Genomic DNA, 57,671 nt, shown 5'->3' on the forward strand with positions numbered 1-57,671 from the left:
ATCCGTCAGATTATACCCTTGCGGGCTTTTGACAAACAGGCCGGCGTTCATGTTCTCTTCTAAGCGCGCGATGCGCCGCGACAGGGTGGCAGGATCCATGCGCATGGTTTTGGCAGCGGCGGTCAGGCTCGCCCCTTGCGCCACATAGAAAAACACGCGCAAATCATCCCAGCGTAATCTCTCGTTCATCTGCCTGCGCCTTGCTCTACATATCTGCAAAAATGCAAAATGGATTTGGTTTATTGTGCCTTTTAGATGGAAAAACGCAAGGCTATAACAGGCCAAATTCCTTTGGAGGACCATATCATGGAAAATATCGGACACTATATTGGTGGCGAACACGTGGCAGGCACCAGCGGGCGCACCGCTGATGTGTACAACCCTGCAACGGGTGAAGTTCAGGCAAAAGTCGCTTTGGCCAATGAAGCTGAAATGGCCAAAGCGGTTGAAATCGCGGCAGCAGCACAGCCTGAGTGGGCAGCGAAAAACCCGCAGGTTCGCGCCCGTGTCATGATGAAAATGGTCTCATTGTTGCACCGCGACATGGACAAACTGGCCGAGGCCCTGTCCCGCGAGCACGGCAAAACCCTGCCCGATGCCAAAGGCGATGTGATCCGTGGGCTGGAGGTTGTAGAATATTGCGTTGGCGCGCCCCAACTGCTGAAAGGTGAATTCACCGATGGCGCGGGCCCTGGCATCGACATGTATTCCATGAAACAGGCACTCGGTGTGACGGCTGGCATCACGCCGTTCAACTTCCCCGCCATGATCCCTATGTGGATGTTCGCGCCCGCCATCGTTTGTGGCAACGCCTTTATCCTGAAACCATCCGAGCGCGATCCATCTGTTCCCATGATGTTGGCTGCCCTGATGGAAGAAGCTGGCCTGCCCAAAGGGATCATGCAGGTTGTAAACGGCGATAAAGAAGCTGTTGATGCGATCCTCGACAATGACATCATCCAGTCTGTGGGCTTTGTCGGGTCCACCCCGATTGCACAATATATCTATGGTCGTGGCTGTTCCAACGGCAAACGGGTGCAGTGTTTTGGTGGTGCCAAAAACCACATGATCATCATGCCCGACGCGGATATGGACAAAGCCGTTGATGCGCTGATCGGTGCCGGTTACGGCGCGGCTGGCGAACGCTGCATGGCGATTTCGGTTGCGGTTCCTGTGGGCGAAGACACAGCAGATCGCCTAATCGCGAAACTAGCCCCACGGGTCGAAAGCCTGAAAGTTGGTCCTTATACAGCGGGCGATGACGTGGATTACGGTCCGGTTGTGACCGCCCAAGCCAAGCAAAACATCCTTGGTCTGGTGGAAACCGGCATCAAAGACGGCGCAAAGCTGGTGGTCGATGGCCGCGATTTTGCCCTGCAAGGGTACGAAGACGGGTTCTTTGTTGGCGCATGTCTGTTTGACAATGTGACCCGCGATATGGACATCTACCAGAAAGAGATCTTCGGTCCGGTTCTGTCCACTGTACGGGCGCAAACCTACGAAGAGGCTTTGGGCCTTGCGATGGATCACGAATACGGCAACGGCACTGCGATCTTTACCCGTGACGGCGACACCGCCCGTGATTTCGCCAACCGCGTAAACGTGGGCATGATCGGCATCAACGTGCCAATCCCCGTGCCATTGGCCTATCACACCTTTGGCGGCTGGAAAAAATCTGCCTTTGGCGACCTGAATCAACACGGCCCTGATGCGTTTAAATTCTATACACGCACCAAAACAGTGACGTCGCGCTGGCCATCAGGCACCAAAGAAGGTGCAGAATTCTCTATTCCGACAATGGAATAAGGTACAGCTTTTAGGGCGGGGAATTCCCCGCCCTTTTCGTATGTGACGTCAGGAAAATTCAATTTTTCCAGACTCTTTCCACTTGCAAAACTAATGTAACAGTTGGAAGTTAACGTACGTTCAATTCCCCAAAAACCGGAGCCCTTTCATGGATTTTGCCCTGAGCGAAGAACAAACTGCAATTTTTGACATGGCCTATGCCTTTGGGCAGGAAAAAATCGCCCCTTTTGCCCAGCAATGGGAAAAAGACGGCACCATCCCCAAAACGCTCTGGCGTGAAATCGGAGAGTTGGGGTTCGGCGGTCTTTATGTCTCCGAAGACTTTGGCGGCGCGGGGCTGACGCGCCTTGATGCAACCCTTGTATTCGAAGCCCTGGCCATGGCCTGCCCGTCTGTCGGGTCATTCCTGTCGATCCACAATATGGTCGGCGGCATGATTGATAAATTCGGCACGCCAGAGCAAAAAACCAAATGGTTGCCGGGCCTTACCTCGCTTGAAAAAATATTCTCTTACTGTCTGACCGAACCCGGATCAGGCTCTGACGCCAGCGCATTGCGCACACGGGCGGAACGCACCAACGAAGGTTATACCCTGAACGGAACCAAAGCGTTTATTTCGGGTGGCGGTTATTCTGACGCCTATATCGTCATGTGCCGCACCGGCGAAGACGGCCCCAAAGGCATATCGGCGGTGGTTGTCGAAAACGGTGCCGACGGTCTGTCTTTTGGCGCGCTAGAGGATAAAATGGGTTGGCGGTCACAACCCACCAGCCAAGTGCAGTTCGACGATTGCAAGATAGAAACCGGCAACCTGATCGGCGAAGAAGGCCGTGGGTTTGCTTATGCAATGGCGGGGCTTGACGGGGGACGTTTGAACATTTCCGCAGGCGCCCTTGGCGGGGCACAAGCTGCCCTGACCGCCGCATTAACCTATGTGGGCGAACGCAAGGCCTTTGGCAAAACCATCGACCAATTCCAAGCCCTGCAATTCAAACTGGCCGATATGGAAACCGAACTGCAAGCCGCCCGTGTATTCTTGCGCCAAGCCGCTTGGAAACTGGACACAGGCGCGCCGGATGCGTCAAAGTTCTGCGCCATGGCCAAACGGTTTGTCACCGACACCGCTTTCAAAGTGGCCAATGACGCGTTGCAACTGCATGGCGGCTATGGCTATCTTGCGGATTACGGCATGGAAAAAATCGTGCGGGATCTTAGGGTTCATCAAATATTGGAAGGCACCAACGAGATTATGCGGCTGATTACTGCCCGTCATCTCTTGGCGGAGCGTGGTTAATGGAACTTCACATTCGCAAAGAAGGTCATGCAGGACGCATCACTTTACACCGTCCCAAGGCTTTAAATGCGCTCAGCTACCAGATGTGCCTAGATATAGAGGCCGCTTTGGATGATTGGCGCGACGATGCGGATGTAGCGCTGGTGATCATTGATGCAGAAGGCGACAAAGCCTTTTGCGCCGGCGGTGACATTCAAAAACTTTATGACACAGCCAGTGCTGGCGATTACGAATACGGGCGGAAATTCTGGCGTGACGAATACCGCCTGAACGCCAAAATTGCCAATTTCCCCAAACCCTATGTAGCCTTGATGCAAGGGTTCACTATGGGCGGCGGCGTTGGTGTTGCGTGCCACGGCAGCCACCGCATCGTCTGCGAAAACAGCCAGATTGCCATGCCGGAGTGCGGCATCGGACTGGTTCCGGATGTGGGGGGATCACTGCTTTTGGCCCGCGCCCCCGGCCGGATCGGCGAATATCTGGGCACTACAGGCACCCGTATGGATGCAGGCAACGCAATTTATTCAGGCTTTGCTGATTACTTTATCCCCCGCAAAAACTGGGAGAGCCTGATCGCCAAACTGGTTAAAACAGGCGATGTCAGCGCAGTTGAACGGGCTGCAACCCCTGCCCCGACAGCATCGTTTCAAGGCCAGCAATCCGACATTGATTGCCATTTCGCATGGGAAACCATCGCAGATGTGCTCGATTCCCTATCCCAAGCCGGAACCGAGTTTTCCCTGAAAGCCTTGTCCGACTTGCGCAAAAAAAGCCCGATATCCGTCAGTTGCACCCCTATCGTGATCCAGCGCGTGCGTACCCGCAACACGATTGAGCAGGCTTTGGCCGAAGAATATCAATTCACCTATCGCGCGGCGGAATTTGGTGATTTTGTAGAAGGCATCAAAGGCGCGATCATCGACCGCACCCATACCCCTGTCTGGAAGATTCCCGATCTGGACTCGGTGACAGATTCAGACGTTGAGAAAATGTTAAAACCCCTCGGGAAAAATGCGCTGTAGGAGAAAACCATGAAAATCGGATTTATCGGACTAGGAAATATGGGCGGCCCTATGGCGGCCAATCTGGCGGCAGCGGGTCATCAGGTCAGCGGCTTTGATCTGACAGCCGACATGCCCGAAGGCGTGACCAAGGTGGACTCTGCATCGGATGCAGCGCAAAACAAGGACGCTGTCATCACCATGCTGCCCAATGGCAAGATCCTCAGCTCGGTTGCGGGCGAAATCATCGAGGTCATGGGCAAAGGCACCGCCTTTATTGATTGTTCCACCGTAGATGTGGAATCCGCACGCACAGTGGCCGAAGCCGCCACTGCATTCGGACTTCTGGCCGTAGACGCACCTGTTTCGGGCGGCGTTGGCGGGGCTGCGGCTGGTACGCTGACCTTTATGGCAGGCGGGTCCGAAGCCGCTTTCGCTGTGGCTGAACCCCTGTTTGAAATCATGGGCCAAAAAGCCGTGCATTGCGGCGAAAGCGGCGCCGGACAAGCGGCCAAAATCTGTAACAACATGATCCTTGGCATCACCATGATCGGCACCTGCGAGGCTTTTGCGCTGGCGGATAAACTGGGACTGGACCGGCAGAAAATGTTTGACGTTGTGTCCACCTCATCCGGTTACAGCTGGAGCATGAACGCCTATTGTCCTGCCCCCGGCGTTGGGCCGGATTCCCCGTCAGACCACGGCTATCGCCCCGGTTTTGCAGCGGAACTGATGCTGAAAGACCTGCGCCTGTCCCAACAAGCCGCCGAAGCATCAAATGCGGATACGCCACTGGGCCAGCACGCAACTGAGTTGTACACACAATTCGTAGAAAACGAAGACGGCAACGGTATGGATTTTTCTGCCATGTTACCAAGGTTTGAAAAACGAGGCCGCTCGTAACCGGCGAAAACCGGCGTGAAAATGCCCATGCACGGGGCCGTCCCTTGGCGGCCCTAACAATGCCGCTAAGTATTCAAGTGAACGGAGCTTCACATGATACGCACAGCAACAATCCTAACCACCCTTGCCCTTGCCGTTGCAACACCTGCTTTGGCAAAAAATGACAAAGGTCATAAAAACGGCCATTCGTCGGTTCAGTACAGCCATTGCCCTCCGGGACTCGCTAAGAAGAATCCGCCTTGTGTCCCACCCGGCCAAGCGAAAAAACAATACCGCAATGATCATGATGATCGGGATCATTCCCACAGTTGGTACCATCGTGGTGATCGCATCACCCGCGATTACGTGGTGATCCGCAATCCACACCGCTATGGCTTGGACCCGAATTACATCTATTACAGCGTGGCCGATCGCATCTATCAAATGGACAGCAAAACCCGCGAGGTTTTAAATTTCATTGGCGCAACGGCTGACCTTTTGGACTGACCCATTGATCCTTGGGGTTTTCGCGACGGGATTTCTTTCATGACACGTATCATAGGTACAAACGTCTTAAGAAAGATAAAACAATGCGTAAACTTTCAATGATTACAATGCTCGCCGCTAGCCTGTGTTTGCCGCTGACTGCAACTGCGCAATCCCGCTATACACAGCAAAACCACTATACACAGAACCAACAGTCTGGTGGGTATGACGGGAATTATGACAAACGCAGCCAGAATTATTCCAGCCAGCACAACGCGCGTAGTAGCAAACAAACCGTTTCGAAAAATCATGTCTATCGCGGAAACATGCGCCCGGCAGAGCATAATAACAACGCAGCCGGAGCTGTTGCGCTTTCTGCAATTGCAATTCTGGCGGCCATTGGTCTTAGCAAACGCTGATTTGAACAGACATATGCAGGGCAAGCCAGACTTGCCCTGCCGCGACTACTCGGCAGCAACTTGCTTGGGCTCTAACATCTCTTTCAGATAGCGTCCCGTGTGGCTGGATTCGATCTGCGCAACCTGCTCGGGCGTGCCAGTCGCCACAATCTCACCGCCGCCATCGCCGCCTTCAGGACCGATATCAATGATATGGTCAGCGGTTTTGATCACGTCCAGATTATGTTCGATCACCAGCACCGAATTGCCCTGTTCGACCAGTTCATGCAGCACTTCCAACAGCTTACGCACATCTTCGAAGTGCAGCCCCGTGGTCGGTTCATCCAGAATATAAAGTGTCCGACCCGTAGACCGTTTCGACAGCTCTTTGGAAAGTTTCACCCGCTGGGCTTCCCCGCCAGACAGGGTTGTGGCCTGCTGACCGACCTTGATATAACCCAGCCCGACCCGCAACAGCGCTGTCATTTTATCCCGAATGGACGGGACCGCCTGAAAAAACGTCTCCGCGTCCTCAACCGTCATGTCCAGAACATCGGCTATGCTTTTGCCTTTAAACAAAACTTCCAGCGTTTCGCGGTTATAACGTTTGCCCGCGCAGCTTTCACAGGTCACATACACATCGGGCAAAAAGTGCATTTCGATCTTGATCAGACCGTCACCCTGACAGGCCTCGCAACGTCCGCCTTTGACGTTAAACGAAAAGCGGCCGGGTTTATAACCACGGGCTTTCGCCTCGGGCAGGCCCGCAAACCAGTCGCGGATCGGGGTAAATGCGCCCGTATAGGTGGCTGGATTGGATCGCGGCGTGCGCCCAATCGCGCGCTGGTCAATGTCGATAACCTTGTCCAGATATTGCAGCCCTTTGATCGCCTCACAAGGTGCTGGTGTCTGCTTCGCACCGTTCAGACGCATAGAGGCCGTTTTGAACAGCGTTTCAATGGTCAACGTTGATTTTCCGCCGCCAGATACACCCGTCACACAGCAAAACGTACCCAAAGGATATGTGGCCGTCACGTTTTTCAGGTTGTTGCCCGTGGCCCCTTCGACAACCAGCGCTTTGCCGTTGCCTTTGCGCCGCTCGGTCGGGATAGGAATGCTTCGTTTTCCAGTAAGATACTGACCCGTAATAGATTTCTTATTCTTGGCAATCTGCGCAGGCGTGCCTTTGGCGATGATTTCACCGCCATGCACCCCAGCCCCCGGACCAATATCCAACACAAAATCGGCCTCACGGATGGCTTCTTCGTCGTGTTCGACCACGATCACCGTATTGCCCTGATCCCGCAGGTTTTTCAGCGTAATCAACAGGCGGTCATTGTCCCGTTGGTGCAGACCGATAGAAGGTTCGTCCAACACATACAGCACCCCTGTCAGGCCAGACCCGATCTGGCTGGCAAGCCGGATACGCTGGCTTTCGCCCCCCGACAAAGTGCCTGAATTGCGCGAAAGTGTCAGATAATTCAGGCCGACATTCACCAAAAAGCCCAACCGTTCGCGGATTTCCTTCAGGATGGCACGGGCGATTTCGTTTTTCTGGTTCGACAGTTCGCTCGGGATATTTTCCACCCAGTCCCGTGCCTCGGAAATAGACATCTGGACCACCTGCCCCACATGCAACCCGCCGATTTTCACGGCAAGTGCTTCGGGGCGCAGGCGATAGCCGTCACATGTGCCGCAATGGCGGTTGTTTTGATAGCGTTCGAATTCTTCGCGGATCCAGTTGCTATCCGTTTCACGGTAGCGTCGTTCCATATTCGGGATCACCCCTTCAAAGGCGCGGGACACTTCGTAAACGCGACCGCCTTCATCGTAGCGGAATTTGATTTCCTCATCACCGGAACCGTGCAGCATCAATTGTTGCACATGGGCTGGCAGGTCTTTCCACGCCAAATCCTTATCGAATTCATAATGGCGGGCGATGGCCTCAATGGTTTGGCGGAAATAGGGGGATTTCCCTTTGGCCCAAGGCGCCAATGCACCTTTGTACAAGGACAGTGACGGATCTGGCACCACAAGACGTTCGTCAAAGAACAACTCTACCCCCAGACCATCACATTCAGGACAGGCCCCGAATGGCGCGTTAAACGAAAACAGTCGCGGTTCGATTTCGGAAATGGTGAAGCCACTGACTGGACAGGCAAATTTTTCTGAAAAGGTGAACCGCTCTGGATCGCCTTCTTTCGGGGCGGTTTCCAGAATCGCAATACCATCCGCCAGATCAAGGGCAGTGCGCAGGCTGTCGGCCAGCCGTGTTTCCAGCCCCTCTTTCACCACCAGACGGTCTACGACCACATCAATGTTGTGGCGGAATTTCTTATCCAGTTTGGGCGGTTCATCCAGATCATGGAAATCACCATTCACCTTAACCCGCTGAAAGCCCGATTTTTTCAATTCAGCGAATTCCTTGCGATATTCGCCTTTGCGATCCCGCACGATGGGGGCCAGCAGATAGGCACGTGTGCCCTCTTCCATCTGCATGATGCGATCCACCATTTCAGACACTTGCTGGGCTTCAATCGGTAACCCTGTCGCGGGGGAATACGGCGTACCAACACGGGCGAACAACAGCCGCATATAGTCGTAAATCTCGGTTACCGTGCCTACGGTAGAGCGGGGATTTTTCGATGTGGTTTTTTGCTCGATCGAAATCGCAGGCGAGAGACCGGAAATGTGATCTACATCCGGTTTTTGCATCATATCCAGGAACTGACGTGCATAGGCCGACAGTGATTCCACATAACGGCGCTGGCCCTCGGCATAGATGGTATCAAACGCCAGTGATGATTTCCCAGAGCCGGAAAGCCCCGTGATTACAACCAGTTGGTCCCGCGGAATATCCACGTCAATGTTCTTAAGATTGTGTTCCCGCGCGCCGCGGATTTCGATGTTTTTCAGTTCAGCCATTGCTCTGCCCCCAAGACCCGACAATACCTAGGCCATCAGGGCCGGAATGCCAATAAAAAAGCGGGAACATTGCGCGAACATGACAGGAACAAAGCAGCCTGCTGCCAGAAGTTGTCAGCATACGCGGGATTTCAGGTGCTACTTGCCCAAAATCACTTTCACATAGTTGGTGGTTTCTTTGTAGGGCGGCACGCCGTTGTATTTTTCCACAGCCGCCGGGCCCGCGTTATAAGCGGCCAGCGCCAGACGCCAGCTGCGGAATTTGGCGTATTGCTGCTTTAGATAGCGCGCACCACCTTCCAGGTTTTCGCGCGGATCATGGGGGTTAACCCCAAGTTTGCGGGCGGTAAACGGCATCAACTGCGCCAGCCCGATCGCCCCTGCGTGGCTTTTGGCCTTGGGGTTCCAGTTGCTTTCCTGCTGCACCAGCCGATTAAACAAATCCACCGGCACACCATGTTTGCGCGCGGCAGCCTCGGCCATGGGTTTATAGACACCTTTATAGGCGCCCGTGTAGCGCGGAACCAAATCAAGGCGATCATGATTGGGCAGCAATCGCGACGAACTGGAGTATTGCTTTGACAGCCGTTTATCAATCAGATTGGAATGACTTGAAGAAATCCGAGAGCGGTTTTTGGACGATTTCGTTACATCGGCATAGCCCGCCACCGGACCAAGCCCAACAGCCAGCACAATAATACTTGCAATCGTCTTATGCATTTAGGACGCCCCTGCCCAACCAATTCTTGCTGCTCTATGTATCGCCTTTTACAGGGTTTGGCCAGATAAGACCTGTCTGCCCCGATTTGTTAGCGGTTTCTTCATTGGTTGCAGGGCACAGAGAACATGGTTAACTACCACTGACGCAAGAAAGCACCAAAGATTCGAGTTAAGGGAGACACGCCAATGGCTGGCAGTTTGAACAAGGTTATGTTGATCGGAAATCTGGGCCGCGACCCCGAAGTGCGGTCGTTCCCGAACGGTGGCAAAGTGTGCAATCTGCGCATCGCAACATCCGAACGCTGGCGCGACAAAAGCACGGGCGAAAACCGTGAAAAAACCGAATGGCATCAGGTCTCGGTCTTTAGCGAAGGTTTGGTGCGCGTCTGCGAGCAATACCTGCGCAAAGGTTCCAAGGTGTTTGTTGAGGGCCAGTTGCAAACCCGCAAATGGCAAGACCAAAGCGGCGCAGACCGGTATTCCACCGAGGTCGTGCTGCAAGGGTTTAACGGCACATTAACCATGCTGGACGGTCGCGGTGAAGGCGGCGGTGGCGGTAACAGCGGCGGCGGTTACGACCAAGGTGGCGGCGGCGGTGGCTATGACCAAGGTGGCGGTGGCTACGGTGGTGGCAGCGGCGGCGGTGGCGGCAACTACGGCGGCGGATCACAGGGCGGCGGTGGCAGCTCTGATCTGGATGACGAAATCCCGTTCTAAATACCAAAAAGATTTACGATTTGTGGCCCCTTCTTTCGGGGCCACTTTTGTATCAGACAGTCTATTTCCACCCCTCTCTTTTGCCCCGTATCCGGCCTTACAAACCATCCACTGCGCGATGACGCCTACCAGCCCCCTGAACCATCCGAAAATCGCAGGATTTTTTGCAAATTCCTGCCGAAAACACGGCTCAAAGATTGCCCTTATCCTGAGGCTGGTTTATAGATGTTCCACTAGATATTGTGCATAACAGCAAGGCGGCCAGACTTGACCGACGAGACAGAAGATCAGCCGATAACTCCCCCCGAACGCGCCGTACATCACGGCCCGACAATCTCTATCGAGGAGGAGATGAAAACCTCCTATCTCGATTACGCCATGAGCGTGATTGTCAGCCGCGCGATCCCCGATCTGCGCGACGGGTTGAAACCCGTGCACCGTCGGATTCTGTATGCCATGCATGAAACCGGCAACACCCACGATAAATCCTACCGTAAATCTGCACGGCCTGTGGGCGATGTTATGGGGAAATACCACCCCCACGGTGACGCGGCGATTTATGACGCGCTGGTGCGGATGGCGCAGGACTTTTCCATGTCGCTGCCCCTGCTGGATGGTCAGGGTAACTTTGGGTCGATGGACGGCGACAGTGCTGCGGCCATGCGGTATACCGAAGTGCGCATGGACAAGCCTGCGGCCAGTTTGCTGGCGGATATCGACAAAGATACCGTCGATTTTCAAGACAACTACGATGGCAAAGACCGTGAACCAACGGTTCTACCTGCCCGTTATCCAAACATGTTGGTAAACGGCGCGGGCGGTATTGCGGTTGGTATGGCCACAAATATCCCGCCGCACAATCTGGGTGAAGTGATCGACGCGACCCTTGCGCTGATGGATAATCCGGATTTGGACAGCCTGCAATTGATGGAATATGTCCCCGCCCCGGATTTCCCCACCGGCGGGATTATTCTGGGCCGTTCGGGCGCACGCAAAGCCTATGCCGAAGGGCGCGGTTCTGTCATCATCCGCGCAAAAACCCGTATCGAGGAAATCCGCAAGGACCGCTATGCCATTATCGTGGATGAAATTCCCTATCAGGTGAATAAATCCACCATGATTGAAAAAATCGCAGAACTGGCACGGGACAAAAAGATCGAAGGCATTGCCCACGTCCAAGACGAATCCGACCGGATCGGCGTGCGCGTGGTTGTAGAACTGAAACGGGATGCCACCCCCGAAGTGGTTCTGAACCAATTGTTCCGCTTCACCTCGCTGCAAACGTCCTTTGGCTGTAACATGCTGGCGCTGAATGGTGGTCGTCCTGAACAGTTGACCCTGCACGGTTTCCTGTCCAGCTTCATCAAATTCCGCGAAGAAGTTGTTGCACGGCGCACCGCATTCGAATTGCGCAAGGCTCGTGAACGCAGTCACATCCTGTGTGGCTTGGCGGTTGCCGTATCAAACGTAGACGAAATCGTCGCCACAATCCGCAGTTCCGCCGATCCGGCAGAAGCCCGCGAGCGGTTGATGACCCGCGCTTGGCCAGCCCATGATATCGTTCAATATATCAAGCTGATCGACGATCCGAGCCATACCGTGAACGAGGATGGAACCTACAATCTGTCCGAAGTCCAAGCCCGCGCAATTCTGGAACTGCGTCTGCAACGTCTGACCGCCCTAGGCGTAAAAGAAGTTACGGACGAGTTGGAAGAACTGGCCGCCAAAATCAGCGACTATCTGGAAATCCTGCGCTCGCGCGAGCGGATCATGGCGATCATCTCAACCGAACTGGCTGAAGTGCGTGAAATGTTTGCTGTGCCGCGGCGGTCTGAAATCGTGGAACATGTTGATAACATGGACGACGAAGACCTGATCGAACGGGAAGACATGGTGGTCACGATCACCAACTCTGGCTATATCAAACGCACCATTCTGGCGGATTACCGCGCGCAGAAACGGGGTGGTAAAGGCCTGCAAGGCATGAACACCAAGGACGAGGATTTCGTCACCAACCTGTTCGTCGCCAACACCCATACTCCGCTGCTGTTTTTCACCACAGACGGGATGGTTTACAAGTTAAAGACCTGGCGTCTGCCCCCTGGTGGCCGTAACTCACGGGGCAAGGCCATCGTGAATATCCTGCCAATTCCAGCGGGCGTTTCTATCGCGGCAATCATGCCCGTGGACGTGCCAGAGGATGAATGGGACAATCTGCACATCGTCTTTGCCACAACCGCAGGCGACGTACGCCGCAACGCGCTCAGCGATTTCACCAATGTGAAATCCAACGGCAAGATTGCGATGAAACTGCCCGAAGATTCTGCAATCGTGAACGTGAATATCGCCACGGAATCCGATGACTTCCTGTTGACAACCGAACTTGGCAAGGCAATCCGCTTCCCTGTCACCGATGTGCGCGTCTTTAAAGGCCGTGACAGTACGGGTGTGCGCGGGATTCGATTGGCAGAAGGGGATTCAGTTGTCTCTATGGCTGTTATTCGTCACGTGGATGCCAGCCCAGATGAACGGGCCGCCTATTTCAAAATGCGCCGCGCTGTTACAGGCGAAGAGTCGGGCGACGTCGAAGAAGCTGGCAGCACCACGATCTCGTCTGAACGCTATGCGGAACTTGGCGCTTTGGAACAATGGATCCTGACGGTCACATCCGGTGGCTATGGCAAACGGTCTTCGGCCCATGAATACCGCGTTGCGGGCCGTGGCGGACAAGGCATTGCCGCCGCTAATCTGGGCCGACGCAACGACCGTATCATCGCCAGCTTTACGGTGGATGAGGACGACCAGATCATGTTGGCCACCTCGACCGGCCAATCCATCCGCTGCCCCGTGTCCGGAATTTCCAGACAAGGACGCACATCTTCGGGTGTGACGGTCTTTAACACTGCAAAAGGCGAAAAAGTTGTTTCTGTCGCCTATATTGCCGAACAGGGCGATGAAGAAGTGACTGAGGTTGACGACGGGACCCCTTCAGAGGAATAACCTTAGGTAAATCCGAATAAATCCCAAGAAGAGGCGTAAGAAATTGCGCCTCTTCTTGACCATCCGCCAAACCGCGCCTAGCGTATTATTTGTAGGCAGGTAGGTGGGTTAGCATGGAAAACTGGGACGATCTGCGATTTGCCGTGGCTTTGGCGCGCTATGGCTCTATGTCCAAGGCCGCACGGCACCTGCGTACCAACACCGCCACGGTTTCCCGCCGCATCAGACGGCTGAACGAGGCCGCAAATGCGGTTCTGTTCCGAAAAAGCGCCTCTGAATGGGAACTGACCTCTGAAGGGCGGCGCTTATTCGAAATGGCCGCCAGTTTCAGTGACGAATTGCAAACCTTTAACGCCGCAACCGCAAATGCGCAGCAATCCCATCAGATTATCCGCGTCTCGGGGCTTGAATTTCTGATCAACGAGGTTCTTAGCAAAACACTGCCGGACTTCTGTGAACAGCATCCCAATGTGACGCTGGAACTCTCAGCCAATAACAAGAAAGTCAGTCTGGCCTATGGCGAAGCGGATATCGCCCTGCGCCTGACCCGCCCGACCGAGGGCCGACTGGTGGCACGGCGCATTGCGAACATCAGGATGGGCGTATTTGCCACCTCTGACACCAAAAGTCAGGACTGGATCGGTTTGCCCTTTGATCTGGACTGGACTCCTGAAATGAAAAACGGGCTTTCCTATTTCAACTGCGAACCCACGCTGCGGCTGGCATCTTTCCGGTCAATCTATTGCGCCATGCGCGAAACCGGTCGGCCAGGTATCCTGCCTGAAATCATGATGCAAACCACAAATGACCTGATGCCTTTGCAGCCCCAACGGGAAATGCGGCTGCGTGAGTTATGGCTGTTGTTTCACGAATCCCGAAAAGAAGACGCGGTTTTACGCAGCACAACCAAGTGGCTGGAGGAGTCTTTTGCAACCATTGGCTGTTAAAACGACCACGTTTTTATTGATTTTGTTGCCAAAACTACCCTAGGTAATCCTTATGCAACCACAGAGATGAGTGATCATTTTTGCAAAGGCGCCTTTGCGTATTTTTACCTTTACCGCCACGTCACTTTGACGTTCAGTGAACGCGGTAAAGGGGTCTGCTACCCATCTACTAGGCCCCCTGCTGCCTTTTAAGGCGCGTTACCTGTCCCCACTGCGAACCCCTACCGCAGTGGGGACATTGCTTTTTACATTGCCGCTTTTCTTTCACAGCGCTCTGCCCTAAATGCCACTACATGAACAAACCTATTCACATCATCGGCGGCGGCATGGCCGGCAGCGAAGCAGCATGGCAAGCCGTTCAAGCAGGACAGCCCGTGGTCATCCACGAGATGCGTCCAGACGTGGGCACTTTCGCCCATCAAACCAGTGATCTGGCAGAACTTGTCTGCTCGAACTCTTTCCGCTCGGACGACCATGAGTCCAACGCTGTTGGCTTGTTGCATTGGGAAATGCGCGAAGCCGGCAGCCTGATCATGGAAATGGCCGAAAAACACAAATTACCCGCTGGCGGCGCGCTGGCCGTAGACCGCGAACCCTTTGCCGCGGCTGTGACCGAACGGCTGTTAAACCATCCGCTGGTGACGTTAGAACGGGGTGAAGTCACTGAAATTCCCCCTGCCGAATGGGGCCAGACCATCATTGCGACAGGGCCATTGACCTCCTCTGCTTTGGCGCAGTCGATTTTGGCGGTAACGGATGAAACCTCGCTGGCGTTTTTTGATGCAATCGCACCAATTGTTTATGCCGACAGCATTGATATGTCCAAAGCCTGGTTCCAATCCCGCTATGACAAGGGAGAAACCGAGGAAGAGCGCACGGCCTATCTGAATTGCCCGATGGACAAAGAAACCTACGAGGCTTTCATCGACGCGCTGTTGAATTCTGGCAAAACAGAATTCAAGGATTGGGAAAAAGACACCCCATATTTCGACGGTTGCCTGCCGATCGAAGTGATGGCGGAACGGGGCCGTGAAACCCTGCGCTTTGGCCCGATGAAACCTGTTGGCCTGACCAATCCGCACCAACCCGATGTGAAAGCCTATGCGGTCGTGCAATTGCGCCGTGACAATGCGCTGGGGACTTTGTTCAACATCGTCGGCTTTCAAACCAAGATGAAATACGGCGAACAGGCTGCGGCCCTTGCCCTGATTCCCGGGCTGGAAAACGCAAAATTTGCACGGCTTGGTGGCATTCATCGCAACACGTTTATCAACTCTCCTCGTTTGCTAGACCACCAGATGCGCCTGAAAAACCGCCCCGACATTCGCTTTGCAGGCCAGATTTCCGGGGTTGAAGGCTATGTGGAAAGCGCTGCCATGGGTCTTTTGGCTGGACGTCTTGCCGTGGCCGAGTCCAATGGCATTTCCCTGCCAAACGTGCCCCAAACCACCGCTATGGGCGCGCTTGTCACCCATATTACCGGCGGTGCGGATGCTAAAACCTTTCAGCCGATGAACGTGAATTTCGGCCTGTTCCCCTTAGTCGAGAACGTCAAAGGCGGGCGGCGCAACCGCAAGGATCGCTACAAAGCCTATACGGATCGGGCCAAGGTTGATTGGCAGGATTGGTTGCACAGCGCCTAAGCGGGCGCTAGACTTCCCTCAAGAGGGAACCGCCATGAGCGAACACAAGAACCATTTGGATCGGGCTTACGGGCTCGATTCTGTTGCTGCGACCCGCGATTTTTATGCGGATTGGGCCGAAACTTACGACGATGAAATCGCGCAAAACGGCTATGCAACCCCTGCCCGCTGCGCCGCAGCCATTGCCAAGCTGGCATCACTGGACAGCGCGGTTTTGGATGTGGGTTGTGGCACCGGATTATCAGGCCAAGCCCTTAAATCCGTTGGGTTTTCCACGCTTGATGGGTGTGATATGACGGCTGAAATGCTGGACCGTGCCAGCGCGCGTGATATTTACCGCAATCTATGGGTGTCTGACCCGCAACATCCGCTTGATTTCACCCATGGGCCTTATGATGTGGTCGCCGCAATCGGGGTGATCGGCATCGGGGCCGCGCCGATTGATCTGTTTTATGACATCCTGAAACAAATGCACAGCGGCGCCTATTTTGTGTTTTCTTTCAACGATCAAACCTTGGAGCGCCGCGAATTTGAAGGGGCTGTGATGAACGCTATTGACGGGTGCCGGTTCGACTTGTTGTTTAAGGACTACGGCCCCCATTTCCCGGAACGGAACATCAATTCCAAAGTCTATGTGTTGCGCAAACGGTGAACATCGAACGTTTTGCCCCCTCACCCACAGGTTTTTTGCATCTGGGTCATGCATTTTCTGCGCTTACAGCCTTTGATGCGGCAACCTCGCGCGGCGGGCAGTTTTTGTTGCGGATCGAAGACATTGACACCGCCCGATGCAAACCCGCTTTTGAACAGGCGATTTTTGATGACCTGCACTGGTTAGGCCTGAATTGGCCCACGCCAGTGATGCGCCAATCGACACGAATGCAATCCTATGATGCCGCATTAGCCCGCCTGACCGATATGGGCCTGACCGATATGGGCCTGTGCTATCCCTGCGCCTGTACCCGCCGCGACATAACCGAGGCCCTATCCGCCCCCCAAGAAGGTGCCGCCCAGCAGTTTGGGCCAGACGGTGTAATCTATCCACGTACCTGTTGCACCCGCTCTATGGCTGATCGCACAACAGCGGACGCGGTGCGGTTGGATATGCGCAAGGCGGTTGCTCTGTGTGGTGATCTGTCGAAACGGGGCTATCGTGAGATCGGCGAGGCCCCCAGGTGGACGCCGCTAGAGGCCGCCTATTTGATAGAACGCTGCGGTGATATCGTTCTGGCGCGGCGCGATATTGGAACGTCGTATCATCTGGCGGTGGTGGTGGATGACGCCGCCCAGCAGATCACCCATGTGACGCGCGGGGCAGATATGGCCCCCGCTACGCCGATCCATGTGCTGTTGCAAACCCTGCTGGATCTGCCCACGCCCACCTATCGACATCACCGATTGATCCGTGATGACACAGGCAAACGTCTGGCCAAACGCCATGACGCTTTGGCGCTGCAAACCCTGCGCGAACAGGGTTGGACCCCAACAGACGTGCGTGCGGCGCTTATTCCATAGGTTTGGACAGTTCGACCTCGCCGTCCAACACACTGGTGTAAAAACAACTGCGCCGGTTGGTGTGACAGGCAGGCCCAACCTGATCCACCAACACCAAAATACAATCGCGGTCGCAATCTATCCGCATATCAATCAGTTTTTGCGTATGGCCCGAAGTTTCCCCCTTAACCCAAAATGCACTGCGCGAACGCGACCAATAGGTCACTTTCCCCGTTTCCAACGTCTGCGCCACCGCATCCGCATTCATCCAGGCCAGCATCAAAACCTCGCCCGTGTCATGTTGTTGGGCAATGGCGGGTAGCAAACCACGGTCATCAAATTTCAGCGAAGATGGATCAAATTTTGTCATGTCAGACGGGTTCCTCTTTCCAACGGGGGGCTTGAGCCCTAATTATAGAGGTAACTTGAAAAATAGAAGGGCTGCGCGATGACAGACGCATCCGAAATGGTAAAACTCTATTCGAACCGGATTCTCGCGCTGGCCGCTGACATCCCCCATGCCGAACGACTTGATGCACCACAAGCCAGCCAGATGAAACGCTCGCCGCTGTGTGGCTCTACTGTGACGGTGGATGTTAGCCTGGAAAACGGGGTGATTTCCGCGTTTGGTCAGGACGTCAAAGCCTGCGCATTGGGACAAGCATCAGCCAGTGTTCTGGGGGGTGCGGTGATCGGGCAATCCCTTGAAACCGTGCGCAAAGGCCGCGATCAATTGGCGGCAATGTTGAAATCTGACGGCCCCGTACCCGATGCTCCCTTTGACGGGCTAGAGGTTTTAGACCCCGCCAAAGCCTATAAAAATCGCCACGCATCAATCTTGTTGGCCTTTGATGCCACAGTAACCGCGCTGGAATCCCTATCGCAGGCAGCGTAAAAAAAGCGCCGCAAGCTGTGAAGCTGCGGCGCTAAAGTAATGCGGCCAGGACAATCGGGCACATAGAAACGAGGCAACGTTTCCAACCGTTAAGGGAACGGCGGGTGTCAAACGGACGAGACATCCTGACATCCAGCGTGCGGCCGACAAACCGCGGACAGAAAACTCAGAGAGTGTAACCAGGCAGATGCAGGACAACGACCAGCATCACAAAGATAGCGGAAACACCGGCGATATCTTCGATGACGGATGTTGTGTTGTAGCTTAGAATTCGGATCATTTCGCGGATCATTGTCAAACCTCGGTGGTTATGTTCTAGTCTGTTCCCACAATGTTCCGTAAATGTTCCACCAAAGCAAGAACTAAATGAGAACATTTAACAAAATATTAACCAGAACCAGTTAACCCACTGAAATATAACGAATAGATTTATCCTGTTCCATTAGGTACAGAAGAACACGCGCGGCCTCGCCCCGTTTGGACGTCAGATCCGGGTCCTGACTCAGCAACAACCGCGCATCATCCTGCGCGATTTTCATCAGGTCGGACTGGTTTTCCAGATCGGCAATCCGAAAGCGCGGCAGCCCGGATTGGGCCACCCCCAACACATCGCCCGCCCCCCGAATGCGAAGATCTTCGTCAGCGATCCGAAATCCGTCGTTGGTATCCCGCATAGTTTTCAAACGCCGTTCAGCCGTTTTGCCAAGGGTACCGTACATCAGCAAACAGGTCGATGCCTCGGACCCGCGCCCCACACGGCCGCGCAACTGGTGCAGCTGGGCCAAACCGAAACTTTCGGCCTGTTCAATCACCATAATGCTGGCCGTGGGCACATTCACCCCGACCTCAATCACCGTGGTCGCCACCAGCACCTTACTGCGCCCCGCCACAAAATCCGCCATGGCCGCGTCTTTTTCCGCAGGGGGCATCTGACCGTGCACCATCCCGACATTTTCTTCCCCCAAGGCCAGCCGCAACAGACGATAGCGTTCTTCGGTTGCCGCCCAGTCTTTTGTTTCACTTTCGCCCACCAGCGGACAAACCCAATAGGCCTGTCGCCCGTCAGCGATGGCTTTGCGCAGGTGGGAAATCACCTCCTCCAACCGCTTGTTGGAGACCAGAACCGTTTCAATCGGTTTGCGGCCTGCGGGCTTTTCATCCAGTACGGAAACATCCATATCGCCGTAATTCGCCAGCTCTAACGAACGGGGAATCGGCGTGGCGGTCATCACCAACACATCGACAGCCGCGCCTTTGGCCCCCAGATCAAGCCGTTGACGCACCCCGAAGCGATGCTGTTCGTCAATCACAGCAAGGCGTAAATCGGCGAATTCCACATCCTTTTGGAACACCGCATGGGTGCCCACAAGGATCTGAATGTTACCCTTGGCCAAAGCCGCCAGTTTTTTGCGCCGCTCTGCCCCGGAATCCCGTCCTGTCAGAATTTCGAGCACCACGCCAGCCTCTGCCGCCAGCGGTTGCAATCCTTCGAGATGTTGCCGTGCAAGGATTTCAGTTGGCGCCATCAAAACACCCTGCCCGCCGGATTCCACCGCAGCCAACAATGCAATCAACGCAACCAACGTCTTGCCAGAACCCACATCCCCCTGCAAAAGCCGGTTCATCCGGCGCGGAGTTGCCATGTCTTCGGTGATTTCCGAGAACGCCCGCAACTGTGCATTTGTCGGGGAATATGGCAGGGATTTCAGCACCTTATTGCGCAACGCCCCCGTGCCTTTGGTAACGATCCCTTTGGCGCGCCGAATAGAATTGCGTGCCAAAGCAAGTGTCAGTTGATGGGCCAGCATCTCATCATAAGCCAAGCGCGCGCGGGGTTTGGCGCTGGCATGCACATCCGCCCCTGAAGCGGGCGCATGGGCCGCTTCTATGGCTGCTTTCCAATCAGACCACTGGAATTTCTCCATAACCGAGGGATCAATCCACTCCTCCAATACAGGAACCAAGCGCAGAGCGCTTTGCGCAGCGCGAAACATCTGCTTTTGGGTAATTCCAGCGGTCAGTGAATATAGCGGCTCGTTCTTAGGAATTGCGTCAGCGGCATCGGGGTGCAGAATGTAATCTGGGTGCACCATCTGGGCGATACTGTCGAAAATTTCCACTTTACCCGAAACCACCCGCTTTTGTCCGATCGGCAGTTGTTCGTTCAGCCAATCCGCGCGAGCGTGGAAGAAAACCAGTTGAAAACTGGTCTGTGCATCCCGAACCGTCACACGGTACGGACGGCCCTTAACCGCGTTGGGCGTATGATTTCCGACCACGACCTCTACCGTGGCGACGGCGGGCGGGGTGATGTCCTGTATGCTTGGGGTAATTTGGCGGTTGATCAAGCTGTGGGGTAGCAAAAACAACAGGTCACGCGGGCGTTTTACGTCCATTTTTTCGAAATTCAGCGCAGTTTTCGGCCCGACCCCGTCTAGAACAGGCAGATCCGCAAACAACGGGAACAGGATTTCGGGGCGGCGGCTCATCTTCGGACCCTAGCTGCTTGTTGCGATCAGTTCGAGCCAATCATCCTCTGAAATCAGTTCAACCCCCAAATCTTGCGCTTTCTTGGCTTTACTGCCTGCCCCCGGTCCTGCGATCACCAGATCGGTCTTGGCCGAAACCGACCCAGAAACCTTAGCGCCTAAAGCTTCGGCGCGGGCTTTTGCCTCGGCGCGGGTCATTTTTTCGAGCGTTCCGGTAAACACAACGATTTTTCCCGCAACCGGACTGCCTGTCGTGTCTGGCGCGGCCACATCCTGCACATCAAGTTCTTGGACCAACCGCGCAATCGCATCCCGCGTGGTTTCCGTGTGAAACGCATCCACCAAAGCCGTGGCCATCACCGCCCCGAGCCCGTCAATATTCAACAATTCTTCCCAAGCCGAACCAGATTTTTCCCGCGCATCTTTCATCGCCGCAAAGAAATTTTCCCAACTGGTGTAGTGCCGCGCCAACATGGCCGCGCTGGTTTCCCCAACATGGCGGATTCCAAGCGCAAAAATCAGGCGATTCAGCGGGATTTTACGTTTTTCATCAATCGCCGCAAACAGATTGGTTACAGATTTATCGCCAAATCCATCACGATTTTTCAACTTGGTAAACTGGGCTTCATCACGCTGTTGCAGGGTAAAAATATCCGCGGGTTCTTTAATCGGCAGGCTGTCATCGCGGAAGAACATTTCAACCTGTTTTGCACCAAGACCATCTATGTCAAAGGCCGATCGTGAAACAAAATGCTTCAATTTTTCAACAGCTTGTGCCGGGCAAATCAGCCCACCCGAGCAATAGGCAGCGCTGTCGCCGTCTTCGCGCACCACATCAGATCCACATTCTGGGCAATGGGTCGGGAACACATAGGGTACTGAATCTGCGGGGCGTTTGCTAAGGTCAACATCGCGAATTTTGGGAATGACATCACCTGCGCGGTAAACCTCTACCCAATCGCCAACCCGCAGATCACGGCCTTCACGGATCGGATCCCCTTTGCTGTCACGCCCCGCGATGTAATCCGCATTATGCAGGGTCGCGTTCGATACGACCACGCCGCCAACAGTGACCGGATGCAGGCGCGCAACCGGGGATAACGCACCGGTACGCCCGACCTGAATTTCGATGGCTTCAAGAAAAGTATGGGCGATTTCGGCGGGGAATTTATGGGCAATGGCCCACCGAGGCGTGGTCGAACGAAAGCCCAACCGCGATTGCAGGGTCAAATCGTCGACTTTATAAACCACCCCGTCGATATCATATCCAAGGGTCGCGCGCTGCTCTTCGATGGATTTATAGTGAATCAGCATGTCCTGTGTGTTTGTCAGGCGGCGAGTGAGTGGGTTTGTTGAAAACCCCAAAGCCTCCAACCGCTTGATCGAATCGAACTGCGTTTCGGCCAAAGGTTCAGACACCTCCCCCCAAGCATAGGCAAAAAACATCAACGGGCGTTGGCGGGTGATTTCGGAATCCAACTGTCGCAAGGAGCCCGCCGCCGCATTCCGCGGATTGGCAAAGACTTTCCCCCCTTTTGCCGTCTGATTGGCGTTCAGAGCTTCAAAATCAGCATGGCTCATATAAACTTCGCCGCGCACTTCCAAAACTGCAGGCGCGCCCGTTAATCTTTGCGGGATGTTGGCGATTGTGCGGGCGTTTCTGGTGACATTTTCACCGGTTTCCCCATCGCCCCGTGTCGCAGCCTGAACCAAAACGCCTCTTTCATAGCGTAGCGAAAGCGAGAGTCCGTCAATTTTGGGTTCCGCCGTAAAGGCAATCTGATCGGTCTCGCGCAGGCCAAGATATTTACGCACCCGATTGGTGAAATCCTCCACATCTTCATCGTTAAAAGCATTACCAAGCGATAACATGCGTTGACTGTGTTTCACCTTGGCAAAGGCTTCAGACACGGGCCCGCCCACTTGATCTGACGGGCTGTCTGCGCGTTTCAGGGTTGGAAACAGCGATTCTATTTCGGCGTTGCGCAGTTTTAAGCGATCATATTCAGCGTCAGATATTTTTGGGGCATCTTCTGTATGATACGCAGCATTCGCCTGTTCCAGCACTTTGGCCAGTCGGGCAAGTTCGCTCACTGCTTCTGATTCTGTTAATTCTGATGCGTTGCGATCCGCTGGCATAGCTGATCTCCCCCAAAGTCTGATGGTCCGAATTCGTTTTATGGGCGGCTGTAAGGCGGGTCTAGTCCACAATTAGATTGCCAGATCATTTTCACAACAGAGACATTTTCATTCGGTAGATTGTTAAAAAACAAAGGCCCCCGAAGAACGGAGACCTTTGCTCGGAGCTATGGAGGATAGCATAAAGTAGAAACGGGCCGTTGGGCGTTACAATCGTCTTATGCAGATGCGACCAATTTTGGTACATCTTCGTCCGCAATAGGGTCACGCAAAACATAACCACGGCCCCAAACGGTTTCGATATAGTTTTCGCCGCCCGTCGCCTCTGCCAGTTTTTTGCGGAGTTTGCAGATGAACACGTCGATAATTTTCAATTCTGGTTCATCCATGCCGCCATACAGATGGTTCAAGAACATCTCTTTGGTCAGCGTCGTGCCTTTGCGCAGGGACAAAAGTTCCAGCATTTGGTATTCTTTCCCCGTCAAATGCACCGTTTCCGGACCAACGGAAACTGTCTTGGCGTCAAGGTTCACCAAGATCCGACCTGTTTCAATCACCGATTGTGCATGTCCTTTGGAACGCCGGACAATCGCGTGAATTCTGGCAACCAATTCTTCGCGGTGAAACGGTTTTGTCAGGTAGTCATCTGCCCCGAAACCCAGGCCTTTTACCTTTTCCGAAGCATCATCATTGCCCGATAAAATTAAGATCGGCGTCTGAATTTTTGCCACCCGTAATTGGCGCAACACTTCATGGCCGTTAATGTCCGGCAAGTTCAGATCAAGAAGGATAAGGTCATAATCATATAGCTTTGCGAGATCTATACCCTCTTCCCCGAGGTCCGTCGCATAGACATTAAGGTTGGCATTGGCCAACATGAATTCGATACTACGAGAGGTCGTCGGGTCATCTTCGACAAGTAGAACGCGCATAATAAACTCCAAGTAAATTCGTTTCTGTCAAACCAGTGTCCCACCAGATGGTTAACTATACGTTACGCTCTTAACCTTTTTTAACAATACACGTTAAGGTTGTCTATTTATTTTATTAAATACTTCCCCCTACCTGTATTTCTGAATTGCGGTTACCCTAAGCGCGGCTGGCCCATGGCTTTTGACGGCTGAGATCCAGCCGCTCAGTTCATCCTGAGTTAAATCATAGGTGTCGCAGGCCTCACGGTCGGTGATCAGCCCACCGACAACAGCTGCCACAACCTTGGCCTTACGACGCGCCACCCAGCGAGAGGTGTTTTTAGGCGGCAAATCAGACCGACTGAGGGTACTGCCATCCGGCAGGGTAACAAAAACGGGTCCGGTTTCTTTTCGTATATACATACGGCACCTTTTTGGGTTGTTTTGGTGTGGTCAAATTCTGTCCAAACTCCTAAGAACTCGTGAACCCGGCTCTTGAGAAAACATAGGGTTTTACTATATTCCATGATAAACCCGATATATCGGCCCTCCTCTAATGATTGGCGATGCAATGGCACTCGACACTCCTAAAATTGCTTTAAATTCTATGGGTTTTGCCAAAGCCCCGAAAGACACACGCGTATTGGTGGCCATGTCTGGCGGCGTGGACAGCTCGGTTGTAGCGGCCCAACTGGCGTCCGAAGGCTATGATGTGGTTGGCATTACACTGCAATTATATGACCACGGCGCGGCTTTGGCCAAAAAGGGCGCCTGTTGTGCAGGGCGTGACATTCACGATGCCCGCCGCGTGGCCGAAGAAATGGGCTTTCCCCATTATGTGCTGGATTATGAAAACAAATTCCGTGAAAGCGTGATCGACGAATTCGCTGACAGTTATCTGGCGGGGGCAACCCCTGTGCCTTGCATCCGCTGCAACGAGCGGGTCAAATTCCGCGATCTGCTGGAAACCGCCAAGGATCTGGATGCGGATTGTATGGCAACGGGCCATTACATCCAACGCTTTATGGGGCCCGAAAAAGCGGAATTGCACAAGGCGGCGGATGGGGATCGGGATCAAAGTTATTTCCTGTTTTCCACCAAGCAGGAACAACTCGATTATCTTCGTTTTCCGCTGGGCCACTTAAGCAGCAAGGCAGAAACCCGTGCGCTGGCCAAGAAATTTGGCCTGCCCGTGGCGGATAAACCGGACAGTCAGGACATTTGTTTTGTTCCAAACGGGTCTTATGCCGCTGTGATCGAAAAGCTGCGCCCGGGTGCGGCCGATCCGGGGCAAATCGTGCATCTTGATGGTGAAGTTCTGGGCGAACATAAAGGTGTGATCCATTATACGGTCGGCCAACGGCGCGGTCTTGGGATCGGCGGTCGGGAACCCTTGTATGTGGTCAAGCTGGACGTGGACAAGAAACACGTCATCGTCGGACCGAAAGAGGCACTTGCCACCCGCACCGTCCCGATCCGCGAGATCAACTGGCTGGGTGAGGAACCCTTTGAAAGCCGCGAGGAATGGCATCTTTCCGTACGTGTGCGATCCACACGCGCGCCAAAAGAGGCAATCATCCGCCCGATTTCCGCGACCGAGGCCGAAGTAGACCTGCTATCCCCCGAAGAAGGCGTCGCGCCGGGTCAGGCCTGCGTGTTCTACGAACCCGAGGGCACACGCATCTGGGGCGGTGGCTGGATCTGGCGGGGGTATTAATCCCATTTTGCATTAGGCACATTTTAACATCCTTCCCCTAGCCTGTGGTCAACACAGCTATGGAGGGCCTTATGAAAGGTGTCGTTTTTGTTGAATTGCTGGCCATGGCCGAATCCCTGATTGGTGAAGAGGCGGTTGACGACATTCTGGATTCGGTCGAACTCGCCTCTGGCGGGGCCTATTCCAGCGTCGGGAATTATCCTTGTAGTGAATTGATGACGCTGGTTGATGCGTTTTCACGCCACACAGGCCATTCCCCGACCTTTTTGCAGATTGCCTTTGGAAAGTGGATTTTTGGCACATTTGCCAAAGGATACACTGAATTTTTCGAAGGCAAAGCCGATGCCTTTTCCATGCTCGATTCAATTGAGGGTGAAGTTCATGTGGAAGTGCGCAAACTTTATCCAGAAGTAGAACTCCCAACCTTTACGACGCGCCGCATTGATAGGCAAACCTTTGAAATGGTGTATATTTCAGAACGTCCCTTGGTGGACTTCTGCCAAGGTATGATCGAAGCCTGCCTTGAACATTTCGACGAAGAAGCGACCATTTCAAAAACTGAAACACGCACGGAAGACGGTTTTGGGGCAGTGTTCCAAATCCGATCAGCGTCTCAATTGGCAGCTTAGGGCGTAGCGTGAAGACCCCCACCCTAAGCGAACAAGTGTCTCGTCGGCGCTACGAACGGGAAAAGAAAGCCCGTCAGGAGGCAGAAAAACTGCTGGACGATAAAAGCCGCGCTCTTTGGGAGGCAAATCAAAAACTTACCAGCCAAGCCGATGCTTTGGAACGGACAGTCACAAAACGCACGGCGGAGTTGAACAAAGCCATGCAGGCGGCACAAGCAAGCAATCAGGCCAAAAGCATCTTCCTCGCCAGCATGAGCCATGAAATCCGAACCCCCTTGAACGGTGTCCTTGGCATGGCAGAGGCTTTGAGCGAAACCGACCTGTCGTGCGAGCAGGCTGAAATGGCGGCAACAATTGTGGAATCCGGCGGCATTCTTTTATCTGTTCTTAATGACATCCTCGATGTTTCAAAGATTGAGGCGGGGCAGATGGAAATCGAAAACATTCCCTTTGACCTATCCGCGCTGTTCGCCGCCACAAAGCAGCTATATGCCCTGAAAGCTGCCGAGAAAAATCTGATCTTCGACATTCACCTCAGCCCCGCTGCACAAACATGGATCACTGGTGATCCTGTGCGGCTGCGACAGGTTGCGGGGAACCTAATTTCCAATGCGATTAAATTTACGGCCAATGGTCAGGTTTTGGTGGATGTAGACTTGTTACAGGCCGATCAGGGTTTAAAGCTTATTGTGCGCGTCACGGACAGTGGAACCGGTATTTCCAAACATAAATTAGATGATTTATTTCAGCCGTTTAACCAGCTCGACCCATCAGTCAATCGCGAATACGGCGGAACTGGTCTCGGTCTGGCCATCTCTCGGCAGATTTGCAACCTGATGAACGGGGACATCCGCGTTGAAAGCGAATTTGGGACGGGGTCCGTATTCACCGCCACATTCAGCGTCGCGCCCGCGAAAACTGTGGAAACCGCCCTGCCCCAAACGGACCAACACTCTCAAGAGATTTTGGCCAGTCAAAAATGGCGAATTCTTGTGGCAGAGGACAATCGCACGAACCAGTTGGTTCTCAGCAAACAACTCAAAGACTTCGATTTGGATTTAACCTTTGTCGGCAACGGACAGTTGGCCGTGGATAGCGCCCTAGAAGGCGAATATGATATGATCTTGATGGATATAAACATGCCACACATGGGCGGCGTGGATGCAACGATCAATATCCGCCACCATGAAACATGTCTCGGGCGCGCTGCCATCCCGATCATAGCCTTAACAGCAAATTCCATGACCCATCAGATCACCGGATATCTGGCCAGCGGCATGAACGGGCATCTGTCCAAACCTTTGAAAAAGGCGATCTTGTTACGCACTTTGGCAGATACCCTGCAACCAACAGCCCAGAAAAAAGCCCCCGAAACCAAAGGGCAACGGGGGCTTTAAACGATTGCTTGTTCAGACAAAAGCATCCGGTTCTGACGCTTTGCGCTGGGCAACAAAGGCTTGTAGCGCCTCGTCGACAGCCGGATCAATCGGCGGCTGGGTGTATTCCGTCATCATCCGCTCAACCCGTTCATGGGCCAGTTGCATTGTATCTTTCGACCCTTCATCGGACCAGGTTTCAAAGGGTTTATAGTCCAGCAACTGTGTCTTCCAGAAACTCTCCTTGAAATTGGCTTGCGTGTGTTCGCAACCCAGAAAGTGACCGCCCGGACCAACTTCGCGGATCGCGCCCATGGCCTGACCGTTTTCAGAAATATCCACACCTTTGGCGATGGAGTGCAACACACCCAGTTGATCCGCATCCATAACGAATTTCTCAAACGAGGTCACAAGCCCGCCTTCCAGCCAACCCGCTGCATGCAAACAGAAATTAACCCCACCCAGCAATGCCGCGTTCAATGTGTTTGACGTTTCATAAGCCGCCTGCGCATCGGGCAGTTTTGATCCACACAGCGCCCCGCCTGACCGGAACGGCAAGTTCAACCGACGCGCCAATTGCCCCGCGCCATAAAGTATTTTCGATGCTTCAGGCGTGCCAAAGGTGGGCGCGCCAGAGTTCATGTCGATACTGGCCACAAACGCGCCAAAAATCACCGGCGCACCGGGATTACACAACTGGTTATAGGCGATCCCCGCCATAGCCTCCGCCAGAACCTGCGTCAGCGTCCCCGCAACAGAAACCGGCGCCATCGCCCCGCCAACGATAAAGGGCGACACGATACAGGCTTGGTTGTTCTTGGCGTAAACCTCCATCGCGCCCATCATGATGTCGTCAAACGTCAAAGGCGAATTGATGTTGATCAGCGAGGTCATCACCGTCTTATCTTCAAGGCTCCCCCCAAAGAGAATTTTGGACATTTCAACAGAATCAACCGCCCGCTCCGGCGCCGTCACTGATCCCATATAAGGTTTATCCGACAGGGTCATATGGGCATACAACATATCCAGATGCCGTTTATTCACTGCAATATCAGTCGGTTCGCACACAGTACCACCCGAATGATGCATCCATTTGGACATATAGATCAGCTTCACCATCTTCTGAAAATCAGCGATGGTCGCATAACGGCGCCCGCCATTCATATCCCGCACAAATGGGGGGCCATACACTGGTGCCAGCACCATGGAATTGCCACCCACCCGCACACTGCGTTCAGGGTTGCGGGCGTGCTGAATGTATTCTGACGGGGCGGTTTTGATCAATTCCCGTGCCAAACCACGGGGAATTCGCACCCGCTCCCCGTCAATATCAGCACCGGCATCCGCCCAGCGTTTCAACGCGGCCGGGTTATCTGGAAAGTTTACTCCGATTTCAGCCAGAATGGTTTCCGCATTGGTTTCAATGACCTGCATTGCTTCTTCATTCAGAATCTCAAAATTCGGAATGTTGCGCTCGATGTATTTCACGGCCTCAAGGCGCACGGCTGTGCGATCGGCGCGACGGGCTGCGCCGCCTCCGCCACGCGTACGACGTTGGGGTGTTGGGGCTGCATCAGACATCTGGGATCACCTTAATTTCACATCTTTGAAAGCTGGTTTAGAGGAATTGCCCCCCTGTGAGGGTGCAAATTCGTCTATTTCGGGCGCAAAGCGACATCCTGTGTCGGAAACTCTGCTCAAGGGGTTGAAAAGGTCGCGCCAAACCGCGCGAATAGCCCTTTTTTTCTTCCATATAACCGCCCTGCGTCACCAAAGCAGCCTTGCGCGAATCCCAGCCATTTACTATTGGCTTGCCATGACAGATCACGCCCCCCTCCCCGCCGAAACATTTGACCACGAAAAGCTGCTGATTATTGATTTCGGCTCTCAGGTCACACAATTGATCGCCCGCCGCCTGCGCGAGCTGAACGTCTATTGTGAAATTCATCCTTTCCAAAAGGTCACCGCGGATTTCCTAAAAGAATTCGCCCCCAAAGCGGTGATATTTTCAGGTGGTCCGGCATCGGTCATAACCGAAGGCTCGCCGCGCCCGCCAGAGGCTGTTTTCGAACTTGGCGTGCCGATCCTTGGCATCTGTTATGGTCAACAAGTTATGATGCATATGCTGGGCGGCAAGGTGGAACGGGGTCACGGCACAGCCGAATTCGGGCGCGCCTATGTACAGCCCACAGAACAGCGGATTGATATGCTGAACGGCTGGTTTCTAGAAGAGCGCGAGCAAGTCTGGATGAGCCACGGCGATCACGTCAGTGCAATTGCCCCCGGGTTTGAGGTGTACGGAACCTCCCCCAATGCGCCTTTTGCGATCACGGCGGATCTGGAACGCAACTTCTTTGCTGTACAGTTCCACCCCGAAGTTCACCACACCCCTAATGGCGCCACCTTGTACGAAAATTTCGTTAAACTGGCAGGGTTTAGCGGCGATTGGACCATGGGCACCTACCGCGAACAAGCCATCGCTGCAATACGCGAACAAGTCGGTGATGCAAAGGTGATTTGTGGTCTGTCCGGTGGTGTTGACAGCTCTGTCGCTGCGGTTTTGATCCACGAAGCAATCGGCGATCAGTTAACTTGTGTCTTTGTGGATCACGGTTTGCTGCGGCAGGGAGAAGCCGAAGAAGTCGTTAAAATGTTCCGCGATAATTACAACATGCCACTGATCCATGCCGACGAGCAGGAATTGTTTCTAGGAGAGTTGGACGGCCAGTCTGATCCGGAAACCAAACGTAAGATCATCGGCAAACTGTTCATAGACGTCTTCCAGAAACACGCCAGCGAAGTGGGCGGAGCAAAATTTTTGGCCCAAGGCACGTTATATCCCGATGTGATTGAAAGCGTGTCGTTTTCCGGCGGGCCTTCGGTCACCATCAAATCCCACCATAATGTGGGCGGTCTGCCCGAAAAAATGGGACTGAAACTGGTAGAGCCTTTGCGCGAGTTGTTCAAAGATGAAGTCCGCGCTTTGGGGCGTGAACTTGGCCTGCCTGCCAGCTTCATCGGCCGCCACCCTTTCCCCGGGCCGGGTCTTGCGATCCGCTGCCCCGGTGAAATCACCCGTCCGAAACTGGAAATCCTGCGCAAGGCGGATGCGGTTTACATCGACCAGATCCGCAAACACGGACTTTATGATGACATCTGGCAGGCCTTTGTAGCAATCCTGCCGGTGAAAACCGTTGGCGTGATGGGCGACGGACGGACCTATGATTATGCCTGTGCGCTGCGCGCCGTGACCTCGGTTGACGGAATGACGGCGGATTACTATCCGTTCAGCCACGACTTCCTTGGCGAGACCGCAACGCGGATTATCAACGAGGTCGAGGGCATCAACCGTGTGACCTATGACATCACATCAAAACCCCCGGGTACGATTGAATGGGAATAAACATTCCATGGCGATAATTGGCTGCGCTCCGCGCGGGTATATCTGATCCAAAAAAAGAGGCTCGTCGTGGTAGAAAAGACCACTTCGGGCCTCTTTGTTGTTCAAATACCTACTTTTTCGACCTTAAAATTCAAGTTCCCGTTGCAGTTTGTAATAGCGTGCCAGCATGGTGATTGCCGCCAGTGACAGGCCAATCACCAACCCACCCCAAACACCTTGCGCGCCATATCCCATTGGAAAGCCAAGCAAATAGGCCATCGGTGCGCCTACGCACCAATAGCTGAATATAGCCAGAACCATGGGGATTGTCGTGTCCTTGATCCCCCGCAACATTCCCAGCGCGGCCACTTGGGTGGCATCTACGATCTGAAATGCCGCAGAGACCACCAACAGAAGCACGCCCATTTCAACGATGGCCTCCAGATTGGGTTCTGACGGATCCAGAAACAACCGCATCAAACTGCGCGGAATGGTCAAATACAGGGTCATGGTCACTAACGCGAACAGGAATGCGCCCAGAACAACCACCATCGCCGCCCGCGACAGGCCAAGTTTATCTTTACGCCCCAATGCCCGTCCCGCACGGATTGTACCCACATTTGAAATGCCAAGTGGCACCATAAACCCGACCGAGGTGATTTGTAGCACCACCGCATGGGCCGCCAGCGCCACGGTTCCAGACCAGCCGATCATGATGGTGGCGGCAGAAAACAGACCCGTTTCAGCCAACAATGTCAGGGAAATGGGCCAGCCCAATTTGAAGGTTTCAAAAAATGCCTCGCGATCAAACCGCATAGGGTTGTGGAACAGTTGATATTTTTTCAACGCCGGTAGCACGCCGCAATAGACCAGCAGAAACACAAAATCGATGCTGATGGTCAGGATCGAGGCCCAAGCCGCCCCGCGCGCGCCCATTGCGGGAAAGCCGAAGTTGCCGAAAATCAGCGCGTAATTGAACACCACATTTGCGCCTGCTGCGATCAAAGTGGCGATCAGAACCACTTGGGCACGTTCTAATGACGACAGATAACTTTTCAGCACCATGATCCAAAGTGCTGGAAACAAACCGAAAATAGCGATCTGCATATATTCGGACGCAATCCGCGCCAGATTTTCCTGCTGCCCCAATGCGATTAAGATCGGCTCAATATTCCAAAGGGGTACAGCCAGCAGGATGCCATACAGCGTAACGATCCAACTGCCCATCCGCACCGACCGGCGCACCTGACGATCATCCCCAGCCCCGATTGCAGTTGCACATAGTGGCATCACCGCAAAGGCAAAGCCTGACCCGACGATAAAGATAATGAAATAGGCCTGCGTTGCCAAAACCACCGCGGCCAGTGACTCTACAGAATACCAGCCCAACATAGCCACGTCGGTGATATGGGTCAGCATCTGCGCAATATGGCTGCCGATCAGAGGCAAGCCAAGCACAAGAGAAGCGCGTATATGGCCACGCCAGGTCATGGGTGGAGTCGTTTTCATGGGCCTTGCTTTCAGGACTAGCAGCGATTTAAAAAAAGGGCTTAGTCTGGCGCAATGCCGTTGGAAAGCCTAGTGGCAGCGCTTCAGAGAGAGGCTTGCCAGAACACCATGGTGGTCCGAGCCTAGAAGATCAAGTGTTGAAACGTCCCCTCCGCATGCGCTGGGGGCCAGCACATGATCGATGGGCAACATCATCCGATGTTCCAGCAGAAAAGTCCCGTTGGTGCGGCCAATCCGCTGCGTTCGCGTGGCCTCTTCAATACGGGTCATGGAATAGGACCAGGGCACCATGTTGAAATCCCCAGCCAGAATCACTGGTCCAGTCAATTTTTCAAGCACTGGCACGATCACCCCCACCTGTTCCGCTTGATCTATTGGGAAGGGCCAACGCAGATGGATTGATACCAGCCAAAGAGGGCCATCGGGCGTAGTCACTTGTTGTGCAAGCAGCCCGTTTTCTGCCTGACAAATCCTGCTGCCCAATACAGGTGGAAACCGGCTTGCCAAAGCGATACCACGTCCCCGTTCCGAAATGCATGAGCTTTGGGTTGGATATGCGTCACCAAGGGCCGGCAGAACGCTTTGGGTTCTTGAAGTCATTTCCTGCAAGGTAATGAAATCAGGTGATTTTTCTTTAATATCAGCGATCAATGGCTTTGGGTTATCCAGAATAAAAAGCATGTTCTTTTGATAAAGTGTCGCATCAAAATCCCCCTCAATCGGGGCGGCCCGATAACTCCACCAGATCGCGCCGCTGGCGGCGATGGACAAAAGCGCAATAGCTTCGGCAACCCGCCTCCATCCCAGCATAAAAATACCAACCGCTGACGCAAGCGACACCACCCCGATTTGAAACCGGAACACAGCCAAACTATCCCCGATCGGATGCAAAGCGCCCCCCGCGCTTGCCACAAGCAAGACAGGTGCGATATACAAGAGGCACAGAAGTATCTTTTTCATCGAAACCTCCTGCATCAACGCAATAAAAGGTGCAATGGTTTCTTACAATTGACACAAACTAATACCAAATAGTCGGCGCTGCCTGTGGCAGTGTGTCTGTGATTTTGTACCGGGGTTATTATGAACCTGTTTTTCCGTTATTTCGGCTTTTTTGCCGTGTCCTTAATGCTTCCTGTGGCGGTTCTATTACCGTGGAGCGATTCCAGCGGCGTGCTGAACCTGTTGGTGCGTCTGATGATTTTGCCGTCTTATTGCTGCATCATCGTTTTTATCCTGATCGGCTTTCGCCCACCCAGCCTGCGCCGCGCTTTGCTGGCGACGCCCAACCAAATCGACGATCTGCACTTGTGGCTGGCCCCCTTATTCGCGCTCGCAGGTTTTTTGTGGGCCGGGTTCCATTTGATCGGTTTGCTTGCGATTGAAGAATTCAGCGACCACTACCCGTTGATCTATTTGTGCCTGTTCTTCAGTGCCATCGCCCTTGCAATCTGGATCGGCATGCGGGTTTTTTCAGCCTTGCGCGACGACTAGACCCGAATTGCCAAGGGATTGCGCACACACCATCTTGCGCCGCACTGCCCCTAATGGTCTAATGCTGCCAACCAAAGAGCCAGCAGGAATCGAGCAATTATGGCCGCAGAAGACCTCTTCCGTGAAAAAGCGGAGCAATCCTACGACGCCTCCAGCATTCAAGTGCTGGAAGACATGGAGCACGTGCGCCTGCGCCCCGGTATGTATATCGGCGGCACAGATGACCGCGCGCTGCACCATATGGTTGCCGAGATTGTGGACAATTCCATGGATGAGGCCGTTGCAGGCCATGCCAACTGGATCGAGGTGGAACTGAACGCTGATTTCTCCGTGACCGTGCGCGACAACGGGCGCGGTATTCCAATTGATCCCCACCCAAAAGATCCCAGCAAATCCGCGCTGGAAATCATCTTTTGCACCCTGAATGCAGGTGGTAAATTCAACGGCGACAATTATGAAACATCAGGCGGTTTGCACGGGGTCGGCAGTTCTGTTGTTAACGCGCTTAGCGATCACGTTCGGGTGGAAGTTGCCCGCAACCGCGAATTGTTCGCCATGGAATTCAGCCGTGGCATTCCCCAAGGCCAGTTGCAAAAACTGGGGCCAACCCAAAACCGCCGCGGCACATCCGTGACCTTTCACCCGGATGCGCAGATTTTCGGCGCAGGCGCTCGGTTCAAACCCAAACGTCTGTATGATATGTCAAAATCAAAGGCCTATCTGTTTTCCGGCGTTGAAATCCGCTGGAAATGTGATTCAGCCTGTCTGTCCAAAGACGACACAACGCCCACCAGTGACAGCTTTCACTTCCCCAACGGTCTGGCCGATTATCTGGCCGAACGGCTGGAAGGATCGTCCACATATTCAGACCGCCCCTTTGCGGGCCATGTGAATTTCACCGAAAAATTCGGTTCCGGCGAAGTGGGCAATGTGGACTGGGCGATCAACTGGACCCCGTCGCGCGATGCTTTCACCCAGTCCTATTGTAACACCATCCCAACCGCCGAGGGCGGCACCCATGAGGCTGGTTTCTGGGCTGCAATCCTGAAAGGCATCAAGGGCTACGGCGAATTGGTCGGTAATAAAAAAGCCGGCCAAATCAACCGCGACGACGTAATGGGCGGGGGCTGCGCCTTGGTGTCGGTCTTTATTCGTGAACCCAAATTCGTGGGTCAAACCAAAGACCGTCTGGCCACCACGGAAGCGATGAAACTTGTCGAAAACTCGGTCCGTGATCATTTTGACAACTGGTTGGCAGCGGATACCAAAGCGGCGGGCGCGATCCTTGATTACATGGTTCTCAAGGCCGAAGAACGCCTGCGCCGCCGCGCCGAAAAAGAGACCCAGCGTAAATCGGCCACCAAACGGCTGCGCCTGCCGGGCAAGCTGGTGGATTGCACCAACAAAGACCGTAAAGGCACCGAATTGTTCATCGTAGAGGGTGACTCGGCTGGCGGATCAGGCAAAGGCGCACGGGATCGCAAAAATCAGGCCTTGTTGCCGCTGAAGGGTAAAATCCTGAACGTTTTGGGGGCCGCCAGTAACAAATTGATGTCCAATCAAGAAATCAGCGACCTGTGCGAATCGCTGGGCGTTGGCATGGGCACACGGTTCAACATCGAAGACCTGCGTTACGAAAAAATCATCATCATGACCGATGCTGACGTGGATGGCGCCCATATCGCTGCCCTTTTGATGACCTTCTTCTTCACGCAGATGCGGCCTCTGGTAGATGGCGGACACCTTTATCTGGCCTGCCCGCCCTTGTTCAAACTGGTCCAAGGATCCAAAACCGTCTATGTTCTGGACGAGGCAGAACGAGATCGCCTGTTGGAAAAAGGCCTTGGCGGACGGGGTAAAATCGACGTGTCGCGGTTTAAAGGTCTGGGCGAAATGAACGCCATTGACCTGAAAGAAACCACGATGAACCCGAAAACCCGCCAGTTGATCCGCGTTTCAGTGGACGATGACGAACCTGGGGAAACATCCGATCTGGTAGAACGTTTGATGGGCAAAAAGCCGGAACTGCGCTTTGAGTACATTCAACAAAACGCCCAATTTGTCGAAGAGCTGGATCTGTAACGCATTTCTGACGCTGGTTGCCCTGCGCTGCCAGCGCCCTATCTGTAAAATACCTGTTTACGACAAGGGGGCCACCCATGGGCCAGATCGCGAAACTCCTTTTGGCCTGCACCAGCCTGCTGGCCCTTGCCGCATGTGAAACTCCGCAGGAAAAACAGGCCCGCCTGACGCAACACAACGGCAAAACCGTTGAACAGGTCATCGCATCCCTCGGATCTCCGATCAGCCGCACTGCAAGCCAAGTCGTCTGGGAACGCACAGACAGTTTTGTTGTGCGCCATCCGGAATACGAACGGCTGGGCGGCGTGGTCATTCTGGTGGGATATGACAATCAGATCGTAAACCAAAAATGCCTCTATGTGGCTGACATCAAGAACAATAAAGTCGTCTCCAGCACGCTTTCAGGCACCGGCTGCTACAAAATGCTCCCCCCACCCAATTGATAACCGACCCAGCTTCTTTTGAGCTTAAATACCTAAAAAATCACTTGATTTGAACGCGTTACCCCAACCATTTCAACACTCCACCTAGATCATGCCAAAAAAATGACAGATACCCTAGGTAGTAATAATCGAGTTCCCTCTAAAAGAGATTAAAATGAAATTCATTCGCCCCCTTTGGACAGCAACAGCTTTCATCGCAAGCCTGTCCGCTTTCACAACATATGCCGACGACAATCCTGCTTCCCAAACAGACCCGCTCCCTGATTTGGCAACTGTCTATGAAAACTGGGGCAAAACAGCTTTCTCTATCGACGCTATGGCCTCAATAGACAAACGCTCCCCCAATGGTTTCAAATTTTCCGTCGAAGGCGTGGAATATCCGGTGGTTTTTGATGCAGGCCGCGAAAAACGCCAAGCCTTACTGGAGTGTCTGGAAAAGGCCGATAAGTGCAATGCCACAGCAACCGCTTTTATGCTGTTTGAAGCGGGTGCCATGCAGCTGAATATAACCGACATCCATCAAGCATTTGTGCCCCCCGTGGATTTCGACCGAGAATCCCACAAACTTACCCAGTGTTATGCAATCGAAAATCGTCGGGCCAAAGGTGTCCCGGGTGAAATTGAGGTGAAATTGACGGTCGCGGATATTAACTTTCCGCAAACCCACCTCTTTGAACCAGTCATGCCAGTTGAAATCAGTCCCCAATTCGATCTGTTGGTCGATGCCGTAAAATCGTGCGGCGGCAACCGATATCGCCTTCCTGTGGGGGAATATGGTCTGAAAACGCAGACCCTTACCGGCACCACATTTTTGACGAAATGGGCAAATTAACCACGCATTAAAACAGCCTTAAGGGAAACGGTCAAAATCCGCTTTATTTTCGGCGATTTGCAGCTTATTTTTTACGCTTGCCCGCCCAAAGAGCATCGGGCCAAGGACTAAAAGGGACGATTTTATGAAAATGCTGCTAAGTTTTGGATGCCTTGCCGTATTGGCGGCAGGGTCTGTGCAGGCTGAAACCATCAATCGTCGTGCTGAATGTGACAGATGGGAAGGTATCCCTGCCTCTGAAACCATTGGCACACCGCCTACAGCATTATTGTTTTGCAATCAGGATGATCAGAAATGGCTGGCGCTGCGCATTGAATGCAATGTGCCAGAAGTCCGCATGGTCCTGCGCTATCGTCCGGGCTTTGCCTATACGCCGCCCAAACCGATTGAAGACACTAAAACAGGTGGCCAAGGTGGTGATCAACTTAGCGCCGAAGATCGCGAGGCAGCCGCCCTTGTGGCCGCAATCCCTTATGATGATGGCGGAATCAAAACAGTTCCAACAACCGATGACGGCCCCTCGGAAATGGTGTTTATGGATTTTCAATCCTTTGGTTATACTGGGGTAGCCCATTACCAACCCGATGGAAAAGATTGGGAGTTCGTTGAAAAAGAACCTCTGTCGCCAATTTTCAGCCGCCTGATCACGGGCAATTATGCCGATATCAAGCTGCTGGCCTATGGCACAACCGAACGCTTTCCGCTGCGCGGATCAAGTGACGCGCTGCGTCCCGTGGTTGAGGCTTGTCGCATCGCCAAACGGGACTCTAACAGGAAATAATCCGCCTTAAGCCCCCAGATTTACGCAACGATCCCAAAGCATTGCGTCAACCTGCACCTCTGACGGCAACACACGCCCTGCCCCTGGCAATCGAGCGTCTGGCTGTTCGGCCACCGCGTCAGCCACCCGCGCAAGCCGCTCATAGAAACCGTCACCGGAATACCCCGTCGGGTCCAGCAGGAAATAGAATTGCCCCAGATCATGGGGCGGTCCATCGGCCAGTTTTAACCCTTTCACATCCATCGAATTGACCGATCCGGTCACCGCAGCCGCCAGAATTTCCACCATCAGGCCAAAGCCCCAACCTTTATAGCCCCCCGTTGATACCAGTGACCCTTTCAGGGCCGCATTGGGATCAGTTGTCGGATTGCCGTCCGCATCAACCGCCCAACCCAGTGGGATTTCTTCGCCGGCACTTGCTGCCATAGTGATTTTCCCCAGCGCCACCGCAGATGTGGATTGATCAAACTGAAACGCCACCCCGCCGTCTTTGGCAGGCACCGCCAATGCCATTGGATTGGTGCCCAACACCGCAGAATTCCCCCCGGGCGGCGAAACCACAGCCGAGGCATTGGTAAACCCGATCCCGATCAGACCCGCCTGTGCGATCTGCTCGGTGAAAAACCCCAAAGACGTGCAGGTATGGGAATGGCAAATCGCAAGGCTCGCCGTGCCCATTTCCCGTGCAGTTTCCAGCGCTACCGGTAAACCACGGGCAAAGGCAGGCTGGGCAAACCCCAGCTTGGCATCCACCATCACGGAGGCAGGTTTTGGTTTAGAAACAAACGGTTCCACGGCTCCATTCACCCGACCAGATTGCAGTTGTGTGCAATAGCTTTCCAGATAATACAGCCCACAGATCAGGTTGCCTGTGGCCTCTGCCATGCGCACAGCCCTGGCCACCTCTGCGGCGATCCACGGGGCGGCACCATGGGTCGTCATTGCCCGCGCGGCGGTGGTTTCTATCTCTGTCAGCGCGACAGTGATCTTGCTCATGCTGATCCCCATTTCGTTAGAATTTCCTGAACATTCAACGCCTCTGATTGCGAGGCTTTCTGAATCCCGCCCGGCGTGCGTGACAATTTGGGCGCTGGTGCGGGTTCTGTCATCTGGCCGCCTTTTTCGAACACGCCGCGCGCCTGATTGTGGGGATCGTCAAAGGCTTCGGCAATGGTTAAAACAGGAGCATAACAACAATCCGTCCCCAACAAAACGCTGTCCCAGTCATCGCGGGACTTTTGCGCAAAAATCGCGGCAAATTCCTGCTTTAGCGCGGGCCAGGTGCTGCGATCCATCTGGGTTTTAGCCAGTTCCGCCTCCGCCCCGATCCGCGCCAGCAATTCCACATAGAATTTCGCCTCAATCGCGCCGATGGCCACCCAGCCACCGCAGGCACATTGATAGACATTGTAAAATGGCGCCGCCCCGTCAAGGATATTGGCCTCGCGCCGGTCGGCCCAAGCCCCGCCTTGGTTCATCGCATAGATCATCGACATCAAATGCGCCGTCCCGTCGGTAATGGCCGCATCCACCACTTGCCCCAACCCCGAGCGTGACGCCTCTAGCAACGCGCAGACCACGCCATAGGCCAAATACATCCCTCCGCCGCCAAAATCACCAAGTAAATTCAACGGGATAACAGGCGTATCCTGTGGCCCGATGGCATGCAAGGCGCCCGACAAGGCAATATAATTGATGTCATGCCCTGCCGCGTGGGCCAATGGCCCGCTTTGCCCCCAGCCGGTCATCCGACCATACACCAATCGCGGGTTCAGCGCGTGAATTTCATCAGGGCCAAGCCCCAGACGTTCCATCACATTGGGGCGCATCCCTTCGATCAGCGCATCGGCAGAGGCCAGTAATCCCTTAACTGTTTCAATGTCTTGCGGGTTTTTCAAATCCAGCTCAACGAAACCCCGCCCGCGATCAAGGATATCATAGTCCAACCCCATCAGACTCTGTAATCCCGGCCGTTGAATGCGGATCACCTCGGCCCCCATATCCGCCAGCGTCATCGCTGCAAATGGTGTCGGGCCAAGACCCGCGAATTCCACTATTCTGATCCCGCTCAAAGGTCCGTTTGACATGGTTTTCCTTCCCAATTCTTTCCCTTTTGATACCGTTATTGTCCGACACTCGCTAGTAAAAAGCGGAATTTCGCCCTTTCTGACGCTACGGGTTGCGCATTTGGATGACAGCCCCCACAAAACCCTGTATTATGGTCCGCAGGACCGGCATCAGACCGGTTGAGCAGATTTTTTAGGAGACATCCCATGACAGGATGGAGCAGGCGCACTTTTATGATGGGCGCAACCGCAGGCGGGCTAAGCGCTTGTGCGGGTGGGACGAACAGCACGGCACGGTTTAAGATTGACGATAATGTCAGTGCCGCCATGCGGCAGATGCAAAGCGAATTGCCTTTCACCACCTCCTTGATTCAAAACGCTGCTGGCGTTTTGATGATGCCAACAGTCACCAAAGCAGGTTTGATTGTGGGCGGCGCCTACGGCGAAGGTGCGCTTTTGGTCGGTCAGGCCCCTGTTGACTACTATTCTGTCGCGGCGGCCAGTTACGGCTTGCAAGCAGGCGCGCAGCAGTATTCCTCGGCGCTGTTCTTTATGGATTCCGAACACTTGCGCAAATTCCGCTCCCGTCCCGGTTGGACCTTGGGCGCAGATGTGGAATACACGTTGATCGACAATGCAGGCGCGGCAGGAGTGGACAACAACACCATCGACGACGCGGTTTATGCAGTTGTGTTCAATCAGGCAGGCATCTTGCTTGGGATCTCGATCGAGGGATCAAAATACACCCGCATCGTGCGCTAAAAAGCGTTACAGAACACAGGCTTAGCGCGGGCATTCCCCACGCTGAGCCTCTTTTTGGGTCAAATATCCAAATCCGACCCTATTTTTCATACCACCACACATCAGGCAGAAACCCCGTCCAGTCCCCGTAAAGGGATGTTTCCTTGGGATAGTGCAGATGCGCGTCATGGGCCAGAAAACTGACCGGATTATACCAGATGGGGATCACATAGCGCCCCGTGGTCAACACCCGATCCAACGCGCGCACTGCCGCGTTATATTGCGCGCCGTCCTTTGTTTCCAGCATGGTTGAAATCATCGCCTCGGCTGCTGGGCTGTCCATTCCCATGTAATTGCGCGTGCCAGGCACTGTGACCCCGTCCCGCCCCCAGTACAGCCGCTGCTCGTTTCCGGGGGATAGCGACATATAACGGGTGAAATAGACCATATCATAGTCATAGTCCTTTAACCGCTCGCGGTGCTGCACAGGGTCGATCAGTTTTAGACTGGCCTCAATCCCCAGCCGTTTCAGCGTATCCACAAAGATGCCCATGATGGCTTCGTTTTCGGTGGCAGTGTTTTTCAACAGGATTTCAAAGGCAAACGGTTCCCCCGCTGCATTTTTCAAAACACCGTCTTGCACTGTCCAGCCCGCCTGCGCCAACAGCTTTGCCGCCTTGCGCAGATTGCCGCGGTTTCGGTTCGAGCCGTCAGATTCGGGCAAGGCATAGCCTGTCAATGTATCGGCAGGCAGCGTATCCGCGAAAGGTTGCAACAGGGTGCTCACGGCCTCATCAGCGGCACCATGGGTCATGGAAAGCTGGCTGTTGGCAAAATAGCTGGTGATGCGCGGCAGTTCCCCACCGTTCAGAGCTTTGTTGATGAATTCAAAGTTAAAGGCATGGATCAGCGCGTCGCGCACGCGGATGTCTTTGAAAATGTCCCGCCGCGTGTTCATCACAAACCCCGTCATCCCTGTTGGACGCTGGTGCGGGATTTCCGACTTCACGACCTGCCCCGATGTGATTGCAGGGAAATCATAGGAATCTCTCCAGCGCTGGGCGTTACCTTCCCGAAAGGCTGATAAAGCCCCCGCCTTAAAGGCTTCAAAAACCACGCTTTGATCGGTGTAATAATCGTATTTGATCACATCCAGATTGTTCACTCCCGCGTTCAACGGCAGATCCGCCCCCCAATAGTTCGGGTCGCGGCGAAAGGTGATGTAACGCCCTGCTTCAAATTCGGCGATCTTATAGGGGCCTGATCCGGTGATTGGCGTCAGACCACTGTCTTCAAAGGCGCGTCCCTCCCAATCCGCTTTGCGCAACACAGGGCGCAGGCCAAGGATCAGCGGCAATTCACGATCAGGCGTATTAAAGGTAAACTTAATACTGCGCGGCCCGGTGATTTCCGAACGGGCCACCTTGCGCCAACTGTTCAGATAGCGCGGGTGCCCCAACTCTCCCAACGTTTCAAACGACCAGATCACATCTTCAACTGTGACCGGATCACCGTTGGAAAACCTGGCTTCGGGGCGCAGGGTAAACTCCACCCAACTGCGCGCATCATCGGTTTCAACGCTTTCTGCCAGCAAACCATACATCGAAAACGGTTCGTCGTAGTTTTGGCCCAACAGGGTTTCAACCACATGCACACGAATGCCCCAAGGGGCCTGACCTTTCAAAATATACGGATTAAGCGAATCAAAACTGCCAGATTCGGATAAAACGATGGTTCCTCCCTTAGGCGCATCGGGATTCGCATAAGGAAGTGCGGTAAAATCCAGCTTCAAGGCCAGATCACCGTTCATAGCAAGGCCATGTTGCGGCGCGGATAAGGCGAATTGTGGTGTTAGCCAGGCAACGGCTGCCACAATAGAAACAAGGATACGGGCTTTACAGAACAGACGTGACATCGGCGCAACAATACACTCTCGGTTTTGGCGTTTTTCCATATGTATCAAGCCTGTCCAAGAAATACTTCAAAATTTTACTTGGCGGGTGGGCGCATATTTTGTATAACAAACTCACTGCTCGATAGGTTTCTTGCCTGTATGAAACCTGCCTCAATAACTTAACGCCCTCCTTGTGAGGGCGTTTTTTTTTGGACTGTTCCTGTGGCAATGCACCTATACGCAAGAGATTCACCTTATTCTATTGAGGTATAGCGGGATCGTCCCCATTCAGATAACCCGCCATCCCCCACCAATTCCCCCTGATGATCCGCCAAAATCACGTCCACAGACCCCGACTCGAATCGATTCCTTTTTTCGTCAACGGCAGAGGAGTCCGCGCAGATCACATTCTATTGACCATTCGGCAATGCTCACCTTGGGTTGAATGAGCGGATTCTGGCCGCGTAAACCTCCCAATTTCAAAACCTTACGACCCGTTGCAAATGTAAAATTTTGACCACGCGTCGGGCTAAAACTGGTCGCGCGTCAAGCCATAGGCAAAACCTATTGCAGGGTTTGACCTGCTTGATCCTTTGATACGGGCGGATTAAGCCCGAATGACAGACATCCACCACAGGACATCAGGCCCGCATGACCAACCTCTCTGTTTTTGACCAAGGCCGCGCCGCGCCCTGCCCCGAACCGTTCAATCTGACCCGCTATATTTTAGACGCAGGCGCGGATGACGCCATCGCACTAGAGGTTATTGGCACCACCACAGAACGCTGGCGCTACGCCGATCTGCGCGATGCGGTTTGGCGCACGGCAGGGGGATTGCTGGACATGGGGCTGGTTAAGGACGACCGTCTGTTACTGCGCATTGGCAATGACGCCGCCTTCCCCGTGGTGTTTCTGGCCGCCATCGCCGTGGGCGTTGTGCCCGTGCCCACATCCGCCCTGTTGACCGATATCGAAGTGCGCCGCATCGTGGCTGAATTAAACCCTGCCCTTGTGGCTTTCGCAGGCGGGCTGGACCCTATCCCTGATCTGGGTGTTCCCACGTTAGATGCCAAAGGCGTGGCCCAATTGCGCACGTCAGAACCGGCTGATCCTGTCATGGGCGCTGCGGATCGGCTGGCCTATATGATCTACACCTCTGGTACATCGGGAAAACCACGGGCCGTAATGCACGCACACCGCGCGGTTTGGGCGCGCCGTATGATGTGGCAAGGCTGGTTCGGTCTGCGCAGCGATGATCGTATGTTACATGCGGGCGCGTTCAACTGGACCTACACCCTTGGCACGGGGCTGCTGGACCCTTGGGCCATCGGCGCGACAGCTATGGTTTACACGGGCCCGCCGGATCGAAGCGTTTGGGGCCGATTAGTTACAGAACACAAAGCCACAATTTTCGCGGCCTCACCGGGGGTTTATCGCCAGATCGTTGAAACAGGGGCACAGGGTTTTGACAAGCTGCGCCACGGGTTAAGCGCAGGTGAAAAAATGCCAGCCGCCGTATTAAACGCATGGCAGCAGCAAACTGGAAAACCCGTCTTTGAAGCCTTGGGCATGAGCGAGGTTTCTACCTTTGTATCTTCCAGTCCTGAAACACCACCCAAACTGGGCACTTCCGGGCGCGTCCAACAGGGCCGCCGTGTGGCTGTCCTGGGCGAAGACGGCCCTGTTGCACCAGATCAGCCCGGTGTTTTGGCTGTTTCCAAAGACGACCCCGGCCTGATGCTCGGCTATCTGGATCAACCCACCGAAACAGCAGCAAAATTTCGCGGCGACTGGTTTGTGACGGGTGACACCGTTTCCATGGATGCAGAGGGCTACGTCACCTACTTGGGGCGCGACGACGATATGTTAAACGCAGGCGGCTACCGTGTGTCCCCCATAGAAGTTGAAGCCGCCATGCTGGCCTGTGACGGTGTGCTGCAAGCCGCCGCTGCCGAGGTCGAAGTGCGCGAAGGTGTGCGGGTTATTGCCGGTTTCTACGTAGCAGAGGCCGATTTAGAAACAATGCTCACGGAAATTTGCGCTGAAACACTGGCAAAATACAAAAGGCCCCGTATGTTTGTGAAAATGGATGCGCTCCCCATGGGCGCGAATAATAAGGTGCAGCGCAAAGCCTTGCGCAGTTGGAAATCCTAGTCCGACCTGTGGTTTTGACAGGCATTTTGACTGGGAGGTTCGCCGCGCCAGAACAATGACGACGCCGCGGATCTATGCGCCGCCCCAAAGCCTGAAGTGACTGAGACCACATGACAAAACTTGATATTATTTCCGATCCGATCTGCCCGTGGTGCTATATTGGCAAAACCAAACTGGATCGCGCGCTGGGCAAACATCCCGAACATGATCTGGTAATCGAATGGCATCCGTTCCAGTTGAACCCCACCATGGCCCGCGAAGGTATGGATCGGCGCGAATATCTGGAAACCAAATTCGGCGGCAAGGAAGGCGCGGTCAACGTGTACGGCGCCATTGCACAAGCGGCCGAGGACGCGGGGATCGAAATCAACTTTGAAGGCATCAAACGCACCCCAAGCACGCTGAACGCCCACCGTTTGTTGCATTGGGCCGCCCTTGAAGGCCGCCAAAACGCAGTGGTGGATCGCCTCTTTAAAGCCTATTTCAAAGAGGGACAAGATATTTCCGACCATGACGTGCTGGTGGATATTGCCAGCGGCGCCGGGCTGGACGGTGACGTGATCCGTCGATTATTGCAAGGCGAACAAGATGTTAGCGAGATTCAGGAACGGGACGCCGCCGCGCGTGAACAGGGCGTGACCGGGGTTCCCTGTTTCGTGATTGGCAAACACTATGTGGTTCAGGGCGCCCAACCCACTGAACTATGGGAAAAAGTCATCTCGGAACTTAGCGAAGCCCATACCAAGGCCGCTGCCAAATAACACCAAACGCCCTTTCAGGGTCGTTTCACAAGACGGTTCAAAGGCCTCTTTTCAGGCTTTGGCCGTCTTTTTGCACGACATACCGTTGCACCCCTACCCGAGCGCCGAAAGCCGCCGCACCACATTGGAGTTTTACTATGGGGAAACGTCTCCCGCTGCTGGAATTCATCATTCTGACGGCATTGTTGTTCTCGCTCATCGCCTTTGGCACTGACGCCATGCTACCTGCATTTGGCCAGATCGCCGCCGATTTGCACACGCCCAACGTCAACCGTGTTCAGTTGATCGTTGCAGCCTTTGTGCTGGGTACAGGCTGTGGTCAATTGGTCAGCGGCCCCTTGTCTGATGCCATCGGGCGCAAGCCGGTACTGCTGGGCGGGATCAGTGTTTTTATCGCCGCCAGCTTTTGGGCTTGGGGCACGCAATCGCTTGAAATGCTGTTGGTGGCGCGGTTCATCCAAGGGCTTGGTATTTCCGCCCCGCGCACCGTTGGCATGGCTATGGTGCGCGATCTTTACGCGGGCCGCGAAATGGCGCGGGTGGTGTCGCTGGCAATGATGATGTTCGTGCTGGTCCCCGCCGTAGCCCCGCTGATCGGCCAAGGCATCATGCTGGCCTTTGGCTGGCGGGCGATCTTTTTGTCCTTTGTGGTCATGTCCGGGTTAGTTGGCCTATGGCTATGGATTCGCCAGGAGGAAACCCACATTCTGGAAAAGCGCCGCCCTGTAAAAGTGTCCACCATGCTGGCCGCGGTGCGGGAAATGGTTCAGTCCAAACGGGTTATCGTATCCCTATTGGTGTTATGCATGTCCTATTCGATCATTTTTTCCTATATTTCCAGCGCACAGCAAGTGTTTGTCGATTGGCTGGATGCAGGCACCCGTTTCCCCACATATTTCGCCATAATCGCACTTGTTTCAGGCACCGCCAGCGCATTGAACGCGGCTTTGGTGGTGCGCCTTGGCATGTGGTTGATGAGCACGATCGGTCTGGCCCTAATCGCCATATTTTCACTGACAGGTGGCACGTTGATCTATCTTGGCGTATTTGAAGGCCACGCCCTGCTAATCTTTTTCATCGGCTGGTCTATGACACTGTTTTTCCTAAGCGGGTTGGTGTTTTCCAACGTCAATGCTTTGGCGATGGAACCCATGGGGCACATCGCAGGCACCGCCAGCGCCATCATCGGCGCAGTGTCCACACTGGCCAGCATCGTGATCGCTGTACCCATCGGGCAGATGTTCAACGGCACCGGCCTGCCCCTGATGTTCGGCGTCGGCACCTGCGCAGTCATCGGTTTTGGATTAAACCTGACCAATCCGCGCAACGTATAAAACTGCGTTTAGACGCGGGTACAGCAAAGGGCGGGAAAATCCCCGCCCTTAGCTTTGTGTCAGCTTCAGTGGCTCACTTCTGTGGCTCGACTCTGTGGCTCAGCTTCAGTGGCGCCACAACTCTTGTGGTTCGTCCAACAGCAACGCTTCTACAGGCGCATCCAACAGTTCAGGGCAGTACCCCAAGTCATGGGCCGCCGCGACCAGTTCGGCTGGCTGTGATCCCAACCCGGACCTTTGGCAATCCAGTGTAAACTCGGACCCTTTGGTGCACATAAACGAAACCAGACGGGCCGCCCGTACTATCGGGCATTCCAATCCTTTCAAAGTCTTGGCAGGGTCATATGTGATTACCTTCAAAGGTTCATCTTCATGGGACACCGTGATATCCTTTGCGCTGATTTTTTGTTTCACATCTCCGCGCAGGTTTCTCTCTGCCAAGGCCAGACCCCGAAAATACATTGAGACGTATTTGAAATCGTAATTGGACAGCAGGATCGCTTTTTCCAAATCCGCCAAACCGGGCTTGGCGAAAACACTGCCGCCGGGCACCATCTGTTTCACTAAACCAATACTTGCCCAGACTTCGGGCCGCGAGGGAAATAACCCTGCCATTTCTTCCAGATATTGCATAAACTCCTGCATCGCCTTGCTAGAGACAAGCACCCGAATGCTGACACCATATTTGCCAGTTGAAACAGCACCGGGGTATTTGGAATAAATCTCGACTTGTTTTTCCCAAATATAACTCGGGTTAAGCGGATCATTCTGGACGCGGGCTTTTTCCGCTGCTGCAACCTTGGGCTCCTGTTCTGCGTAGAACCCCTTTACCTTGCCCATATCCTCAATCAACATTGCAAAACGAAGGGCGTTCAGCCCTGCAGGATCATATAGAGAAACAGCCAAATCGGCGGTTTCCGGGGTCAGAGTTTTCGGGCGCAGATAAAACATATCCGTAAAGCGTGCGCCCCTAAGCGCGGCATCTGGGGTGGCGGCCATCACAGAGCGCGCCCATTCCAGTTTGTCCAATTGACCGCCCGCATGGATAGATGGCATGTTAAAAACCGCTGTGGCCTTACACACATCGGCTCCGTACCAGTCAGGCGCTGACATCTTATCCGCAAAAGTGTCACATAAATAGACGATCTCTTCCCAACTGCCCCCCCATTTGGGGCTCACTGCATAGACGATTTTATCCAGCAAATCGGGATCTGGATTGGCCGATAAAGCCAATTGCGCAAAATCATCCAGTTCCAATACGCCGAAATTGGTCAAATAAGAAATTGAGACCAGATCGCTGGCGGGTACAAAATCATTGCGTAGATTGAAAACCTCCCAGCCCAAATCAGCCGAGCGTTCCTGAAACAGGTACATATCCTTAAAGGCGTTAGGATGTGTGTGAGCAGAGACCTTACTTCCGCGGGCAAGCCACGACAAGTGGTGCAAGTACCAGCCCTCGGCCACCTTGCGATAAGGCGAGTCAGGCATGACCTGCTTCCAATTCACCAACAATTCAGTGATTTCCGGGCGGGTTTTGCTGAACTGGTCAAATACCCAGCGCAAATCGGAGTTCTTTGAAAACCCCTCCGCCACATTGGCGGCGTCCAAGGTTTCGATCAGGGTCTGAACCGCTGCCGCATCCCCCGCTGATACAAAACTGCGGAAATCATCCCGCATATCAGCAATCACTGGCCCGCAAGCCGCGATCAAAACCGCCGCAGCACAAAATGATCTTTTAAAAATAGCACGCATGATACTCTCACTTTACCTAAAACTTTCCTATCTCCACACTGATAGGTAGAGTTTTTGGCAACATTTAGGCATTAATAAGGAGCATCTATGCTGGTGTAAAAAAGCGACGGGGGGCCCCCCCCGCCCTAGGCTTTGGCGTATTTGGCAAGGTCGCGGGCGATGATATAGGCGCCTTTAATCTTGGTGTCGTCATTGTCCCAATCGCGGCGCACGATGATCTTATTGTCTTTGACCTTGGCGGTGCCCCGTTGGTTTTGCAGGAATTCCACCAGACCGGCGGGGTTGGCGTATTTGTCGTTGTGGAATTGGATCACGGCGCCTTTCGGCCCGCCGTCCAATTTGGCAATCCCTGCCCGTTTGCACATGGATTTCACCCGCACAATGCGCAGCAATGTATCTACTTCGCTCGGCAGTTTGCCAAAACGGTCAATCAATTCGGCAGCAAAGCCTTCCAGTTCCACCTTACTCGACAGTGAGGACAGACGGCGATACAGCCCAAGCCGCACATCCAGATCAGGCACAAACGTGTCGGGGATCAGCACTGGAACGCCCAGATTAATCTGCGGCGACCACGTGCCATCCCCATCTGTCAGCCCTTCAAGCCCGCCGGATTTCATCTTGGCAATCGCCTCTTCCAGCATCTCTTGATACAGTTCAAAGCCAACTTCACGCACATGGCCCGATTGTTCATCCCCCAGCAGGTTCCCTGCCCCGCGAATGTCCAAGTCTTGGGATGCCAGCGTGAAACCAGCGCCCAGACTGTCCAGACTACCCAACACCCGCAGGCGCTTTTCCGCGTTCGGCGTCAAAGGCTTGCGCGGTTTGGTGGTCAGGTAGGCATAGGCGCGGGTTTTGGACCGCCCCACACGCCCCCGGATCTGATAGAGCTGAGACAGCCCGAACATATCGGCGCGGTGAATAATCATGGTGTTGGCAGTTGGAATATCCAGCCCGCTTTCCACAATCGTCGTGGCCAGCAGCACATCGTATTTGCCATCGTAAAACGCGTTCATCCGGTCATCCAGTTCCCCGGCCGCCATCTGCCCGTTGGCTGTAATAAAGCTGACTTCGGGGACTTGGCTGCGCAAAAACTCTTCGATTTCTGCCAGATCACTGATGCGCGGCACCACAAAGAACGACTGACCACCCCGGTAATGTTCGCGCAACAGGGCCTCGCGGATGGTGATGGTGTCAAATTCCGAAACATAGGTGCGGATGGCCAGACGATCCACCGGCGGTGTGCCGATGATCGACAGCTCGCGCACCCCTGAAAGGGACATTTGCAGCGTGCGCGGGATCGGCGTGGCGGTCAGGGTCAGCACATGCACGTCGGATCGCAACTGTTTCAGCTGTTCCTTGTGGATCACCCCGAAATGCTGCTCTTCGTCGATCACCAGCAGGCCCAGATTGGCAAATTTGATACCTTTGGCCAGCAAAGCATGGGTGCCAATAACAATTTCCACCCCGCCATCACGCATACCTGTGCGGGTGGCTTCGGCCTCTTTGGCGGTCACAAACCGCGACAGTTGGCGCACGCGGATGCCGGTATTTCTAAACCGTTCGGCAAAGGATTTATAATGTTGACGGGCCAGCAAAGTGGTCGGCGCAATGATCGCTACCTGCGTCCCCGCGGATGCCGCCACAAAGGCCGCACGCAAGGCGACCTCGGTCTTGCCAAAGCCCACATCACCGCAAACCAAACGGTCCATCGGCGTGCCCGAAGCCATATCCGCCAATACGTCCTCGATAGCATGTAACTGATCATCGGTTTCCACATAAGGAAAGCGCGCGCAAAATTTATCCCATGCATCTGCGGGGGGTTCCAATACCTCGGCTTTGCGTAAGGCCCGTTCGGCAGCGATGCGGATCAGCTTATCCGCCATCTCGCGGATGCGTTCCTTCAGCTTGGCTTTTTTCGCCTGCCATGCCCCGCCGCCCAGACGATCCAGCATGCCCTCGTCATGACCAAAACGGGACAGCAGTTCGATGTTTTCAACAGGCAGATACAGGCGGTCATTGTTGGCGTATTCCAACAGGATACAGTCATGGGGCGCGCCCAAGGCAGTGACAGTTTCCAGCCCCTGATAGCGCCCGACTCCGTGGTCCAAATGCACCACCAGATCACCGGGCGACAGGCTTTGTGCCTCGGTCAGAAAGTTTTCGGCCCGCCGTTTGCGCCGTGGACTGCGGATCAGGCGATCCCCCAGCACATCCTGTTCGGAAATCACTGTCAGGCCTTTGGCTTCAAATCCCTGCTCCAGCGGCCAGACCGCCAGTGCGATACTAGCGGTGCCAGACAGATCACCAAGTTTGGAAATCGGCGTGGCACCTGCAATATCCTGATCCGCCAGCAATCCGGAAAGCCGCTCACGAGCACCCTCGGAATAGCTGGCTATGACAACGTTACCGTTTTTTTGGCGGGCTTTAATGTGATCCGCTAAAGCCCCGAAAAGGCTAATGTTTTCTTGCTGGCGCTCAGGGGCAAAACTGCGCCCCAGCCGACCGCCTGCATCTGTCACATTGGGACCGACGCCTTGGGGGAGAACGGAAAATTGTTTGACTGTCAGATCCGCAATCGCCGCTTCAAAAGCGGTGTCATCCAGATACAACAGATGGGGGGGACAGGGTTTGTACACGCTGTCCATACGGGACTTGTTGTTCAGCGCCTCTTTGCGGGCATCATATTGATCTGCAATACTTTCCCAGCGTGAAAGCCGCGCTTGCGTGGCACGATCATCCAAAAACACCTGCGCCTTTGGCAGATAATCAAACAGGGTTTCCATGCGGTCATGAAAAAACGGCGCCCAATGTTCAATGCCCTGATGTTTGCGCCCTGCGCTAACCGCTTCATAGAGCGGGTCATCGGTGCCCGCCGCACCAAATTCGATGCGATAGTTCTGGCGGAACCGCTGAATTGACTCCTCATCCAGCAGGATTTCGGACACAGGGGCCAGTTCCAGCCGTTGCAGGGATTCCGTCGTGCGCTGGGTCGCCGCATCAAAGCGCCGCGCCCCGTCAAGCACATCGCCAAACAAATCAAGCCGCACAGGCCCGCTTTCACCGGGGGGATAAACGTCAATCAAGCCACCGCGCACCGCAAAATCCCCCGGTTCTGTGACTGTTGGCGCCTGCACAAACCCCATCCGCGCAAAAAACTCGCGCAGGGCCTTTTCGTCAATCTGACGGCCGACTTCGGCCACAAAACTGGCAGTTTGCAGGGTTTCACGGGCTGGCACACGCTGGGTCGCAGCGGTGACGGTGGTTAGCAAGATAAACGGCCGCTCAAATCCTGCGGCCAATGTGGCCAGCACCGCCATCCGCGCGGCAGAAATCTCGGCGTTGGGGGACACACGATCATAAGGCAGACAATCCCAAGCGGGAAATACAAACACCGGCACATCCGGCGCCACAACCCCAAGGGCAGTTTGCGTGGCTGCAAGGCGCGCATCATCACGGGCAATATGCAGGATTGGCCCGTTTCCCTTGGCCAGCGCATTCGCCAGTAATTGTGCGTCAAATCCCTCGGGAGCGCCCCCGACGGTGGTGTGTTTATCGTTATACTGCTGTGCCATCCGGCGGATTTAGCGCAGGTGGCGCAAAGCGACAAGACCGTAAAACACCGCGCCTTTAGAAGGTTCCAGCATACGGCGAAAACAAAGTCTGCGAAACGCCCCAGAATGCCGCGAAAAAGATCGAGAACGCGCCGATTCCCTGTTTGATCCTGCGATGCCAGACATAGGCCCCGTACAGCTCTAATCCTTCAAGCTGAAGGGCGCGCAGGCGCTGGGCCAGATGGATCGACATGCCCGACACAATGGTCAGCGGGAACATCAGCAAAAAGCTGGCTTGCATGAACTGGATGTTGAAGGAAAAGCCCAAAACAAACACAGTCGCCAGAAAAAACGCCGCAATTGCAGTGAAAATGATGCTGTGGCCCTCAAACACCTCAAGGGTTTTGCGGATGTTGATTTCAATCTGGGTTTCAAAATCCAACTGATACTGCCCGCCAAGTTTCTTGGCGTTTTGCGCATCTTCATAGGGCACACCCAAGGTCCAGTGGGTGGTGCGGGTCCAGACAACGGCAAAGACAATCCAGTACCAAATGCTGGCAAAACTGCGGGATCCGATTACTTCTTTGTAAAACCCTTCCATGCGGGGTCCTTTTTGCCGTTCTGGACGCGGTGTTAAATCATTGCGGCAATAATTCCAATTGCAGTTTGGTGCTTTTGTGGCGCAAGTGGGGTGAAGTCTTGCAAGGAACCCCACATGGTACACACTCCGGCCCCCTTTCCTATCGCCCGCCCGCGCCGCAACCGGCGCACAGATTGGATGCGTGATCTGACGCGGGAAAACACACTAAGTGTGTCTGATCTGATATGGCCGATATTTGTGCGGGACGGTGATGATGTGGTCGAACCGATTGAAAGTATGCCAGGGGTTAACCGCCTAAGCATTTCGCGCGCGGTTGAGGCTGCCAATGAAGCCGCCAATCTGGGTATTCCAGTGATTGCGCTGTTCCCCTACACCGATCCAGCCAAAAAAAACCCCGATGCGGCCGAAGCATGGAACCCCGAAAATCTGGTCAATCAGGCAACTCGTGCAATCAAGGCACAGGTGCCTGACATTGGTATTATGCTGGACGTGGCACTTGATCCCTATAATTCCGACGGGCATGACGGAATTGTGCGCGATGGCATCATTATGAACGACGAAACCTTGGGCGCACTTGAACAACAAGCCCTAACGCAGGCAGAGGCTGGCGCTGACATCCTTGGCCCGTCCGATATGATGGACGGGCGCATCGGGATAATCCGCCGTGCGTTGGAACAGAATGACTTCCCCGACACTGCCATCATGGCTTATTCCGCCAAATTCGCATCGGCATTTTATGGGCCGTTCCGTGATGCGGTTGGAGCCAATGGCGCGTTGAAAGGGGATAAAAAGACCTATCAACTGGACCCCGGCAATTCGGACGAAGCCCTGCGCATGGTGGCGCGGGATCTGGATGAGGGGGCGGATATGGTGATGGTCAAACCAGGCATGCCCTATCTGGACATCTGCCAAAGGGTCAAACAGCAGTTTGCCGTGCCCACCTATGCCTATCAAGTGTCTGGCGAATACGCGATGATTTCAGCTGCGGGCAACAATGGCTGGATTGATCGGGACAAGGCCATGTTGGAAAGCCTGATGGCGTTCAAACGGGCGGGATGTGACGGGATACTAAGCTATTTTGCATTGGAAACCGCGCAACACCTGCGGCGGGACTTTGACATTTTCTAAGGGGTCACCCCGTAACGGGACAAATCTCCAGACACAAGAACGGCGCCCCAAGGCGCCGTTTTTAAATTCATCTGCACCGTTTCAAGCTACATCAAGACATTCGCGCAGCAGGTTCTTGTATTTACGGGCTTCGGCATAAGTGTCGCGCCCGCCCCGCATGGTCTCTAGGGATTTCAACGCCCGTTCCAGCAACCGCAAGGAACTGCCAAGAGACCACATAGACGCCTGTACAGGTTCCCCCGCGATCAAAGTCGCCTTGCAGCTGATGCCGTTATTATACACCAATTCCAGATCGTTAACGGCTTTTTGAACAAGTTGCGCAATGTTATGGCGGTTCTCTTTGTCGCCTTCACGGGCCACAACGATAAACTTGCCTGACCCGCAGTAGGTCAACAAAGTGTTCTTACTTGGAAAGCAAGTTTGCAGCGCACTGGCGATATCGCCGATGGTGTAATACAAATCAAACGGTTCTGTGCGATCATAGATTTCGTTGAACTCTTTGATGCCAAAAGCGTAAATCTGGGTGCGCGAAATTTCCAGACGGGACAGCTGCAAAATGTAATTTTCCATTTCCAGCTTGTCGATCATATTGGGAACGAAGTCGATTTTCAGCGCCGCTTCACGGGTGATTTTCATGTCCCGTTCGATTTGTGCCTTCATCGCTTGGGCCGCTTCAAAGTTGCTTTCCGCCTTGCGCCGTTCGCGCAACAAATGGGTCACAGAGTGCATCCGTGCTGCCAGATCCAATGGCTTGACGGGTTTGCAAACGTAATCCGTAGCACCGGCAGTAAAGGCTTCGCGCACGGATTCTTCTTTGGTGATGGTGGTGACCATCAGAATGGGTGTGGTGGCATAGTCGTGCAAGCGGCGAATTTTGCGGCACAGGGTAATGCCGTCCATCTGGGGCATGTCGATGTCCAACAGGATCACATCGAAAGGGTTCCGCGCTTTCGCAAGAATAGCCAAAGCATCCGCGCCAGATGAAGCACATTCTAGGCTTCTGAGTCCCATGTCGTCGAAGTTGTTCTTAAACACTTCCAGGATCAGGGGATCGTCGTCTACTGCAAGAACTCTCATTTTACTCTCTCCACTCTAGGTAATGCCCCCGGACGGCGTTGGATTGGGGAAATTGCACTCATAACGTGCATCCCTTTTTAACGACAATTGTTCTTAAAATAAGGTTGAAATCAGGCAACATTAAGAAATGTTTAACCATGCGCCAAAAAGTTATCCACGGATTGTGGATAACTTCTGGGGAAAACTTTTATGAGGTCTTTTCGGAAATATACAGATATTTCAGCCAGTTATCTCTATTCAGCACGTTCTTCTAAGGTCAACCACTCCAGTTCAGCCGCCTCTAGAGCGGCCTGACGCTCAGTCAAGACCTCTGTCGCTTTTTGAAATTTTACAGGCGCTGTGGAATAAAGCTCTGGATCGGACAAATAGCTGTGCAATTTCGCAATCTCGGCTTCGAACCGTGCAATTACCCCTGGCAGCTCTTTCAACCTATGCTCATCCTTAAAGCTCATCTTTTTGACGGCGGCTTTGGGCTTTTCGGTTGGTTGGGCTTTGGCAGCGGGTTTTTGCGCCTCTTTACCAGCTTGTTTTTCGGCCTTTTCAACTTCCTTGCGCTGGGCCTGATAATCCGACCAGCCCCCCGCATAGATCGTCGCTGTGCCGTCGCCTTCCATCACGATGGATGTGGTCGCAACACGGTCCAGAAAATCACGGTCGTGGCTGACCAACAGCACGGTGCCCTCATAGTCGTCCAGAATCTCCTGCAACAGATCCAGCGTTTCTACATCCAGATCGTTGGTCGGCTCATCGAGCACCAGCAGGTTGCTCTCCTTGGCCATTAACCGCGCCAGCAGCAGACGGGCTTTTTCACCGCCCGAAAGGGCCGACACAGGGCCGCGCGCCTGATTTTCACTGAACAGGAATTCCTTCAGGTAACCAACAACGTGTTTTGGTGTGCCACGCACCATAATCTGGTCATTGCTTCCCGAAACACCCAAATCCCTGTCTTCTGTCAGAGTATCCCAAAGCGAGGCTTTGGGGTCCAGCGCAGAACGGTTCTGATCAAATATCGCAGGCAGCAGGTTGGTGCCCAGTTTGACCGTGCCCGTATCGGGTTCCAAAGCCCCCATTAACATGTTCAGCAAGGTGGTTTTACCCACACCATTCGGCCCGATCATCGCAATCCGTTCGCCCCGCGCAATGCGGATGGAAAAATCGCTGACAATCCCTTTATCGCCAAAGGTTTTGGAAATGCCTTCCGCCTCAATCACCCGCTTGCCGGATTTCTGACCGCTGTCAAACGCCATGGCCGCAGCCCCTGCCCGTTTGATTTGTGCGCCCCGCTCGGATTTCAGATCGGCAAGGCGACGCACCCTGCCCTGATTGCGTTTGCGCCGTGCGGAAATGCCTTCAACCGCCCAACGGGCCTCGGCCTTGATCAGGCGGTTCAGCTTGTGGCGCTGCATGTCTTCGTCTTCGAATGTCTTGTCGCGCCATTCTTCAAAAGCTTCAAAACCTTTGGGGTTCTGGCGCACCACGCCGCGATCCACCCACATGGTATCCCGCGTCAAAGACCGCAAAAATGCGCGGTCGTGGGAAATCAGGATAAAAGCGTCACGGGTCTGGCGCAGGTGGTCTTCTAGCCAAGCGATGGCTTCAATATCCAGGTGGTTTGTCGGCTCGTCCAGAAGCATCAGATCTGGTGCTTCGGCCAGAATTTTGGCCAGCGCAGCACGGCGACGTTCGCCCCCTGATGCGGCTTGGGGTGTTTGATCAGGGTTCAGTTTTAACCCTTCGGCGGCCATTTCAACCTTATATTCCTCGCCGGTCTGCAAACCGGACATGGCAAAATCACCCAATGTGGCGAAATCGGACAGATCGGGGTGCTGGTCCATATAGCCCACGGACACGCCGGGCTGGACAAAGCGGTTGCCCGCGTCGGGTTCAACCAGACCTGCGATGACTTTCAGAAGGGTGGATTTGCCGGACCCGTTTCGCCCCACAAGGCAGATACGGGCCGCTTCATGCACAGTCAGGCCTACCCCGTCAAACAACGGGTTGCCGCCAAAGGTGAGCATGATATCGGAGAGAGTGAGTACAGGAGGATTAGCCATGCCGCCCCTATCGGTGATGCGCATTGCGCCGTCAAGAGGCGCTTGCTAGGCTGGCGCGAATAACAAGGAAATCTCTGATGACGGCAGCATATTCCAGCCCGATAAACCCACTTTTGGCCGCAACCATCACATCCCCCATCGTAGAATCGCGCCGTTGGGTGGAAAATGCGGTGTTTCGCGATGACATGCCGTTGATTAACGTCAGCCAAGCCGCTCCCGTGGATCCGCCCCCCGCCCCCTTGCGCCAAGCCATGGCCGAGGCGGTTTTGAACGAGGTGGACTCTCATCTTTATGGTCCGGTTTTGGGCATGCCAGCCCTGCGCGATGAAGTTGCCCACCAGTGGAGTGCTGTTTACGGCGGCGCGATCAAACGCGACAATGTCGGCATCACTTCGGGCTGCAATCAGGCGTTTTGCGCGGCCATTTCATCCCTTGCTGCGCCAGGTGACGCGGTGATCCTGCCCGCCCCTTGGTATTTCAACCATAAAATGTGGCTTGATATGGCAGGTATAGAATGCCGTGTGCTGACCTGCGGCGACGATATGTTGCCCGATCCCGAACAGGCCGCC

General features: G+C 54.2%; 47 protein-coding genes (2 of these 47 cut by a window edge). 28 read left to right on the forward strand and 19 right to left on the reverse strand.

Annotated elements, in window-relative coordinates; all coding sequences use genetic code 11:
* Positions 1–189: the beginning of a LysR family transcriptional regulator gene (locus GGE09_RS12030; RefSeq protein ID WP_309746376.1), read on the reverse strand. It extends 717 nt beyond the left edge of the window; 189 of the gene's 906 nt are visible here — the first part of the coding sequence; its start codon is at positions 187–189; the stop codon falls past the left edge of the window.
* 117 nt (positions 190–306) lie between these two features.
* Here GGE09_RS12030 and GGE09_RS12035 point away from each other — a divergent pair, with 117 nt between their 5' ends.
* The 6 genes from GGE09_RS12035 to GGE09_RS12060 all read left to right on the forward strand — a co-directional run bounded on the left by GGE09_RS12035 (position 307) and on the right by GGE09_RS12060 (position 5,888).
* On the forward strand, positions 307–1,806 hold the full coding sequence (locus tag GGE09_RS12035) for a CoA-acylating methylmalonate-semialdehyde dehydrogenase (RefSeq protein WP_309746377.1): 1,500 nt from the start codon (positions 307–309) through the stop codon (positions 1,804–1,806).
* 148 nt (positions 1,807–1,954) lie between these two features.
* Positions 1,955–3,100, forward strand: coding sequence for an acyl-CoA dehydrogenase family protein (locus tag GGE09_RS12040; RefSeq protein WP_309746378.1), 1,146 nt, complete (start codon positions 1,955–1,957; stop codon positions 3,098–3,100).
* Positions 3,100–4,122 (forward strand): enoyl-CoA hydratase/isomerase family protein, encoded by a 1,023-nt coding sequence (locus GGE09_RS12045; protein ID WP_309746379.1) that lies wholly within the window; start codon positions 3,100–3,102, stop codon positions 4,120–4,122. Before GGE09_RS12040 ends, GGE09_RS12045 begins: the two co-directional genes overlap by 1 nt.
* 9 nt (positions 4,123–4,131) lie before the next feature.
* Positions 4,132–5,004 carry a 3-hydroxyisobutyrate dehydrogenase gene (mmsB, locus tag GGE09_RS12050; RefSeq protein WP_309746380.1) on the forward strand — a complete coding sequence of 291 codons (873 nt, stop codon included), beginning with the start codon at positions 4,132–4,134 and terminating at the stop codon, positions 5,002–5,004.
* A 93-nt stretch (positions 5,005–5,097) separates the two neighbouring features.
* The gene (locus GGE09_RS12055) at positions 5,098–5,490 is read left to right on the forward strand and encodes an excinuclease ABC subunit A (protein ID WP_309746381.1); all 393 of its coding nucleotides are present in this window, start codon (positions 5,098–5,100) and stop codon (positions 5,488–5,490) included.
* Positions 5,491–5,573: 83 nt separating this feature from the next.
* Positions 5,574–5,888, forward strand: coding sequence for a hypothetical protein (locus GGE09_RS12060; protein ID WP_309746382.1), 315 nt, complete (start codon positions 5,574–5,576; stop codon positions 5,886–5,888).
* Positions 5,889–5,933: 45 nt separating this feature from the next.
* On the opposite strand, the gene uvrA is transcribed toward GGE09_RS12060, so the two are convergent.
* Together uvrA and GGE09_RS12070 are read right to left on the reverse strand one after the other, a co-directional pair.
* Positions 5,934–8,792, reverse strand: coding sequence for an excinuclease ABC subunit UvrA (gene uvrA, locus GGE09_RS12065; RefSeq protein WP_309746383.1), 2,859 nt, complete (start codon positions 8,790–8,792; stop codon positions 5,934–5,936).
* A gap of 138 nt (positions 8,793–8,930) precedes the next feature.
* The gene (locus GGE09_RS12070) at positions 8,931–9,512 is read right to left on the reverse strand and encodes a lytic transglycosylase domain-containing protein (RefSeq protein WP_309746384.1); all 582 of its coding nucleotides are present in this window, start codon (positions 9,510–9,512) and stop codon (positions 8,931–8,933) included.
* A gap of 186 nt (positions 9,513–9,698) precedes the next feature.
* Here GGE09_RS12070 and ssb point away from each other — a divergent pair, with 186 nt between their 5' ends.
* From ssb to gluQRS, 6 genes are all read left to right on the forward strand, one after another.
* A complete protein-coding gene (gene ssb, locus GGE09_RS12075) occupies positions 9,699–10,229 on the forward strand; it encodes a single-stranded DNA-binding protein (RefSeq protein WP_309746385.1) in 531 nt (176 codons plus the stop codon).
* A 267-nt stretch (positions 10,230–10,496) separates the two neighbouring features.
* The gene (gene gyrA, locus GGE09_RS12080) at positions 10,497–13,229 is read left to right on the forward strand and encodes a DNA gyrase subunit A (protein WP_309746386.1); all 2,733 of its coding nucleotides are present in this window, start codon (positions 10,497–10,499) and stop codon (positions 13,227–13,229) included.
* Between the two features lie 113 nt (positions 13,230–13,342).
* The gene (locus GGE09_RS12085) at positions 13,343–14,176 is read left to right on the forward strand and encodes a LysR family transcriptional regulator (RefSeq protein ID WP_309746387.1); all 834 of its coding nucleotides are present in this window, start codon (positions 13,343–13,345) and stop codon (positions 14,174–14,176) included.
* A 293-nt stretch (positions 14,177–14,469) separates the two neighbouring features.
* A complete protein-coding gene (trmFO, locus tag GGE09_RS12090; RefSeq protein ID WP_309746388.1) occupies positions 14,470–15,819 on the forward strand; it encodes a methylenetetrahydrofolate--tRNA-(uracil(54)-C(5))-methyltransferase (FADH(2)-oxidizing) TrmFO in 1,350 nt (449 codons plus the stop codon).
* A 34-nt stretch (positions 15,820–15,853) separates the two neighbouring features.
* A complete protein-coding gene (locus tag GGE09_RS12095) occupies positions 15,854–16,471 on the forward strand; it encodes a methyltransferase domain-containing protein (protein ID WP_309746389.1) in 618 nt (205 codons plus the stop codon).
* Positions 16,468–17,334 (forward strand): tRNA glutamyl-Q(34) synthetase GluQRS, encoded by an 867-nt coding sequence (gluQRS, locus tag GGE09_RS12100; protein WP_309746390.1) that lies wholly within the window; start codon positions 16,468–16,470, stop codon positions 17,332–17,334. Before GGE09_RS12095 ends, gluQRS begins: the two co-directional genes overlap by 4 nt.
* Here the strand turns inward: gluQRS and hisI are convergent.
* The gene (gene hisI, locus GGE09_RS12105; protein WP_309746391.1) at positions 17,324–17,683 is read right to left on the reverse strand and encodes a phosphoribosyl-AMP cyclohydrolase; all 360 of its coding nucleotides are present in this window, start codon (positions 17,681–17,683) and stop codon (positions 17,324–17,326) included. The genes gluQRS and hisI overlap by 11 nt on opposite strands.
* A 78-nt stretch (positions 17,684–17,761) precedes the next feature.
* Here hisI and GGE09_RS12110 point away from each other — a divergent pair, with 78 nt between their 5' ends.
* On the forward strand, positions 17,762–18,208 hold the full coding sequence (locus GGE09_RS12110; RefSeq protein WP_309746392.1) for an iron-sulfur cluster assembly scaffold protein: 447 nt from the start codon (positions 17,762–17,764) through the stop codon (positions 18,206–18,208).
* 401 nt (positions 18,209–18,609) lie between these two features.
* On the opposite strand, the gene recG is transcribed toward GGE09_RS12110, so the two are convergent.
* From recG to GGE09_RS12130, 4 genes are all read right to left on the reverse strand, one after another.
* A complete protein-coding gene (gene recG, locus GGE09_RS12115; RefSeq protein WP_309746393.1) occupies positions 18,610–20,697 on the reverse strand; it encodes an ATP-dependent DNA helicase RecG in 2,088 nt (695 codons plus the stop codon).
* 9 nt (positions 20,698–20,706) lie between these two features.
* Positions 20,707–22,836 (reverse strand): NAD-dependent DNA ligase LigA, encoded by a 2,130-nt coding sequence (ligA, locus tag GGE09_RS12120; protein WP_309746394.1) that lies wholly within the window; start codon positions 22,834–22,836, stop codon positions 20,707–20,709.
* Positions 22,837–23,054: 218 nt separating this feature from the next.
* Positions 23,055–23,768 (reverse strand): response regulator transcription factor CtrA, encoded by a 714-nt coding sequence (gene ctrA, locus GGE09_RS12125; RefSeq protein WP_309746395.1) that lies wholly within the window; start codon positions 23,766–23,768, stop codon positions 23,055–23,057.
* A gap of 129 nt (positions 23,769–23,897) precedes the next feature.
* Complete coding sequence (locus GGE09_RS12130) at positions 23,898–24,170, reverse strand: DUF1153 domain-containing protein (protein WP_309746396.1); 273 nt, start codon at positions 24,168–24,170, stop codon at positions 23,898–23,900.
* A 148-nt stretch (positions 24,171–24,318) separates the two neighbouring features.
* Here GGE09_RS12130 and mnmA point away from each other — a divergent pair, with 148 nt between their 5' ends.
* The 3 genes from mnmA (at position 24,319) to GGE09_RS12145 (ending at position 27,490) form a co-directional block, all read left to right on the forward strand.
* On the forward strand, positions 24,319–25,464 hold the full coding sequence (gene mnmA, locus GGE09_RS12135; protein ID WP_309746397.1) for a tRNA 2-thiouridine(34) synthase MnmA: 1,146 nt from the start codon (positions 24,319–24,321) through the stop codon (positions 25,462–25,464).
* A gap of 71 nt (positions 25,465–25,535) precedes the next feature.
* Positions 25,536–26,093, forward strand: a complete 558-nt coding sequence (locus GGE09_RS12140; protein ID WP_309746398.1) for a heme NO-binding domain-containing protein — start codon at positions 25,536–25,538, stop codon at positions 26,091–26,093.
* Between the two features lie 8 nt (positions 26,094–26,101).
* Complete coding sequence (locus GGE09_RS12145; protein WP_309746399.1) at positions 26,102–27,490, forward strand: ATP-binding protein; 1,389 nt, start codon at positions 26,102–26,104, stop codon at positions 27,488–27,490.
* Positions 27,491–27,502: 12 nt separating this feature from the next.
* Here the strand turns inward: GGE09_RS12145 and GGE09_RS12150 are convergent, their stop codons facing one another.
* Positions 27,503–29,050, reverse strand: a complete 1,548-nt coding sequence (locus tag GGE09_RS12150) for a trimethylamine methyltransferase family protein (protein WP_309746400.1) — start codon at positions 29,048–29,050, stop codon at positions 27,503–27,505.
* A 235-nt stretch (positions 29,051–29,285) separates the two neighbouring features.
* Between GGE09_RS12150 and guaA the strand changes: the two genes are divergently transcribed.
* Positions 29,286–30,872, forward strand: a complete 1,587-nt coding sequence (gene guaA / locus GGE09_RS12155; RefSeq protein WP_309746401.1) for a glutamine-hydrolyzing GMP synthase — start codon at positions 29,286–29,288, stop codon at positions 30,870–30,872.
* A 123-nt stretch (positions 30,873–30,995) separates the two neighbouring features.
* Here the strand turns inward: guaA and GGE09_RS12160 are convergent, their stop codons facing one another.
* Positions 30,996–32,360, reverse strand: a complete 1,365-nt coding sequence (locus tag GGE09_RS12160; protein ID WP_309746402.1) for an MATE family efflux transporter — start codon at positions 32,358–32,360, stop codon at positions 30,996–30,998.
* 69 nt (positions 32,361–32,429) lie between these two features.
* Positions 32,430–33,320, reverse strand: coding sequence for an endonuclease/exonuclease/phosphatase family protein (locus GGE09_RS12165; protein WP_309746403.1), 891 nt, complete (start codon positions 33,318–33,320; stop codon positions 32,430–32,432).
* 120 nt (positions 33,321–33,440) lie between these two features.
* Between GGE09_RS12165 and GGE09_RS12170 the strand changes: the two genes are divergently transcribed.
* The 5 genes from GGE09_RS12170 (at position 33,441) to GGE09_RS12190 (ending at position 37,989) form a co-directional block, all read left to right on the forward strand.
* Positions 33,441–33,851, forward strand: a complete 411-nt coding sequence (locus tag GGE09_RS12170) for a hypothetical protein (protein ID WP_309746404.1) — start codon at positions 33,441–33,443, stop codon at positions 33,849–33,851.
* Between the two features lie 99 nt (positions 33,852–33,950).
* Positions 33,951–35,933, forward strand: a complete 1,983-nt coding sequence (gene parE, locus GGE09_RS12175) for a DNA topoisomerase IV subunit B (RefSeq protein WP_309746405.1) — start codon at positions 33,951–33,953, stop codon at positions 35,931–35,933.
* Positions 35,934–36,010: 77 nt separating this feature from the next.
* Positions 36,011–36,376, forward strand: coding sequence for a hypothetical protein (locus GGE09_RS12180; RefSeq protein ID WP_309746406.1), 366 nt, complete (start codon positions 36,011–36,013; stop codon positions 36,374–36,376).
* 154 nt (positions 36,377–36,530) lie between these two features.
* Positions 36,531–37,208 carry a hypothetical protein gene (locus GGE09_RS12185; RefSeq protein ID WP_309746407.1) on the forward strand — a complete coding sequence of 226 codons (678 nt, stop codon included), beginning with the start codon at positions 36,531–36,533 and terminating at the stop codon, positions 37,206–37,208.
* Positions 37,209–37,332: 124 nt separating this feature from the next.
* Entirely contained in the window at positions 37,333–37,989 is a 657-nt protein-coding gene (locus tag GGE09_RS12190; protein ID WP_309746408.1) for a hypothetical protein, read from the forward strand.
* 6 nt (positions 37,990–37,995) lie between these two features.
* On the opposite strand, the gene GGE09_RS12195 is transcribed toward GGE09_RS12190, so the two are convergent.
* Together GGE09_RS12195 and GGE09_RS12200 are read right to left on the reverse strand one after the other, a co-directional pair.
* On the reverse strand, positions 37,996–38,985 hold the full coding sequence (locus GGE09_RS12195) for an Ldh family oxidoreductase (protein WP_309746409.1): 990 nt from the start codon (positions 38,983–38,985) through the stop codon (positions 37,996–37,998).
* Positions 38,982–40,076, reverse strand: coding sequence for a CaiB/BaiF CoA-transferase family protein (locus GGE09_RS12200; RefSeq protein ID WP_309746410.1), 1,095 nt, complete (start codon positions 40,074–40,076; stop codon positions 38,982–38,984). The genes GGE09_RS12195 and GGE09_RS12200 overlap by 4 nt, the downstream gene beginning before the upstream one ends.
* Before the next feature lie 186 nt (positions 40,077–40,262).
* Here GGE09_RS12200 and GGE09_RS12205 point away from each other — a divergent pair, with 186 nt between their 5' ends.
* Entirely contained in the window at positions 40,263–40,817 is a 555-nt protein-coding gene (locus GGE09_RS12205; RefSeq protein ID WP_309746411.1) for a lipid-binding SYLF domain-containing protein, read from the forward strand.
* Positions 40,818–40,896: 79 nt separating this feature from the next.
* On the opposite strand, the gene GGE09_RS12210 is transcribed toward GGE09_RS12205, so the two are convergent.
* Entirely contained in the window at positions 40,897–42,750 is a 1,854-nt protein-coding gene (locus GGE09_RS12210) for an extracellular solute-binding protein (RefSeq protein WP_309746412.1), read from the reverse strand.
* A gap of 591 nt (positions 42,751–43,341) precedes the next feature.
* On the opposite strand from GGE09_RS12210, the gene GGE09_RS12215 reads away from it, so the two are divergent.
* The 3 genes from GGE09_RS12215 (at position 43,342) to GGE09_RS12225 (ending at position 46,939) form a co-directional block, all read left to right on the forward strand.
* Complete coding sequence (locus GGE09_RS12215) at positions 43,342–44,844, forward strand: class I adenylate-forming enzyme family protein (RefSeq protein WP_309746413.1); 1,503 nt, start codon at positions 43,342–43,344, stop codon at positions 44,842–44,844.
* A 110-nt stretch (positions 44,845–44,954) separates the two neighbouring features.
* On the forward strand, positions 44,955–45,605 hold the full coding sequence (locus tag GGE09_RS12220; RefSeq protein ID WP_309746414.1) for a DsbA family oxidoreductase: 651 nt from the start codon (positions 44,955–44,957) through the stop codon (positions 45,603–45,605).
* Positions 45,606–45,742: 137 nt separating this feature from the next.
* Positions 45,743–46,939, forward strand: coding sequence for a multidrug effflux MFS transporter (locus GGE09_RS12225; RefSeq protein WP_309746415.1), 1,197 nt, complete (start codon positions 45,743–45,745; stop codon positions 46,937–46,939).
* Positions 46,940–47,044: 105 nt separating this feature from the next.
* On the opposite strand, the gene GGE09_RS12230 is transcribed toward GGE09_RS12225, so the two are convergent.
* The 3 genes from GGE09_RS12230 to GGE09_RS12240 all read right to left on the reverse strand — a co-directional run bounded on the left by GGE09_RS12230 (position 47,045) and on the right by GGE09_RS12240 (position 52,843).
* Positions 47,045–48,691, reverse strand: coding sequence for a hypothetical protein (locus GGE09_RS12230; RefSeq protein WP_309746416.1), 1,647 nt, complete (start codon positions 48,689–48,691; stop codon positions 47,045–47,047).
* Positions 48,692–48,816: 125 nt separating this feature from the next.
* Positions 48,817–52,263, reverse strand: coding sequence for a transcription-repair coupling factor (gene mfd, locus GGE09_RS12235; RefSeq protein WP_309746417.1), 3,447 nt, complete (start codon positions 52,261–52,263; stop codon positions 48,817–48,819).
* A gap of 55 nt (positions 52,264–52,318) precedes the next feature.
* Positions 52,319–52,843: a component of SufBCD complex gene (locus GGE09_RS12240; RefSeq protein ID WP_309746418.1), complete on the reverse strand. Its 525-nt coding sequence runs from the start codon at positions 52,841–52,843 to the stop codon at positions 52,319–52,321.
* Between the two features lie 114 nt (positions 52,844–52,957).
* Between GGE09_RS12240 and hemB the strand changes: the two genes are divergently transcribed.
* Complete coding sequence (gene hemB, locus GGE09_RS12245; protein ID WP_309746419.1) at positions 52,958–53,971, forward strand: porphobilinogen synthase; 1,014 nt, start codon at positions 52,958–52,960, stop codon at positions 53,969–53,971.
* An 81-nt stretch (positions 53,972–54,052) separates the two neighbouring features.
* On the opposite strand, the gene GGE09_RS12250 is transcribed toward hemB, so the two are convergent.
* Together GGE09_RS12250 and GGE09_RS12255 are read right to left on the reverse strand one after the other, a co-directional pair.
* On the reverse strand, positions 54,053–55,048 hold the full coding sequence (locus GGE09_RS12250; protein WP_309746420.1) for a response regulator: 996 nt from the start codon (positions 55,046–55,048) through the stop codon (positions 54,053–54,055).
* 233 nt (positions 55,049–55,281) lie between these two features.
* Positions 55,282–57,102, reverse strand: a complete 1,821-nt coding sequence (locus GGE09_RS12255; protein WP_309746421.1) for an ATP-binding cassette domain-containing protein — start codon at positions 57,100–57,102, stop codon at positions 55,282–55,284.
* 77 nt (positions 57,103–57,179) lie between these two features.
* Between GGE09_RS12255 and GGE09_RS12260 the strand changes: the two genes are divergently transcribed.
* A protein-coding gene (locus tag GGE09_RS12260; RefSeq protein ID WP_309746422.1) for an aminotransferase crosses the window boundary here: on the forward strand, positions 57,180–57,671 show its 5' portion. It continues 711 nt past the right edge of the window; the window shows 492 of its 1,203 coding nt (coding positions 1–492); the start codon lies at positions 57,180–57,182; the stop codon falls past the right edge of the window.

This window comes from Roseobacter sp. N2S (assembly GCF_031454055.1).
GTDB lineage: Bacteria > Pseudomonadota > Alphaproteobacteria > Rhodobacterales > Rhodobacteraceae > Amylibacter.

What these genes read in the sequence shown, in the direction of transcription:
- GGE09_RS12220 (WP_309746414.1), top strand. Translation starts at nt 44,955, where the DNA reads ATGACAAAACTTGATATTATTTCCGATCCGATCTGCCCGTGGTGCTAT.
- ligA (WP_309746394.1), bottom strand. Translation starts at nt 22,836, where the DNA reads ATGCCAGCGGATCGCAACGCATCAGAATTAACAGAATCAGAAGCAGTG.
- GGE09_RS12045 (WP_309746379.1), top strand. Translation starts at nt 3,100, where the DNA reads ATGGAACTTCACATTCGCAAAGAAGGTCATGCAGGACGCATCACTTTA.
- GGE09_RS12250 (WP_309746420.1), bottom strand. Translation starts at nt 55,048, where the DNA reads ATGAGAGTTCTTGCAGTAGACGACGATCCCCTGATCCTGGAAGTGTTT.
- GGE09_RS12205 (WP_309746411.1), top strand. Translation starts at nt 40,263, where the DNA reads ATGACAGGATGGAGCAGGCGCACTTTTATGATGGGCGCAACCGCAGGC.
- GGE09_RS12140 (WP_309746398.1), top strand. Translation starts at nt 25,536, where the DNA reads ATGAAAGGTGTCGTTTTTGTTGAATTGCTGGCCATGGCCGAATCCCTG.
- GGE09_RS12160 (WP_309746402.1), bottom strand. Translation starts at nt 32,360, where the DNA reads ATGAAAACGACTCCACCCATGACCTGGCGTGGCCATATACGCGCTTCT.
- GGE09_RS12215 (WP_309746413.1), top strand. Translation starts at nt 43,342, where the DNA reads ATGACCAACCTCTCTGTTTTTGACCAAGGCCGCGCCGCGCCCTGCCCC.
- GGE09_RS12200 (WP_309746410.1), bottom strand. Translation starts at nt 40,076, where the DNA reads ATGTCAAACGGACCTTTGAGCGGGATCAGAATAGTGGAATTCGCGGGT.
- GGE09_RS12180 (WP_309746406.1), top strand. Translation starts at nt 36,011, where the DNA reads ATGGGCCAGATCGCGAAACTCCTTTTGGCCTGCACCAGCCTGCTGGCC.
- uvrA (WP_309746383.1), bottom strand. Translation starts at nt 8,792, where the DNA reads ATGGCTGAACTGAAAAACATCGAAATCCGCGGCGCGCGGGAACACAAT.
- guaA (WP_309746401.1), top strand. Translation starts at nt 29,286, where the DNA reads ATGACAGATCACGCCCCCCTCCCCGCCGAAACATTTGACCACGAAAAG.
- GGE09_RS12210 (WP_309746412.1), bottom strand. Translation starts at nt 42,750, where the DNA reads ATGGAAAAACGCCAAAACCGAGAGTGTATTGTTGCGCCGATGTCACGT.
- GGE09_RS12070 (WP_309746384.1), bottom strand. Translation starts at nt 9,512, where the DNA reads ATGCATAAGACGATTGCAAGTATTATTGTGCTGGCTGTTGGGCTTGGT.
- GGE09_RS12190 (WP_309746408.1), top strand. Translation starts at nt 37,333, where the DNA reads ATGAAAATGCTGCTAAGTTTTGGATGCCTTGCCGTATTGGCGGCAGGG.
- GGE09_RS12255 (WP_309746421.1), bottom strand. Translation starts at nt 57,102, where the DNA reads ATGGCTAATCCTCCTGTACTCACTCTCTCCGATATCATGCTCACCTTT.
- mfd (WP_309746417.1), bottom strand. Translation starts at nt 52,263, where the DNA reads ATGGCACAGCAGTATAACGATAAACACACCACCGTCGGGGGCGCTCCC.
- GGE09_RS12095 (WP_309746389.1), top strand. Translation starts at nt 15,854, where the DNA reads ATGAGCGAACACAAGAACCATTTGGATCGGGCTTACGGGCTCGATTCT.
- ctrA (WP_309746395.1), bottom strand. Translation starts at nt 23,768, where the DNA reads ATGCGCGTTCTACTTGTCGAAGATGACCCGACGACCTCTCGTAGTATC.
- mnmA (WP_309746397.1), top strand. Translation starts at nt 24,319, where the DNA reads ATGGCACTCGACACTCCTAAAATTGCTTTAAATTCTATGGGTTTTGCC.
- GGE09_RS12230 (WP_309746416.1), bottom strand. Translation starts at nt 48,691, where the DNA reads ATGCGTGCTATTTTTAAAAGATCATTTTGTGCTGCGGCGGTTTTGATC.
- GGE09_RS12130 (WP_309746396.1), bottom strand. Translation starts at nt 24,170, where the DNA reads ATGTATATACGAAAAGAAACCGGACCCGTTTTTGTTACCCTGCCGGAT.
- GGE09_RS12185 (WP_309746407.1), top strand. Translation starts at nt 36,531, where the DNA reads ATGAAATTCATTCGCCCCCTTTGGACAGCAACAGCTTTCATCGCAAGC.
- GGE09_RS12165 (WP_309746403.1), bottom strand. Translation starts at nt 33,320, where the DNA reads ATGAAAAAGATACTTCTGTGCCTCTTGTATATCGCACCTGTCTTGCTT.
- GGE09_RS12150 (WP_309746400.1), bottom strand. Translation starts at nt 29,050, where the DNA reads ATGTCTGATGCAGCCCCAACACCCCAACGTCGTACGCGTGGCGGAGGC.
- GGE09_RS12035 (WP_309746377.1), top strand. Translation starts at nt 307, where the DNA reads ATGGAAAATATCGGACACTATATTGGTGGCGAACACGTGGCAGGCACC.
- parE (WP_309746405.1), top strand. Translation starts at nt 33,951, where the DNA reads ATGGCCGCAGAAGACCTCTTCCGTGAAAAAGCGGAGCAATCCTACGAC.
- trmFO (WP_309746388.1), top strand. Translation starts at nt 14,470, where the DNA reads ATGAACAAACCTATTCACATCATCGGCGGCGGCATGGCCGGCAGCGAA.
- GGE09_RS12170 (WP_309746404.1), top strand. Translation starts at nt 33,441, where the DNA reads ATGAACCTGTTTTTCCGTTATTTCGGCTTTTTTGCCGTGTCCTTAATG.
- hemB (WP_309746419.1), top strand. Translation starts at nt 52,958, where the DNA reads ATGGTACACACTCCGGCCCCCTTTCCTATCGCCCGCCCGCGCCGCAAC.
- ssb (WP_309746385.1), top strand. Translation starts at nt 9,699, where the DNA reads ATGGCTGGCAGTTTGAACAAGGTTATGTTGATCGGAAATCTGGGCCGC.
- GGE09_RS12055 (WP_309746381.1), top strand. Translation starts at nt 5,098, where the DNA reads ATGATACGCACAGCAACAATCCTAACCACCCTTGCCCTTGCCGTTGCA.
- GGE09_RS12110 (WP_309746392.1), top strand. Translation starts at nt 17,762, where the DNA reads ATGACAGACGCATCCGAAATGGTAAAACTCTATTCGAACCGGATTCTC.
- GGE09_RS12040 (WP_309746378.1), top strand. Translation starts at nt 1,955, where the DNA reads ATGGATTTTGCCCTGAGCGAAGAACAAACTGCAATTTTTGACATGGCC.
- GGE09_RS12225 (WP_309746415.1), top strand. Translation starts at nt 45,743, where the DNA reads ATGGGGAAACGTCTCCCGCTGCTGGAATTCATCATTCTGACGGCATTG.
- recG (WP_309746393.1), bottom strand. Translation starts at nt 20,697, where the DNA reads ATGAGCCGCCGCCCCGAAATCCTGTTCCCGTTGTTTGCGGATCTGCCT.
- GGE09_RS12085 (WP_309746387.1), top strand. Translation starts at nt 13,343, where the DNA reads ATGGAAAACTGGGACGATCTGCGATTTGCCGTGGCTTTGGCGCGCTAT.
- GGE09_RS12195 (WP_309746409.1), bottom strand. Translation starts at nt 38,985, where the DNA reads ATGAGCAAGATCACTGTCGCGCTGACAGAGATAGAAACCACCGCCGCG.
- hisI (WP_309746391.1), bottom strand. Translation starts at nt 17,683, where the DNA reads ATGACAAAATTTGATCCATCTTCGCTGAAATTTGATGACCGTGGTTTG.
- GGE09_RS12240 (WP_309746418.1), bottom strand. Translation starts at nt 52,843, where the DNA reads ATGGAAGGGTTTTACAAAGAAGTAATCGGATCCCGCAGTTTTGCCAGC.
- mmsB (WP_309746380.1), top strand. Translation starts at nt 4,132, where the DNA reads ATGAAAATCGGATTTATCGGACTAGGAAATATGGGCGGCCCTATGGCG.
- GGE09_RS12060 (WP_309746382.1), top strand. Translation starts at nt 5,574, where the DNA reads ATGCGTAAACTTTCAATGATTACAATGCTCGCCGCTAGCCTGTGTTTG.